The following is a 55,885-nucleotide window of genomic DNA, read 5'->3' as shown; positions in this document are numbered from 1 at the left end:
CAACAAGGCCAGCGCCGCCACCGGCGAAGTGAAGGGCAGCTACCTGAACGTCACGGCCGGCACCATGGAAGAGATGTACCGCCGCGCGCAGTTTGCCAAGGAGCTGGGCTCGGTGATCGTGATGATCGACCTGGTCGTCGGCTACACGGCCATCCAGTCGATGAGCCACTGGTGTCGGCAGAACGACATGATCCTGCACTTGCATCGCGCGGGCCATGGCACCTACACGCGCCAGAAGAACCACGGCGTGAGCTTTCGCGTCATCGCCAAATGGATGCGCCTGGCGGGCGTGGACCACATCCACGCGGGCACGGCCGTCGGCAAGCTCGAGGGCGACCCGATGACGGTGCAGGGCTACTACAACGTGTGCCGCGACACCCACACCAAGGTCGACCTGCCGCGCGGCATCTACTTCGACCAGGACTGGGGTGCGCTTCGCAAGGTGATGCCGGTGGCTTCGGGCGGCATTCACGCGGGCCAGATGCACCAGCTGCTCGACCTGTTCGGCGATGACGTGGTGCTGCAGTTCGGCGGCGGAACCATCGGGCATCCGCAGGGCATCCAGGCCGGGGCCACGGCCAACCGGGTGGCGCTCGAAGCCATGGTGCTGGCCCGCAACGAAGGGCGCGACATTTGCAACGAGGGCCCGCAAATATTGCGCGACGCGGCCAAGTGGTGCACCCCGCTGGCGGCCGCGCTCGACACCTGGGGCGAGATCTCCTTCAACTACGCCTCCACCGACACGTCGGACTACGTGCCCACGCCGTCGATGGCCTGAGGCCGCCCGTTCACCTTTTTCCTGGAGCAACCGACATGCGAATCACACAAGGCACTTTTTCCTTCTTGCCCGATTTGAGCCACGAGCAGATCAGCCGCCAGGTCGAGTATTGCCTGGGCAAGGGCTGGGCCATCGGGCTCGAATACACCGACGACCCGCACCCGCGCAACACCTTCTGGGAGATGTTCGGCAACCCGATGTTCGACATCAAGGATGCCGCCGGCGTCATGCTCGAGCTTGCGGCCTGCCGCAAGACTTTTCCGCAGCAGTACATCCGCGTGACGGCGTTCGATTCGACGCACGGCACCGAGTCGGTGGTGATGTCGTTCATCGTCAACCGGCCTTCCAACGAGCCGGGCTTTCGCCTCATTCGCACCGAAGAGCCGGGCCGCACCATCCGCTACAGCATCGAGAGCTATGCGGCGCAGGCGCGGCCCGAAGGCAGCCGGTACTGAGCGGAACACGCCACGCACACGCATTGCCGGAGCCACGCATGGACGCCACCGAAACTCCCACCGCCCCGGCCGTTGCCACGGCGCCTAGGCAGCTCTTCGAGTCTTCGGGTGTGAAGGCGCTGCTCGACCAGCTCGATGCCGAGCTGATCGGCCTGGCGCCGGTGAAGGGCCGAATCCGCGACATTGCTGCGCTGCTGTTGATAGACAAGCTGCGCCAAGAGCAGGGGCTGCAGTCGCAGCCGCCTTCGCTGCACATGTCCTTCACCGGCAACCCGGGCACCGGCAAGACCACGGTGGCCATGCGCATGGCCGAGGTGCTCAAGCAGCTGGGCTACGTGCGCAAGGGCCACCTGGTGGCGGTGACGCGCGACGACCTGGTGGGCCAGTTCATCGGCCACACGGCGCCCAAGACCAAGGAAGTGATCAAGAAGGCCATGGGCGGCGTGCTGTTCATCGACGAAGCCTACTACCTGTACCGCCCCGAGAACGAGCGCGACTACGGGCAGGAGTCGATCGAGATTCTGCTGCAGGTGATGGAGAACCAGCGCGACGACCTGGTGGTGATTCTTGCGGGCTACAAGGACCGCATGGAGACCTTCTTCAGCAGCAACCCGGGCATGGCTTCGCGCATTGCGCACCACATCGATTTTCCGGACTACAGCGAAGCCGAGCTCATGCAGATTGCGCAGCTCATGCTGGAGCGGCTGAACTACAGCTTTGATGACGGCGCGGCCTCCACCTTTGGGCGCTATGTGAGCCTCAGGCGCAGCCAGCCGCACTTTGCCAATGCGCGTTCGATCCGCAATGCGCTCGACCGCATCCGGCTGCGCCATGCCACGCGCCTCTTCGGCAGCGAGCAGGCCCTGACGCGCGAACAGCTTTGCACGCTCGAGGCGCAAGACATTCTGGCCAGCCGCGTCTTCAACCCGCCGGCCAGTTCAACGCCGGCAGAAGGAGCAAGCAAATGAGCATCGAAGCCCTTGTATTCGACGTGGACGGCACCCTGGCCGACACCGAGGAAGTGCACCGCATGGCCTTCAATCTCGCGTTCGACCAGCTGGGGATCGGCTGGCACTGGGAGCAGGCGGAGTACCGCTCGCTGCTGGCGGTGACGGGCGGCAAGGAGCGCATGAAGGCCTATATCGACTCGCTGCCCCTGGGCACAGCCGAGAAAAAGCGCCTGCACGAACGCGTGCCCGAGATCCATGCCGCCAAGACGCAGCACTACACCGACATTGCGCGCCGCGGCGGCATTGCACTGCGCCCCGGCGTGCTGCGCTTTCTTGAAGAGGCCCAGAACGCCGGCTTGCGGCTGGCCATTGCCAGCACAACCACTGCCATCAACATCGACGCGCTGCTGCAGGCCACGCTGGGCCCGCGCGGCCTCACGATGTTCGACGTGATTGCCTGCGGCGACCAGGTGCGCGCAAAGAAGCCGGCTTCCGACATCTACCTGCTGGCGCTCGAAACGCTGGGTGTGCCGCCCGAGCGCGCCATCGCCATCGAAGACTCGCCCAACGGCTTGCGCTCCGCCCTTGGGGCCGGCCTCTGGACGCTGGTCACGCCCACCTTCTGGACCGAAGGCAGCGACTTCCGCGGCGCGGGCCTGGTGCTGCCCGGGCTGGGAGACACCACCGATCCGCTGCCCGGCGAACCTGGCGGCCAGCTCCAGCGTGCGCCATGGCTGGAAATCGAGGAACTGCTGGCCATGGCCTCCACGGCGCCGCAGCTCAATGCGGTGCAGGCGCTCTACCGGGAGGGCTGTTGACATGCAGAACCCGAAAACCGCTCCTTCGCGTTCCGGCCAGCCGATGCGCATCGCACCCAGCCTGCTCTCCGCCAACTTCGCGCGGCTCGGCGACGAGGTGTCGGCGGTGATCGAGGCCGGCGCCGACCTGATCCATTTCGATGTCATGGACAACCACTATGTACCGAATCTGACAATCGGGCCGCTGGTGTGCGAGGCCATCAAGCCCCACGCAACGGTGCCGATCGACGTGCACCTGATGGTCAAGCCGGTCGATGCGCTGATCCCCATGTTCGCGGAGGCGGGCGCCTCGATCATCTCTTTTCACCCCGAAGCCACGGAGCACATCGACCGCACGATCCGCCTCATCACGGCCAGCGGGTGCAAGGCGGGGCTGGTGCTCAACCCCGCCACGCCGCTGCAGGTGCTCGACCATGTGCTGGACCAGCTCGACCTGGTGCTGCTGATGTCGGTCAACCCCGGCTTTGGCGGGCAGAGCTTCATCGAGAGCGTGCTGCCGAAGATCGAGGCGGTGCGCCGCCGCATCGATGCCAGCGGGCGCGACATCTGGCTGGAGGTGGATGGCGGCGTGAAGCCCGGCAACGCGGCGCGCATCGCCGCGGCGGGCGCCGACACGCTGGTGGCGGGCTCCGCGGTCTTCAGCGGCGGACGCTACCGCGAAGCCATCGACGCAATCCGCACCCAGGCGCTGCAAGGGCGGCATGCCGTGGAAGGGTGTCCCGCATGACGAAAGACCTGCGCGATATCGACGCCATCGCCTTCGACCTGGACGGCACCCTGGTCGACAGTGCGCCCGACATTCGCGAGGCGCTGAACGCCGCGCTCCTGCAGGAAGGGCTGGCCCGGTTCGACCTGGACACGGTGCGCGCTTGGATCGGCGACGGGCCCGATGCGCTCATCGTGCAGGCCCTGCGCCGGCAAGGCGTGCCAGGCGACGAGGCACTGCGCCTGCGGCTGCGCGCCGCGTTCGATGCCGTCACGCTGGCGGCGCCGTTGCAGTTCGGCGGCGTGTTCGAAGGCATGGCGGAACTGGTGGCCGGGCTGCGCCGCACGCTGCCGATGGTGGTGGTCACCAACAAGCCGACGCCGCTGGCACGCGCCGTGCTGGATGCAGCGGGTCTGCTGCCGGCGATGGCGGGGGTCTACGGCGCCGACGCCGCGGCGCAGCGCAAGCCCGCGCCTTTCCTGTTGCAGGCTGCGGCGCACCAGTTGGGTGTGGAACCCGCGCGGCTGCTGATGGTGGGCGACGGTCCGGCCGACCTGCTGGCTGCGCATGCGGCCGGCTGTCCGGCGGCGCTGGTGGCATGGGGCTATGGCGGCCATGCGGCAGCGGCCGGCGCGGCGCCGGCCTGGCGCGTTACCACGCCGCAGCAGCTGCTGCTGACGGTGCGCGAGTCGCGCCCCGTGCGCCGCGATGAAGAAGCGACGACGACGGCAACGACCAGAGTTTGAAAATCCAACAGGAGACGATCATGCCCATTGCAGGCAAGGCCACGCTGACCCAGTACATCATCGAGGAGCGCCGCCGCCACCCCGGTGCCACGGGCGCGCTCAACGCGCTCATCACCGACGTCTCCCTGGCCTGCAAGGCAATCTCGCGCAAGGTGGCGCTCGGCGCGCTCGGCGATGTGCTGGGCAGCGCCAGCACGCAGAACGTGCAGGGCGAAGAGCAGAAGACGCTCGACGTGCTGAGCAACGACATGTTCCTGCGCGCCAACGAGTGGGGCGGCCATGTGGCGGGCATGGTGTCCGAAGAAATGGAAGAGCCTTACCTTCCGCCGCAGCAGTACCCGCGCGGCAAGTACCTGCTGCTGTTCGATCCGCTCGATGGGTCTTCGAACATCGATGTGAACGTGGCGGTGGGCAGCATCTTCTCGATACTGCGCGCGCCGACGCTCGAAGCCGATGCGAAGCCCGAAGACTTTTTGCAGCCGGGCACGGAACAGGTGGGCGCCGGTTATGCGATCTACGGCCCTTCGACCATGCTGGTGCTCACGCTGGGCAACGGCACGCATGCGTTCACGCTCGATCCGCAACTCGGCGAATGGGTGCTGAGCCACCCGAACCTGAGCATTCCGCGGCAGACCAGCGAGTTCGCGATCAACGCGTCGAACAGCCGCTTCTGGGAGCCGGCCGTGAAGCGCTATGTCGACGAGTGCCTGGCCGGCAAGGAGGGGCCGCGCGGCATCGACTTCAACATGCGATGGATCGCCTCGCTGGTGGCCGAGACGCATCGCATCCTGATGCGCGGCGGCGTTTTCATGTACCCGCGCGACAGCAAGGAATCGGGCCGCGACGGGCGCCTGCGGCTGCTGTACGAGGCCAACCCGATTTCGTTCTTGATCGAGCAGGCCGGCGGCATGGCCAGCACCGGACGGCGGCGGCTGATGGCGGTGGAGCCGGAGTCGATTCACCAGCGCATCGGTTTCGTCTTCGGCTCGTCGGAAGAAGTGGCGCGCGTGGAGGCCTACCACAGCGAAGACCCGCAGGACACCTACCAGGCGCCGCTCTTCGGCAAGCGCGGACTCTTTGCGACCGCGGCCTGAGCGGTTGCGAATCGATTGCAAAGCGGTTGCACCACAGCTTTTTTATCTCTCCAAGGCCACCATGTCAGCCAAACATCCCATCGTTGCCATTACCGGCTCGTCCGGCGCGGGCACCACGTCCGTCACGCGGACCTTCGAGAACATCTTCCGCCGCGAGAGCGTCAAGGCGGCGATCGTGGAGGGCGACAGCTTTCACCGCTACGACCGCAACTCCATGAAGGTGGCGATGGCCGAGGCCGAAGCCGCCGGCAACCGGAACTTCAGCCACTTCGGCGAGGACGCGAACCTGTTCGCGGAACTCGAGGCGCTGTTCCGCGACTACGGCGAATGCGGCGCCGGCCGCAGCCGCAAGTACCTGCACGACGCGCAGGAAGCCGCGCCCTACAAGCAGGAGCCCGGCACCTTCACCGAATGGGAGACGCTGCCCGCCAGCGAGCTGCTGTTCTACGAGGGCCTGCACGGCGGCGTGACGACGGAGAAGGTCGACATTGCGCGCCATGTGGACCTGCTGATCGGCGTGGTGCCGGTGATCAACCTGGAGTGGATCCAGAAGCTGCACCGCGACAAGAACACGCGCGGCTATTCGACCGAAGCCGTGACCGACGTGATCCTCAGGCGCATGAACGAGTACGTGCACTACATCTGCCCGCAGTTCACGCGCACGCACATCAACTTTCAGCGCGTGCCGGTGGTCGACACATCGGACCCGTTCATAGCACGCACCATTCCGAGCCCGGACGAGAGCCTGGTGGTGATCCGCTTCGCCAACCCGATCGGCTTCGACTTTCCATACCTGCTGAGCATGCTGCACGACTCGTTCATGTCGCGCGCCAACACGCTGGTGGTGCCGGGCGGAAAGATGGAGCTGGCCATGCAGCTGATCTTCACGCCGATGATCCTGCGCCTGATGGAGCGCCGCAAGAAGGCCTATGCGATCTGACGCGCCGCGCACTGCCTGCACACCGCACAACACCATCAACAGGATCTTCGGCATGACGATTGAAAACCTTGCCTTGCGCACGCAGTGCGCGAACGCCATTCGCGCGCTGGCCATGGACGCCGTGCAAGCCGCCAACTCGGGCCACCCGGGCATGCCGATGGGCATGGCCGACATCGCGGAGGCCCTGTGGCGTCACCGGCTGCGGCACGACCCGGCCGACCCGCGCTGGATGAACCGCGACCGCTTCGTCGTTTCCAACGGCCACGGCTCGATGCTGCTCTATGCGCTGCTGCACCTGAGCGGCTATGCGCTGCCGATGGAGGAACTGCGGCGCTTTCGGCAGCTGCATTCGCGCACGCCGGGGCACCCGGAGTTCGGCTTGACGCCCGGTGTGGAAACCACCACAGGGCCGCTGGGGCAGGGCATCAGCAACGCGGTGGGAATGGCCTTGGCAGAGAAGCTGCTGGCCGAAGAATTCAACCGGCCCGGGCACGAGGTGATCGACCACCGCACCTATGTGTTTCTGGGCGACGGATGCCTGATGGAAGGCATCAGCCACGAGGCGTGCTCGCTCGCGGGCACATGGCGGCTCAGCAAGCTGGTGGCTTTCTACGACGACAACGGCATCTCGATCGACGGCGAGGTCGGCGGCTGGTTCAGCGACGACACGCCGGGCCGCTTCGAAGCCTATGGCTGGACCGTGCTGCGCAATGTCGATGGCCATGACGCCGCGGCGCTCGATGCGGCCATTGCCAAGGCCGTTGAGGCGGACCGGCCGGTGCTGGTGTGCTGCAAGACCCGCATCGGCCAGGGTTCGCCGAACCGCGCAGGCACTGCGAAGGCGCATGGCGAAGCATTGGGCGATGCCGAGATTGCGCTCACACGAGAAGCGCTCGGCTGGAGCGCCGCGCCCTTCGAGGTACCGCCTGCGGTTGCCCAGGCCTGGTCGGCACGCGAGAAGGGCGCCGCATTGCACCAGGCGTGGCAAGAGCGCTTTGCGGCCTATGCGCACGAGCACCCGGTGCTTGCGCGCGAGCTGCTGCGGCGCCACCGCACCGATGCGCCGCTCACCGCGCAGGTCGAAGACGCATTGGCTTCGGCCGCGGCCGGCGCGGAACAGCGCAAGGCATCGGTCGCCACGCGCAAGGCCTCGCAGCAGGTGCTCGACGAGGTCGGCCCCGCCATGCCCGAGCTGATTGGCGGCTCGGCCGACCTGACCGGATCGAACCTCACGGACTGGAAGGGCCACCGCGCGCTCAAGGGCACCGGAACGGGCAACCATGTGCACTACGGCGTGCGCGAGTTCGGCATGGCGGCCATCATGAACGGGCTTGCGCTGCACGGCGGCTTTCGTCCGTTCGGCGGCACGTTTCTGACTTTTTCCGACTATGCGCGCAACGGCGTGCGCATGTCGGCGCTGATGAAGCTGCCGGTCGTCTATGTTTTCACGCACGACTCCATCGGCCTCGGCGAAGACGGCCCGACCCACCAACCCGTGGAGCATGCATCGAGCCTGCGGCTGATTCCCGCAGTCGATGTCTGGCGCCCCGCCGACGCCACCGAAACCGCGGTGGCCTGGCGTGAGGCGCTGCGCCGCATGGACGGGCCGAGCTGCCTGCTGCTCACGCGCCAGGCGCTGCCGCATGCGGGTGAAGATGGCGCGCGCATCGAATCGATTGCGCGCGGCGCCTACGTGCTGCGGCGCCCGCAATCGGAATGCGTGGCCTTGCTGGCAAGCGGCTCCGAGGTCGGCGTTGCGCTGGGCGCCGCGGCGTTGCTGGCAAAGGAGGGCATCGAGGCGCGCGTGGTCTCGGTGCCGTGCATGGACGTGTTCGAGCGCCAGGACGCCGCGTGGCGCCATGCGGTGATTCCGCGCCACCTGCCGCGCTTGGCGGTGGAGGCCGGCAGCACCGGCCTGTGGTGGAAGTTCGTCGGCGAATACGGCGACGTGGTCGGGCTCGACCGCTTCGGCGAATCGGCTCCGGCCGGCGAACTGTTCAAGCTGTTCGGCCTGACCGCGGAGGTGGTGGCCGAGCGTGCGCGCCGCCTGCTGGCCGCCGAGGCCCTGCAGGACGGCGGCCGCTGACCTCATCCATTTGATTTCCCCACATCCACAGGAGCTTTCCATGGCCATGATTTCGCTGCGTCAGTTGCTCGACCACGCGGCCGAGCACCAGTACGGCGTGCCGGCGTTCAACGTCAACAACCTGGAGCAGATCCAGGCCATCATGCAGGCCGCAAAAAAGACCGACAGCCCGGTCATCCTGCAGGCCTCGGCCGGTGCGCGCAAATACGCGGGCGAGCCTTTCCTGCGCAAGATGGTCGAGGCGGCGGTGGAGATGTACCCGGAGATCCCCATCGTGATGCACCAGGACCATGGCGCCAGCCCCTCGATGTGCATGCAGGCCATCCGCTCGGGCTTTACCAGCGTGATGATGGACGGCTCGCTGATGGAAGACGCCAAGACTCCGGCGAGCTATGACTACAACGTGGGCGTGACCCGCCGCGTGGTGGAAATGGCGCACGCGGTCGGCGTTTCGGTCGAGGGTGAGCTGGGCTGCCTCGGGTCGCTCGAGTCGGGCATGGCCGGCGAGGAAGACGGCAGCGGTGCCGAGGGCGTGCTGTCGCACGACCAGCTGCTGACCGATCCGCAGCAGGCGGCCGACTTCGTGTCGCGCACCGGCGTGGATGCACTGGCCATTGCCATCGGCACCTCGCACGGCGCCTACAAGTTCAGCCGCAAGCCGACCGGCGACATTCTTGCGATCGACCGCATCAAGGACATTCACGCGCGCATTCCGAAGACGCACCTGGTGATGCACGGCTCTTCGTCGGTGCCGCAGGAATGGCTGGCCGTGATCCGGGATTACGGCGGCGACATCAAGGAAACCTACGGCGTGCCGGTGGAAGAAATCCAGGAAGGCATTCGGCACGGCGTGCGCAAGGTCAACATCGACACCGACATCCGCCTGGCGATGACGGGCGCCATGCGTCGGGCCATGGGCAGCGACCGCAGCGAATTCGATCCGCGCAAGTTCCTGAAAGAAGCGACCGCGGCCGCGCGCGACCTGTGCATCGACCGGTTCCAGGCTTTCGGTACCGCCGGCATGGCGAGCAGGATCAGGCCGGCGGCACTGTAGCGTTGCTGCCTATTGGCAGGCGAAGCTCGAAGCCGATTCGAGGGGGCCGCCCAGGTAGACCGCGGTCTTCGGGTAAGGGCACAGTGGCCGCGTGCGGGTGGGCGACCAGTTGGCGGGCAGCTCGGCGTTGACCACGTTGGCGCCCGCTCCGCGAGCCCTGGCGATCACGGTGGCCGGTGCCTTGCCCTGTTCGACCCACGCTACCAGCGGTGTCAGCATGTCGAACTGGTCGGTGGCCGGGCCTCCGCCGCAATGGTTCATGCCGGGCACGGGAAAGAAGCGCGCAAAGCCCGACGCGTCGCCGCCGTTGGCCGCGCGCAGTTGCTCGTACCAGCGGGTGGTGTCGTCCGACGAAAACACCGCATCGCTGGTGCCGTGATAGGCCATGAGCTTGCTGCCGCGATCGCGAAGCGCCGCCAGGTTGGCGGGGTCGGGCGGCGTCATGAACGACATTGCCGATTCGGTGTAGACCGCATTGCTCGCGAAGATGGTCGGCGCGTCGGCGTCCATGCTGAACCCGAGCGCGAAATCGATCCCGAAGGGGCGGCTCGGCGCCAGCGGCGGCGTGCTGAAGACGAAGCCGAGCGCGGCGGTGTCGAGGTTCTGCGAGTTGGAGAACTCCCACTGGCGCCAGTCGGCCCCCTTGATGCCGGCGTCGAACGGAAAGCTGCTGTAGAGCGCGGTGCCCGCGCTGTTTCGCGCGCCGGCAAAGATGTTGCCGAGCACGTCCTTCTGCGTAGCCGTGAGGCAGCTGCCGGTGCGCGCGCCGCTGCACGAGGGCACGTCGTTGGCGAGGTTGAAGGCCTGCTTGCACGCCTGCACATCCGCAACGATGCCGTCGGCCGCGCCGTCCAGCGCATCGCAGCGCGCAAGCACCGCGTCGGCCACGGTGCTCATTTCCGCGGGCGTGAAGGCGGTCTGGAGGTCGGGCTTGCCGGCCGGTGTGTTGGCGGTGGTGACCCGGGCGTATTGCTGTACCCCGTAAAGCTGGGCCACCGCGGCCTTCGGCAGGTTGAAGCCGGGGTTGCCGGCCAGGATGCCGTCGTACTGGCCGGCAAACCTTGCCGCGGCCACCATCGCGTGGCGGCCGCCATTCGAGCAGCCTCCGAAGTAGGAGCGGTCGGCTTCGCGGCCGTAGGCCTTGGCGATGAGGTTCTTGGCCATGGGCGTGAGCTGCGCAACGGCGTTGTAGCCGTAGTCCAGCCGCGCCTGCGGGTCGATGCCAAAGGTCGGTATCTGCGCGCCCGAGTGCCCCGCGTCGGAACTGATGACCGCAAACCCCATGTGCAGCGCCGTGGTGGTGGGCGCACCGCCGCCCACGCTGCCCGTGGCCCGCGCCACGTTGCCGTCCAGGCCGCCGTTGGCCTGGTAGAAGAACCGGCCGTTCCAGTTGACGGGCAGGCGCATCTCGAAGCCGATGGCGTAGGTCTTGCCGTCGACGCTGCTGGTGCGCTGGTTCATCTGGCCCTGCACGAGGCAGTGCTCCGGCGCGGGCGTGCTCGCGCCGGCCACGGTGAGCGCGCCCGCGGCCACTGAAGTCACGCTGGTGTACACGGTGCTGCCGAACGCCGCCTTGCCGGCGAGATCGGTGCACGACTGAAGCGTGCCCGGGCGCGCTTGCGAAGGGGCGGGGCCGCCGGGAGAGGGCGCCGGCGGAACGAACGGAAAGCCACCCCCGCCGCCCCCGCCACCACCTCCGCCGCAGGCCGCCAGCAGGGACGCCGCGGCAAGAGCCGCCCATGCCGGGCGGTACGAAGAGAACACGGATTGAACCATCGCTGTCTCCTTTCGCCGGGGCGGCCCGGCTCATCAATAAAGTTATTTCACGTAATCAATATAGTTTTGTTTGATAACTAAAAAATAGGGCAAACCCTTGCGGGGAAATCGGGCATGGCAGACTTCAGGACATTCCCAACCTTCTTGGCGGCGCTGCCGCGGCGAAAGAACCCCGATGCTTGAACTCCTGACGGATCCCCAGGTCTGGATTGCCTTTGCCACCTTGACTGCGCTCGAGCTCGTGCTGGGCATCGACAACATCATCTTCATCTCCATCCTGGTCGACAAACTGCCGCCCGAAAGGCGCGAGTTCGCACGGCGGGTGGGGCTGTTCATGGCCATGTTCATGCGCATCGGGCTGCTGCTGGTGCTTGCCTGGATCGCGGGCCTGGTCAATCCGCTTTTCTCGGTGCTGGGCAAAGGCATTTCGGGGCGCGACCTGATCCTGATCCTGGGCGGGCTGTTCCTGATCTGGAAAAGCACGAGCGAGGTTCACCAGTCGCTCGAGGGCGGGCACGAGCAGAAATCGAGCGCCGTGAAGGCCACCTTCGCGGCGGTCATCCTGCAGATCATGATCATCGACCTGGTGTTCTCGCTGGACTCCATCATTACCGCGGTGGGCATGGTGGACGACGTGCGGGTGATGATCGCCGCGGTGATCGTGTCCGTGCTGCTCATGATGCTGTTCGCCAGCCCCATCGGGCGCTTCGTATCGAACCACCCCACCATCAAGATGCTGGCGCTGTCCTTCCTGGTGGTGGTGGGCGTGGTGCTTGTCGCGGAAGGTTTCGGGCACCACGTGCCCAAGGGCTACGTGTACTTCGCGATGGCCTTCTCGCTGGTCGTGGAAATGCTCAACATCAGGCTGCGCAAGAAGTCGGACAAGGCGGTGGAACTGCATCCGCCGCACATCCCCGGCGACTGAAGGCGCAAGCGCCCGGGGCCTAGGCTGTTCCCGCTTCGGGCAGCAGCTGGGGGTTGTAGACGGCCTCCCACAGGTGGCCGTCGGGGTCGGTGAAATAGCCCGCGTAGCCGCCATAGAAAGTGTCGGCCGCGGCCTTCACCACGGTGGCGCCGGCCTTTGCGGCCTGCTGCATCACTGCATCGACTTCGGCCTTGGACAAGACGTTGTGCCCAAGGGTGAATTCAAGCGGCCCGCCCGCCCGCAGCGGCAGGCCGGTATCGGCCGCAATGCTCGAGCGCGGCCACAGCGCGAGCCTGAGCCCGTGCTGCAGGTCGAAGAACGCGACGGCGCCGTTCTCAAACTCCTTGCCGATGATGCCGTCCGTGGAAAACCCCAGCCCGTCACGGTAGAACGCAACGGCTTTCTCCAGGTCTTCGACCCCCAGGGTGATGACGGTGACTCTTGGTTGCATGAGCCGCCTCGCTACTCCAGCGTGAAGCCGATCTTCAGTGTGACCTGCCAGTGCGCGATCTTGCCGTCCACCACGTGGCCGCGCGTCTCGGTCACGGTAAACCACTGGATGTTGCGCACCGTCTGGTGCGCCTTGGTGATGGCGGTCTGCACCGCTTCCTCGATGCTGACGGGGGACGAGCCGGTGAGCTCCAGCGACTTGTAAACGTGATTCGACATGTCTCTGCTCCTGGTAGTGGTGGAAACATCGTAGTCATCGCCGGCTGCAAGGGCAAACGAAGCAGTCGTTGTTTCGACATGCGCGAATCGTCGCTGGAGGCGCGGGCCTAGTCCGCGTACACGCCGGCCGCCTTGATGATGGGCGTCCACTTGGCGATTTCGTCCGCCACGAACTTCTTGTGGCCTTCGGGTTCGATGCGCCCGTCGGTGGCCACCACTGCGCCCAGCGCTTCTTCGCGCTTGATGAAGTCCGCGTCGCGCAATGCGGCCTTCATGGCCTCGTTGAGCTTTTTCAGCACCGGCGCCGGCGTGCCCTTGGGGGCATACAGGCCGTGCCAGATGGTGACCTGGAAGTTCTTCAGGCCCGACTCGTCCAGCGTGGGCAGGTCTTTCAGCAGCGGCGTTGTCAGCCGCTTGGGCGTGGTGACCGCGTAGGCCTTGACCTTCTTGGCCTCGATCTGCGGCGAAGTGTTGGTGGTCTGGTCGCACAACAGATCGATCTGCCCGCCGATCAGGTCGGTAATGGCCGGTGCGGTGCCCTTGTAGGGCACGGGCGTCATGTCGGTCTTGGTGGCGCTCTGGTAGAGCAGGCCGCACAGGTGCGAGGCCGAGCCCACGCCCGCGTTGCCGATGTTGATCTTGCCTTTGTTGGCCGCAATCCAGGCGGTCAGTTCCTTGTAGTTGGCGGCTTCGATAACGGGTTTGGAGATGAGCGTCATCGGCACGTCGTTGACGATGCCCAGGTACTCGAAATCGCTCTCGACCTTGAACGGCAGGTTGCGCACCAGCGTCGGCACGGTGGCCATTGCGATGTGGTTCAGCAGCAGGGTGTAGCCGTCGGGCCTGGCGCGTGCCACCTTGGCCGCGCCGATGGAGCTGCCGGCACCGGGCACGTTGTCGATGATCACGCTCGCACCGCCCAGGGGCTTGCGCAGCGCCTCGGCCAGGTCGCGCGCCACGCGATCGGTGGGGCCGCCGGCTGCAAAGGGCACGACGATGGTCACCGGCTTTCCTGCGGGAAAGTCTTGCGCATGCGCACCCATGGCAAGGGCCAGCGCCGCAAGGGCGAACAGTTTTTTCATGGAAGTCTCCGTCAAGTAAAAAATGGAAATCAGGGGGCTCGCGCCGGCACGCGGCTCTCGAGCGCGGGCGGCTGCCAATCGGGCTTGATGTGGCAGCCGTTCTTGCCGTCGGTGTCGTAGCGCGGCGCCACCGATGCGCAGCGCTGCGCAAGGCTTTGCGGCGTGGGCTTTTCGCCCTTGTCGATCCAGTCGAGCAGGGCGGTAAAGAGCGCGGGGTATTCCGAATCGCTCAGGTAGCTGTGCTCGCGCTCCGCGCTGAAGCTCTGCACCAGCTGGCTGCCGGTGCCGGCCGCGTCGCGGATGCGGCGATAGGCGTTCTCGAGTTCGACGAAAGCCGTCGGGTCGTCGATGGCATGCAACGCCAGCGTGGGCAGCGCTGTGCGCCCGGTCGGTTGGCTGTCGGCTGCCAGGGCGCCCTTGGCCTGCGGATCGGCGGCGTAGCGCAGCACGCCCGCATTGAGCGCCGCATCGTCGGCCGAGCCTTGGTAGACGACGCCAATGTTGCCGAACGGATTGCGGCCGCCCAGGCGCTCTTGCACCAGGTCCTGGAACAGCCAGGTCGCCCAGTTCAGGTGGCCGAGCAGCGAGCGCTCCTCGATCTTCACGACCGAGAGAATGGTCTGGAGCCGCGCGGCCTGCTCCGGCGTGCGCTGCGCGGCGGGCATGCCGACTCCGGTGCAGTCCTTGACGCGCGAGGCCAGTTCGGCGCGCGTGAGTTTCGAATCGGCGGGCAGGCCCATCCACAGTGGGTACTGCGGCTCGTCGGCGCGCGGATGGTTGCGGCACACGTATTGATAGACCACGCGCAGGTCGAGCCGGAAGTCATAGGCGCTGTTGCCGCCGCCGAGCACGCCGCTGGTGAGCAGAAGTCCGTCGTACGGCGACTTTGCATCGCCGACAGGCGCATAGAGCTCGGCCGCCTTTGCCGCAACCCCCGCGCCGTAGCTCTGGCCATGCAGCAGCGTGCGCTGTGGCTGGCCGAAATGGCGCACGAAAATCTGGCGCAGCCGCTCGGTGTCTTCGGCCGCCATCGTCACGCCGTAGCCGCCGCGGCGGTAGGTGGAGCCGGCCCAGGCGTAGCCGGCCTTCACGGTGATGGCCCAGCGTTTCAGGTCTTCCTGGCTGCGCTCGAGCTTGGGCGGCCCGGTCTCCGGGCCGCCGTGCGCATGCATCACGAGCACGCCGCGGTTCCAGTCTTTCGGAATCGCGATCCAGTAGAAAGAACCGTTGCCGTCTTCGCCTGTGTAGCAGCGTGCGGCCTCAGGCACGGGTGCGGGGCAGGGCGTTGATGCGGGTGCCTGCTTGGATGCGGGCGAGGCCGCTTGCGCGGAGAGCGGCAGCGCGGTGCCCAGCAGCGCGAAAGCGGCCAGCGTGGAAAGTTGTTTTTTCAATGTCGTACTCCGAGTTCCAGCGCCGCGTTCGTTCCTGCCGTGGAAGCGAATCCGAGGACGCCGCTGTTGAAGATGAAATTGCCCGGCCGGCCCGCGTCGGCCTGCACCGCGCCGAGCACAGGCGTGTCGTAGCTGAGCGATGCAGAGGTGCCGCCCAGGTTGAAGCTGCTGCCCGCCACGGTGGCTTCGCGGTTCTGGCCTGTCACAGCGGCCATGGCGTAGCTGCCGTCCGCCGTGCCGGGCGTCAGCGTCTGCTGCAGGCCGAACATCCGCAGGCCGGCATTTGCCGCCGATTCGCGCACCAGGTGCAGCGGCACCGCGGCGCCGTTCACGAGCCCGATCACCATCGACCCTGTGAGCGTGCCGCCGGTGGTCACGGCGCCGCCGGTCGGCGAGGTGGTGCGCAGGTCGAAGGCACCGCGCGCGGTGTTGTAGGTGATGTAGCCCTTCTCCGTCTGCGTGCATGTGGCGTCGTAGGTCATGAACCCGCCCGTCACCGCATCGCGGCAATACTGGAAAGTGCCCGCATTGCGCAGCCGCACCGATGAGGCATGCGCCACCGCGGCGCCCGTGCCCTGTTGCACGCCGACCGCGTTGAAGATGTTGGCCACCGGGTTGAACACCGCCGGTGCGGCCGTGTTCTCGAAGGTGTTCTGGAACGCGATGAGCGGTGCAAAGCCGCCGCTCGGCGCATTCACGCCCCCAAGCAGCACGCCGCCGGGCGCAAAGCTGAAGACAGCCGCGCTCTCGCTGCTCGCATAGCTGCAGCTGCCTTGCGCCACCAGGGCGCCGCTGCGCTGCGTGCCCGCCGCGCGCTGCAAGCTGGCGTCGATGGTCACGGTGTAGGCCATGGTGGCGGGATCGATGTCGACGCGCAGTTCTTCGCCGAAGCTGTTGCCGCCCTTGTAGCTGGCAGGGGTGGCCGGCAGGTTGGGGCAGGCCAGCGGATCGCCGACCTCGGTCACGCAGCTGTAGTTGACTGCCGCATCGAGGCTGCCGCTGCCGCGGTACTTGGGCCATGCCGGAAACTGGCACAGCGGGCGCGTGCGGCCGTAAGTGCCTGCCACCGCATCGACGGCTACGCCTGTGGCAGGTGCCAGGCCTGCCTCCACCCAGCCCTCGAGCGCCGCAAGCGAGTCCCAATTCGGAATGAAGCTGCCCGTGCCATGGCCCATGCCCGGCACGGTATAGAAGCGCATGTGCTCGTCCACCGCAGCTTGGCCCACGGTGGCGATGAGCTGCTTGTAGTAGTCGATGGTCGAGTTGGGGCTGATCACCTCGTCGGCCAGGCCGTGCAGCATGATGACCCGGCCGCCGCGCGCGAAGAAGGGCGCGAGGTTCGGGTTGGTGGCATCGGTCAGCGCCGACACCTCGCTCACGCGCGAGGCATAGCTGCCGGGGTCCAGCGGGTCGAAGCCCAGCGAATCGAAGGTGTCGATGCGCGTGACGAAGTACTTCACCCACTGGTCGCCCGTGACATACATGTTGGCGTCGGCCGACGTGGCGGGATTGCCCGGCACCTTGCGCGTGCCCAGATCGCGCGTGGTGTAGGGGCCTGCCACCAAAGTGCCTTCGAGGATGTTGTAGCCGCCTGCGCGCTTTACGCCGTTGGCCAGCGAGTAGGTGCTGAACTCGAGCGGCGATTCGATGGTGCGCACGGTGGCAAGCTGCGCGTCCGAAAGGCAGGTATCGCCGTTGTCCGTGCCGCCGCTGCAGCGCAGCGACGCAAGGATCTGCGTGTTCAGCAGACGGCAGCTTTCCACGTTGCTCACGATGTTGTCTGCCGCGCCGTCGAGCTTGTCGCAGGCCTGCATTGCCGCCTTCTGCACCAGCAGCGTCTTGGCCACGTTCATCCAGCCGGCGCCGCCGTTGCTGTAGAGCGCGCGGCCCACCGCTACGTTCGACAGCCGCGTGCCGGTGTAGTTGAGCGCGGGCTCGTTGGCAATCACGCCGTCGTAGTCCAGCGGCCAGCGCTGGATGTAGCTGAGCGCATCGCGCCCGCCGGTGGAGGTGCCCAGAAAGTAGGCGTAGGCGGGCTCGATGCCGTAGCGCGCGAGCACCAGCGCCTGCGCCACGTCGCGCGTTTTTTTGAGCGAATTGCCGCCGTAGTTGGCAAGCTGCTCGTCGTTGGCGGCAAAGCGCCCGTCGGTGATGCTGCTGGACTGGTGGCCTGAATCGTCGCCGTAGGTTGCATACCCCAGCGCAAGCGGCGCGGGCTTGCCGGCGGGGCCGAAGCGGATGACCTCGGTGCCGTCGATCAGCACGCCGTCGAAGCCGCCGCCGCCGAAGTGAATGGTCTTGCGGTTCCACTTTTCGGGCAGGTTGACCGCGAAGTTGATGGCCTGCGAAGCAGGGTCCATCGGCTGGATGGTGCCGCGCACGCGGCAGTAGTCACCGAGCCGGTTGCCGGCGTCGCTTGCCGCCACCGGCACGGCGCTGGTCACGGTGGCGCCCTGGGTGGGCAGGCTGATGAGCGAGGCGGGCAGGCTCTTGCCGGCGAGATCTGCGCAGGCGATCACCGGCTGCACGGGCGGTGGCGGCGGGTTGTCGGGTGGATCGGTGTCGGGCGCGCCGCCATGGGACGGCGGCGGCGGGGGCGATGCGATGGGAAAGAACCCGGCACCAGCGCTGCCACCACCGCCGCCACCACCGCAGGCGGCAAGAACCAGCGAAATACCAATAGCGGCAACGAACGAACGGCAGGCGCGAAAGGGCGCGTCAGGCAGTGCAGAAAGGCGCGAGTTGCGCATGGACTTGTCTCCGGAATGCGGCCTCGATGGGCCGCTTTTTTGAATGAGCGGCCGGACGATAGGTGCACGGTGACCTAGGGTCAAATAAAATAAAGAGGCACTTCCGATATGAAAAAAGTATGGAAATAAGACCGCTTCGCTACTTTGTGGCCGTCGCCGAGACCGGCCACATGACGCGGGCCGCCGAACAGCTGGGCATTCAGCAGCCGCCGTTGAGCCAGGCCATCAAGGCGCTCGAACGCGAGTTGGGGGTGCTGTTGTTCCGGCGGCATCCGCGCGGCGTGGCGCTCACCGATGCGGGCCGGCTGTTCCAGGTGGAGGCGCTGCGCATGCTGCAGGACATGGCGGCCATGAAGCAGCGCATGGCGCGCGTGGCCAAAGGGCAGGCCGGCACGCTGGCGGTCGGCTTTACCAGCTCGGCCGCGGCGCACCGCTTCGTGCCCGAGGCGTTGCGTGCTTTTCGCCGCGCGCATCCCGAGGTGGAGCTGCAGCTGCGCGAGGACAACGCAGCCGAACTCACCGAGGCGCTCGACGCCGGCCGCCTGCACTGCGGCCTGCTGCGCGTGCCGGTGGCGCGGCCCGAAGGCCTGCGCTTCGAAACGCTGCTGCGCGAACCTGTGCTGGTGGCAATGCCCAGCGACCACCGCTTTGCCCTCGCGCGCAGCAAGGCCTCGCGGCCGCTGCCGCTTGCGAAGCTGTGCGAGGAAGGCATCATCCTCGTGCGCCGTCCGGGCGCGCCGGGCCTGTATGCCGAGTTGCTGGCCATGTGCCACGCCAAGGGCCTGCGTCCGCGCGTGGTGGCCGAGGTGGACCGCATGATGACCAACCTGAATCTCGTCGCCGCGGGCGTCGGCCTGTCGGTGGTGCCGGCCTCGATGACGGGCGTGCATGCGCATGCCATTGCCTACACCCGGCTCGCCGACGGCGGCCAGCTCGACGCACCGCTCACGCTGGTCTCGCGCGTGGAAGAAGACAACCTCCCCGCGCAGCACTTTGCCGCGCTGCTGCGCAGGCATGCGAGCGAGAACCCCGGGTCATGAGTTTTTCGCCGCGCCGCCGCCGGCTGGTGCGTGACGCCGGCATTGCGCTTGCCGCCGCCTGCGCCATGCCGCAGTTGCTGCGGGCTGCGCCATCGCCTTCGCCTTCGACTCAATGGCCGAACAGGCCGATTCGCTTGATCGTGGTTTATCCACCGGGCGGCGTGAGCGACGGCATGGCCCGCGTGCTGGCCGAGCCGCTGGCCCAATCGCTCGGCGTTCCGGTGCTCGTCGAAAACCGTGCCGGCGCGGGCGGCAGCATCGGCATGGATGCGTTGGCGCGTGCCACGCCCGATGGCTGCACGCTCGCGTTTTCGGCCATCAGCCCGATCACGCTGCATCCGCTGGTTGCCCGCGTGCCCTACGACCCGTTGCGCGCCTTTGCCCCGGTGGCAAGCGTGATGCGCACGCCCGTGCTGGTGGTCGGCACGCCGGCCTTCGCGGGCCGCGGCTTCCAGGAACTGATCGCGCTCGCGCGCAGCCAGCCCGGCGCGGTGCGGTGGGCCACGTCGGGCGTGGCCACCATCGGCCACATGGTTCTGGCACAGGTGCGCATGCAAAGCCGCACCGCCATCACGCACATTCCCTACGCGGGCGGCGGCCCGCAGCTCAACCATGCACTCGGCGGGCAGTTCGAGGTGCTGTCGACCAACGTCGCCGCGCAGCAGCTGCAGTACATAGGCGAAGGGCGGCTGCAGGCACTGGCGGTGGGTGCGCCGGCGCGCATCGAGGCCTTGCCCGCGGTGCCGACGCTTGCCGAACTGGGCTACGAGCGGGCCAATCGCGACTCGCTCTTCGGCATCTTCGCGCCGGCCCGCACGCCCCCGGCGGTGCTGCAGCGGCTCAATGCACAGATCAACCGGGTGCTGCGCAGCGACACCGTGCGCGCGCGGCTGCGCGGTGCGTACAACCTGCCGGTGGGCGGAGCCATTGAAGACCTTGCGCAAGAGATTGCGGTCGACCGGCGGCGCAACCGCGAACTGGTGTCTGGAGACCGGTCGCAGTTCGATTAGCTGCGCATTTTTGCAGCCGGTTGGCTTCCGGCTGACACGCGCATAGGTACAAACCTACGCTGGAAACCAAAGTCTTCACCTTCAATGGCGCCGACGTCGAAAGGAGACTGAGGCGTGCGGTGCGTCTCGTCCTCGGCGGATCAGGAGACAGCCATGCGCACGCAGAACGAGAAGAAGAACGACCAGGCAAGCCAGACCGGCGATGACGGCGGCGGCACAGATCCCCAGCAAGCCCTGACCGGCACCACCCGACGCTCGCTCATACGCAACGCCGTACTGTTCGCGATGTTCTCGGCCAGCGGGGTGAGCCTGACAGGTTGCGGAGGCGGAGGCGGGGGAGGTGGCGGAGGCATAGGAGGGGGCATTGGCGGAGGCGGCGGCAGTCCGCCCGTGAGCACCGGCCCGGTGTTCAAGCATGGCGTTGCCAGCGGCGACCCGTTGTCGGACCGGGTGATTCTCTGGACCCGGGTGACGGCGCCCGCACCGGGCACCCTGAACGTCGAATGGCAACTTGCAAGCGACGAGCGTTTTGGCGTGATCGTTGCGCGCGGCACGGTGAGCACCGGCCCCGAGCGCGACTACACGGTGAAGGTGGACGCCACGGGGCTCCAGCCGGCCAGCACCTATTTCTACCGCTTCGTGATGGGCAGCGAGGCCTCGCCCATCGGCCGCACAAAGACGCTGCCGGTGGGCGGTGTTTCGCAGGCCCGGCTGGCGGTGGTGTCCTGCTCCAACTTTCCCAGCGGCTACTTCAATGTGTATGCCGACATTGCCAGGCGCACCGACATCGACGTGGTGCTGCACCTGGGCGACTACATCTACGAATATGGCCGCGTGGGCTATGCGTCGCAGTTGGCCATTGCCATCGACCGCGTATCGACACCCGACCATGAGATCCTGACGCTTGCGGACTACCGCGAGCGCCATGCGCAATACCGCACCGACAGCGACCTGCGTGCGCTGCATGCGCGGTTTCCCATGATTGCCGTGTGGGACGACCATGACCTGGCCGACAACGCATGGGTGGGCGGCGCCGCCAACCACGACGAATCGAGCGAGGGCAGCTTTGCGGCGCGGCGCGCGGCCGCCGTGCAGGCCTACCACGAGTGGCTGCCAACGCGGCTGCCCGACCCGGCCAACCCGCTGCTGATCTACCGCTCGTTCGACTTCGGCACGCTGGCTTCGCTGCACATGCTCGACACCCGGCTGATCGGCCGCGAGCGGCAGCTCACGCTCGACCAATACCTGGCCGGCGAGGCGGCCGCCCCCACGCGCCAGCTGCTGGGCCAGCCGCAGGTGGATTGGCTCTCCGCGCGCATGGCGGCCTCGGCCGGTACCTGGCAGGTGCTGGGCCAGCAGGTGCTGATGATGCGCATGGCCATTCCCCTGAGCATTGCGACCGACTTCAGCCCCGAGACGCTCGGCGCCTATGTGGCCGCGCAGGCGCTTCCGGACGCCGCCCGCAGCGACAGCCAGAGGGCCTTGCTCGCGCAGCAGAAGGTGCCCTACAACATGGACGCATGGGACGGCTACCCGGCCGCGCGCGACACCGTGCTTGCCATGGCGCGCAACCAGGGCAAGAACCTTGTCTCGCTGGCCGGCGACACGCACAACGCCTGGGCCGGAAACCTCACCGATGTTTCGGGGCAGCGGGTGGGGGTGGAATTCGGAACGTCGTCGGTGTCGTCGCCCGGCTTCGAACGGGCGGTGCCGCTGATTGCCAACGACCTGCTGGCCGACGGGTTCCTGCGCATGGTGGACGACCTGCGCTACGCCGAAACCAGCAAGCGCGGCTATGCCGTGCTGACCCTGACACCCGGCGAAGCGCGCTGCGAATACATCGAGATCAGCACGGTGCTGAGCCGCGACTATTCCGTGAGAACGGCCGCCACGCTGCGCGCGTTGCCGGGCACCGGCAATTTGCAGGTGCTTGCGGCCTGAGGGTGGGTTGGGCCGACGCGGTGGCAGGCGCATTTCACGGCCTGCCTGAGATTCGCGGCATTTGTGAACCAAATAGCCAATACAATTGCGAACGATTCTCATCCGTTGCGTCAACGTCGGTTCTCCAGAATTTCGCTTCATGTCCGCGGCCGGCCCTCTTGTTCCACCCATCGAAGTTCTCTACAGCGACCACCATGGCTGGTTGCTGGGATGGCTGCGCCGCCGCCTGGGCGATGCCTGCGATGCGGCCGACCTGGCCCATGACACCTTCGTGCGGCTGATGGCTTCTTCGCGTACTGCCAGCCTCGGCGATGAACCGCGCGCCTTCCTCACGCACGTGGCCAAAGGACTGGTGGCCGACCATTGGCGCCGGCGCGAGGTGGAGCGGGCCTACCTGGAAGCAATTGCGCATCTTCCTGAACCCGAGGCGCCGTCGCCCGAGGCGCGGATGCTCATCATCGAATCGCTGCTGCGCATCGAGGCGATGCTGGCCAGCCTTCCGGGCCGCACGCGGCAGATCTTCCTGCTGGCTCAATTCGATGAACTGACGCTCCAGCAGATCTCCGAGCGCATGGCCATGCCCGTGATCACGGTACGACGCCATATCCACAAGGCGCTGGTCGCCTGCATGTCCGTCGCGTGAGCGGCAGCGGGCCCAGTGCAATGAACAGACAGCAGCCGGCCACGGCAGGGGCCAGCCCCAGTCCCGCACTCCTGAGCGAAGCCGCCGACTGGATGATGACGCTGCGCTACGGCGACAACGCGCAGGCGGGACAAGAGGCGCAGGCGAACTTCGACCGCTGGCGCCAGCAAAGCCCCGCACATGCCGAGGCCTGGGCGCGGGCGGAGGCCCTGATGGGCGTGTTCGCGCAAGTGCCGGCAGGCATCGGCAAGAGCGCTTTCCATGCCTTGCAGCAGCCCAACCGCCGCCGCAGCATGGGCCTGCTGGGTGCATTGCTGGTTGCGGCGCCGGCCGGCTGGCTGGCATGGCGGCACATGCCCTGGCGCGAGTGGACCGCCGATGTCGCAACGGCCACGGGCGAGCGCAAGTCGATCACGCTGGCAGACGGCTCGCGCCTGGTGCTCAACACCGCCAGCGCCGTGGACATCGTGTTCACCGCCGCGGAAAGACGCATCCGGCTGCAGGCCGGCGAGATTCTTGTGACCACGCATGCCGATCCCTCGCCCACCTATCGGCCGTTCCTGGTACAGACGCCGCAGGGCACCGTGCGTGCCATGGGCACGCGCTTCAGCGTGCGCCGCCTGGACGAAGGCACCACCCGGGTCGCTGTGTTCGAAGATGCCGTGGAGATACGGGCGGTGGAAGGCGCCGCGCGTGTGCTGCGTGCGGGAGAGCAGCTCGACTTCGAGGCCGGGCGCATCGGAGCGGAGCTTCCTGTGGAGGTCAGCGCCGCGCTCTGGGAGCAGGGCATGCTGCTCGCAAGAAACATGCGGCTGGCGGATGTTGTCGCCGAAATGAGCCGCTATCGCAGCGGCGTTTTGCGCTGCCACCCCGCGGTGGCCGATCTGCGCGTGTCGGGTGCCGTTTCTCTTGCCGACACCGATGCCGGACTCGCGCTGCTGGCGCGCTCGCTGCCGCTGCGCATCGAGCAGACGACCCGCTATTGGGTGACGGTGGCCCCGCGATAGCCGGTGAACTTGGGCTTTCGGCCCGGGCAACGCGGCTCGCCCAAGAAATTTTTCATCCCGAGGTGATCACTTTTTCCGTCTCGTCCGGTGTGAGAGGGAATGACGCGTCGACACCGATGCGCGCCACCACCCTCATAGCTATTCAAGGACGCAGATAAATGACATCGCAGCAGGCCCGCCGGCACAGGCGCATCGACAAGTTCGCGGTTGCGATCACCACCACGGCCATTCGCGCCGCGCTTGGCGGAGTTGGCGCCTTGGCATTGGGCGCGGCGCCCGTGTTCGCGGCCGAGGCGGCAGGCCCGAGCGCGCGCCAGTACGCGATTGCCGGCGGTACGCTGGCCGATGTGCTGGCGCAGTACGCGGCAGCCACCGGCGTGCAGCTGGTCTTCGAGCCGGGCATGCTCGCAGGGCTGCGAAGCGGCGGGCTGCGCGGGCGCTACACGGCGCAGGAAGGCTTCGAGCAGGTGCTGCGAGGCAGCGGCTATGAAGTCGTGGGGCAGGGCGCCGGTGCCTATTCGTTGCGCAAGGCCGGTGCTCCCGCGCGCAGCAGCACCGGCGACGCCGCCACGCTCGCGCCCGTGACGGTGACTGCCGCGACCGAGCGCGAAACACCCACCGGCCGCGTCAATGGCTATGTCGCCAGGCGCAGCGCCACCGCAACCAAGACGGACACGGCGCTGATCGAGAACCCGCAGTCCGTCTCGGTCATCACGGCGGACGAAATCGGAGACCGCAAGGCAGAGTCGCTCGACGAGGCGCTGCGCTACACGGCAGGTGTCACGCCCAACCTGAAGCCGTGGGCAGTCGACGAGTTCTCGCTATTGCGCGGCTTCGAGCTCGGCACGGCCGGCATCTTCATGGATGGGCTGCTGACCTCCGGGCGCTCCTATGCCGCGCCCATCGAGCCCTATGGACTCGAGCGGCTCGAAGTCCTGCGCGGGCCCGCATCCGTGCTCTATGGAAAGATGCCGCCGGGCGGCATGGTCAATGCGGTGAGCAAGCGGCCGACGGCAGACACGGTGCGCGAGATCGGCATCGAGTACGGCAGCTACAACCGCAAGCAACTGAAGGCCGACCTTGCGGGCGCACTGGACAGCCGCAACGAATGGACCTATCGCCTCACGGTGCTGGGGCGCGATTCGGACACCCGCCTGGACCACGACCGCGACAACCGCCTCTACATTGCGCCGGCCCTCACGTGGCAGCCCAATGCCAGCACCAAGCTCACGCTGCTCGGGCGCTACCAGAAAGACAACCAGGCCTATGCCTGGCAGAACCAGCTGGAGCAGCCCGGCGTGTTCGGCCAGCCGAGCCCGCGCGTGAACATCGGCGGCTACGACAACCGCTGGCGGCGCGACAACAAGATGCTCGGCTACGAGTTCGAGCACAGCTTCGACGCCACGTGGTCGGTGCAGCAGAGCATGCGCTACAGCGAGCTCGATCGCTCCGAGACCAACGTGTTTCCCCGCGGCCTGCGCTCCGACGGCTACACGATGAACCGCAGCTTCTCGCCGCGCGAGACGCATTGGAAGGGCTTGCTGCTCGACACTCGCGTGCAGGCGCGCTTCAGCAGCGGCCCGCTGGCGCACACGCTGCTGGCGGGCGTGGACTATGCCAAGTCGCGCACCACCGACGAGTTTCCGTACGACCGGCCGCTCCTGGCGCCCCTGAACCTGCTCGCGCCGGTGTACACGCACCAGCCGCTCGCGCCGGCCGCCGATCCGTATGTCGACAGGGTGCCAACCAAGCAGGTCGGCCTCTACCTGCAAGACCAGGTGAAATGGGACCGCTGGGTTCTCACCGCCGGCGTGCGACACGACAAGGCGGATGCCACGGGCACCCGCACCTTCGGCAGGACCGGCGAGAGCAGCGAGATCTACGACACGTCGGCCAGCGCCACCACCGGCCGCGTGGGCGTGGTGTACCTGTTCGAGTCCGGATGGGCGCCCTATGTGAACTACGCAACCTCCTTCTCGCCGGAGATCGGCAAGGACTTGAACGGCGATCTGCTCAAGCCTTCGAAGGGCCGGCAGGTCGAGGCCGGCGTGCGCTACCAGCCGGTGGGAAGGAACGCCAGCTACACGGCCTCGGTGTTCGACATCGTTCGCAGCAACGTGACCACGGCGGCGCCGCAGGTGCCCGGAGAAGTCATCCAGACCGGTGAAGTGAAATCTCGCGGGCTCGAGCTCGAGGCCCGTGCCGACGTGACGGACAACATCAGCCTGATTGCCCAGTACACCTATCTGGACACCCGCATCACGCGCAGCAACGACGGCGATCTGGGCCTGCCGCAGATGAGCACGCCGGAGCACAGCGCGTCGGTATGGGGCAAGTACTCGTTCCCGCTGGGCGGCTCGACGCGCGCGTTTGCCGCCCTTGGCGTGCGCTACCTCGGCAAGGCCCGCTCGGCCTGGGACACGGGCAATGCCAACATCACCAACCCGAGCTTCACGCTGGTCGATCTTGCGCTGGGCTTCGACAGGGGACCCTGGCGCTTCTCGCTCAACGTCAACAACCTCTTGAACAAGCAGTCGCTGATGGATTGCAACGGAAGCATCTGCTACCGCAGCGCGGAGCGCACGGCCAACGTGAGCGCGCTCTACCGCTTCTGATGCGGCCGGCGCGTGGCGCTGTTCGGCGCTCCCCGGGGCCACTTGTGTCGCGTATCGCGGCAGCGCTGTTTGGCGGCTACGCGCTGGCGGCGCTGACCAGCGTTGCCGCGCTGGCGCTGCCCATGGGCACGGTGGAAGCGGTGCTCACAGGCATGCAGGCCAGCTTCGTGGTGTATGCCGTCGCGGTGATCTGGGTGTTTGCGGCAAAGAGCGCGGGGAGGGCGTGGCTGGGCTTGGCGGTGGCCGCGGTGCCGCTGCTGGCGGCGGCATGCTGGGTGTGGAGGGCGGCGGCATGACGGCCACGGCAAAGAGCCTGCGCCAGGCCATGGCCGGTCTTCACACCTGGACCGGCCTGCTGTTCGGCTGGCTTCTCTATGCAATGTTTCTCACCGGCGCGGTGAGTTATTTTCGCGAAGAGATCTCCCAATGGATGCGGCCCGAAGTGCCTGCGCTCAGGCAAGCGCCGGACGCGGCCGCAAGCACTGCATCGGCCATTGCAGGCTTGCAGCTGCTCGCACCGGGCGCATCCCAATGGGTGATCGACCTGGCCGACGAACGCAGGAACTTCATCGCGGCATCGTGGCGCATTGGTGGCGGCCACGGCAGGGCCATGCTCGACCCGTTGACCGGCAAGGCCGTGCTTGCGCGCGAAACCACCGGCGGAGAGTTCTTCTACTACTTCCATTTTTCGCTCCACTACCTGCCGCGCGCCCCGGCACGATGGCTCGTGGGGCTGGCCACGATGTTCATGCTGGTCGCGATCATCAGCGGCGTGATCACGCACAAGAAGATCTTCACGAACTTCTTCACCTTTCGTCCCGGCAAAGGCGCGCGCTCGTGGCTGGATGGGCACAACATGCTGTCGGTGTGGGTGCTGCCCTTTCACCTGCTGATCACCTACACCGGCCTGATCACGCTGATGACGCTGTACATGCCGTGGGGCATCGACAGCGCGCCCGGCGCGGCACAAGCGCGCCAATCGCTCAGGGTCGAGATGACGGCGCTCATGCCGCCGGGCGCGCCGAGCGGCAGCGCCGCACCGTTGGCGGATGTGGGCGCGATGGTGCGCGAGGCCGAGCGGCGCTGGGGAAGCGGCGGCGTGTCGCGGCTGATCGTCGACCACCCGGGCGATGCCGCTTCGCGCGTGCGGGTGGTGCGCAGCGACGCGACGCGTGTGTCCGTCAGTCCGCGCTACCTGGTCTTCGACGGCGCAGAGGGCGCGTTGCTGGAGGCCAGGGACCACTCGGAACCCGCCGCTGAGACCCGCGGCGTGCTGTATGGCCTGCACTTGGGGCGCTTTGCCGGCGTCGGGCTGCGCTGGATGTACTTTCTGGCAAGCTTGGCGGGCGCCGGCATGGTTGCGACGGGGCTCGTGCTGTGGGCCGTCAAGCGGCGCGCCCGCCGCCGCCTCGATGCACGGCAGCCGCAGGCCGGACTCCGGCTTGTGGAGCGGCTCAACGTTGCCGGCATTGCGGGGCTGCCGGTGGCAATGGCGGCGTTCTTCTGGGGCAACCGCCTGCTGCCGGCCGGGATCGCTGGCCGCCCGGACTGGGAGATTCACTTGTTCTTCGCCGTGTGGCTGCTGATGCTGTTTCACGCGAGCGTGCGGCCCGTGCGGCGCGCATGGACAGAGCAGTTCGGGGCCGCTGCCGTGCTGTGCGCCGCTCTGCCGCTGTGGAACCTGCTTGCCGGCAACCGCCACCTGCTGGCCGCCATTCGCGAGGCGGATTGGGTGTTTGCCGGCTTCGAGCTAGCGCTGCTTGCCGCGGCCGCGATGTTCGCCGCGATTGCCATGAAGACCGCCCGGGTCGGCCAGGAGCTGGAAGCGAAGCCACGCGTCACATCAGGCGGAATCCCCGGGTGAATTGCATCGAGGTCTTCGCGGAGGACTTGGGCGCACTCCCCATCTTGGCAATTTCGGCAAGGCCGTCTTCGGTGATGCGAAGCACCGTGGCCACGCGCGACGAAGCGTAGCGCGCCTTCGGGCTGAGCGGCCCGATATCGGCCTCGATCAAGCCGGTAGCCACAAGCACCGAGACATGCCGGAGCTCTTCCGGGACCACCACCCGGACCGGGAGCTGCACATGCTGCAGCCGCATCAAGAACAAAAGCGCCATGCGATTCTCCGGTTGCCCGTCCGATCTGGATACGAGTCGGTCAAAAGAATCACAAGTTAGCGGCCGGTTTTTCCAAGTGCCATTGCCGCAATGTCGTGTCGCAATGTAGGCCTTAAGCTCTACAATTTGCTTGGGAGTAATCTGGCCGCGTCGCTACTCGAGGAGAAGTTATGCCGATGAATTTCCTTCGCCGCATAGAGGACGCCTCTTTCCCCCTGGCCATCCATGAAGAGGCCGACATTCAGTGCGCAGCCGTGCTGGCTGCTGCCGAGCTTATTGAGGCCAACCTCCCCGAACCTGACGATGTTTCAGGCCATCGGGGAGTGATCTTGCGCATCACCCCCAAAGGGCGGGCGGAGCTCAGCCGGTCGCGAGAGGCGCAACGCTGAAGCGCTGCTCATTTGGGTGCAGCCGGGCGTCCGTTCTGCTGCGCCGGCGCACCGCTTGCAGGAAGATTGCCTGGCCCCTCCGATGGGTCTTTGAGGCCGTAGAAGAAGAGCACGCCCACAACAACGACCGCTACGACGGCCAGCAGGGTCCACATCAATCGGCGACCGATGTCGCCCTGTTTGTGATGTTGCTTGGTTGTCATGACGCGGAGATTGACGCCCGCGAAAGCGCAATGCCATGCCGCTTTGACGTGTCTTCTTGAAGGTGGCTCTCCTACGTGGGCGCCTTGCCTCACCTCCCGAACCTCATTGCGCACCAGGATGGATTCAAAATGACAACCTGCCCCAACACCGCAGCGAACCAAAGACCGCCGACACATGATCACCCTTCACCACTGCGTCAGCGCACGCTCGTTCCGGCCTTTGTGGACGCTTGAAGAAATAGGGCTCTCCTACGAGCTCAAGATGCTGCCTTTTCCACCTCGCGTGCTGTCGCGGCCGTATCTCGAGGTGAACCCGCTCGGCACGGTGCCGATGCTGTCCGATGGCGCCATGCGAATGACCGAGTCGGCTGCCATCTGCCAATACCTGGCCGCGCGGTTCTCGGCGGGCCAGCTGGATGTGGGGCGCGACGAGCCGGACTTCGGGCCGTACCTCAACTACCTTCATTTCGGCGAGGCGACCTTGACCTTTCCGCAGACGCTCGTGCTGCGGTATGCGCACTTCGAACCGGCGGAGCGAAAGCAGCCGCAGGTTGCCGACGACTATGCCAAGTGGTTCCTGGCGCGGCTGCGAACGCTGGAGCCGCTGCTTGCCGCGCGCGAGTACCTGTGCGCGGGGCGCTTCACCGCGGCCGATGTGTCGGTCGGCTATGCATTGCTGCTGGCCGAGCACCTGGGCCTCGCCGAGCGCTTCACGCCCGCGGTGGCGGCTTACTGGGAGCGGCTGCAGGCGCGGCCGGGCTTCAAGGCCGCGATGGCTGCGCAATCGGGCGCCGCCAAGGCGCAGGGCGTCTCCCTGACGCCCGCACCCGACATCAGGGCCGATCGTCCCTGATGGGCAGCCGGCATGCCGCCGGTGCCTGCGCGTTGCTGCTCAGATGAACGGCACGCCGCCCGTCACCGGAATGGTCGCGCCCGAGATGTAGCTTGCCTGGTCGCTGGCGAGCAGCACATACACCGCCTGCAGTTCGGCCGGTTGGCCCGGTCGCTTCATCGGCGTCTGCTTGCCGAACTCCTTCACTTGCTCGGGCGGCATGGTCGAGGGAATGAGCGGCGTCCAGAACGGGCCCGGCGCCACGCAATTCACCCGGATGCCTTTCTCCGCGAGAAGTTGCGCCATGCCGCCCGACATGTTCTGGATCGCGCCCTTGGTCGAGGCATAGGCGACCAGCGTGGCGTTGGGCTTGTCGGCGTTGATCGACGTGGTGCTGATGATCGAGGCGCCCGGCTTCATTCGCGCCGCCGCGGCGCGGCACAGGAAGAAGTTGGCGTAGACGTTGGTCCGGAAGGTGCGGTCGAACTCCTCGGGCGAGATCTCGTCGAGTGACTTGTGGCTCATCTGGAAGGCCGCGTTGTTGACGAGCACATCGAGCCGGCCGAAGGTGTCGAACGCGCGGTCCACGAGGCTGCGGCAATGCGCTTCTTCGCAGATGTCGCCGGGCACCGCAACGCAGCGGCGGCCCGCGCGCTCGATCCATTGGCGGGTGACCTGGGCGTCCTCCTCTTCCTCGGCGAGGTAGGAGATGAGCACGTCGGCGCCTTCGCGCGCAAAGGCGATCGCCACCGCGCGGCCGATGCCGCTGTCGCCGCCGGTGATGAGCGCGGCCTTGCCCTGGAGCTTGCCGCTGCCGACGTAAGACTGTTCGCCGAAATCGGGCAGCGGCGACATCTTCGATTCGAGACCTGGCGGTTGCTGGGCGGGTGTGGAAAAAGGCGGCTGCGGGCCGGCCTGGCGGGGGTCTTCTGTCATGGCGTTTCCGGAGAGATTGGTGGTGGACGAAAGGGCGGAGTGCTGCTCGGCAGTTCAGGCGCCGGCGTCGTTCTCGCGCGGCGTGTCGCGAGCGGAGCGCCGCTTCAGCGTGTCTTCGCTGTCGGCGGCCGGGGCGGCCGCATCGCGGTCGGTGGCCTTCTTCATTCCGCGCTTCAGGCTCTGCGCGTCGCCGGTGCTGATCGCCGGCTCTTCGCCGTTCACGGCATCGGGCGCCTGCACGCGCTGGCCGCCGGATGCGGGATCGACAGGCGAGGGTGGGGCGGGTGATTTGTTCATCGGAGTGTGTGCTCGAGCGGTGGATGAGAGGCTCAAGCTTCGGCCTGTGGGCGGCGGCGCGCGCGCGAGGCTTGCGCATCCGAACGTCGGACAAGACCCACGGCATCGGTCCGCGTGTTCGATGCCGGGCGGCCGCTCCAGCAATGGTTCGCTGGTCGTCGCGGCGGGGCCACTCAGCAGTGGCCGGCAGCAAGCGGAATCAACCGTTCATGAACCGCGCAAAGATGGCCTGGTGCAGCCAGCGCGGTGTCGCCCACACCATTGCCACCGCGGCCTTGTTGTTGAAGCCGGGAACGACGCTCCTCCGCCCAGCGTGCAGCGCATGAATGCCCGCCCGCACCACGGGCGCGGGTTTCATCATCAGCAGCTTGAGTCCCCAAGTGATCTTTTGCTTGGCGGCCTGCGCAAAGCCGGTGTCGGACATACCGGGGCACAGCGAGGTCACAGTCACGCCGTCTCGCTTGAACTCACGGTGCAACGCATCGCCGAGCCGCAGCACGTAGGCCTTGGCAGCACCGTAGACCGCCATGTTTTCCACGCCGAAGTAAGCCAGCATGCTGGCGACGAGCAGTATCTTTCCGTGGCCCCGCTCGCGCATGTCTTCGCCGAAGAGCCGTGTCATGACTGTCAGGCTCGCAATGTCGAGCTGCAATATGTCCAGGGCGCTCTGCATCGGCGTATCGAGCAAGGGGCCTTGCAAGCCATGGCCCGCGTTGTTGATCAGGATTTCAACCGGGATCGCGCGCTCGCGAAGGCCGGCGTGCAGCGCGTGCACGGCGGCCATGTCCGACAGATCGGCCTGCTCCACGATGATTTTGACGTTGTACTGCTGTTGCAGCGCCGCAGCCAAGGCTTGCAACCGATCGAGCCGGCGCGCGACCAGAATGAGCGGGTGGCCCTTGGCCGCGTATTGCCTGGCGAATTCTTCGCCAAAACCACTGGACGCCCCAGTGATGAGAACCCAGGAGTCGACGTTGGTAGCCATGATGTTTGCCTTTGTTGAAGTGAGGGTGAAGCTGGAGGTGGCCGGCACCCTCGCTTTCAGGCAAGATTGGAGACCACTGGTCTGTAATTTAGCAGACCGATGGTCTTTTAGCAAATGGAGTGTGATCACCGCATGAATTCGCCCAGCTCATACGTACGCGCCCGATCCGCCGAGCAGAAGGAAGAGCGGCGCCGCCACCTGCTGGCCACCGCTCGGGAAATGCTGAGCCAGAACCCGGCCGCCCTCGAGTTGGGAATCAACGAACTGGCGCGCCAGGCTGAGATGACCAAGTCGAACGTGTACCGGTATTTCGAGAGCAGCGAGGCCGTGCTGATGGACCTGCTCGTCGAAGAATTTGCAGCCTGGCATACCGAACTGAGCACGGCGCTGGCGCGTGGTGGCAAGGCGGGCGCCAGTTTTGAACACATTGCCCGCGTCTTCGCCTCGACGGTTTCTGCCCAGCCCCTGCTTTGCCGGCTGACCAGCATCCTGCCGTCCATCCTCGAGCGCAAGGTGTCGTTCGAGCGCATGGTCGAATTCAAAGGCAACCTGCTGGCCGTTAGGCAGGGCGCAGCGCAGGCCTTTCACGCCCGCGTGCCCGGCATGCCGGTGCAAGCCTTCGAACAGGTGATGAAGCACACGGTGCCGCTCATCATCGGACTTTGGCCGCTCAGCAACCCGGCGGAGATGGCCGCGCAAGTGGTCGAGTTGCCCGAGTTGGCGGGTTTGCGATACGACTTCGAGCAGGACCTTGCGCATGCCCTGTTGACGTTGATGCGGGGGATGGCGCCTGCGGATTGAAGCTGGCGTGAGAAACTAGCGCATGGATGCAGCCGATGTCCACGCCGATGGTGGCAGGACCGGCGCCTTGCTCGGTAATGTTTACCGATGGTAGAGCTAAGTTGTCGAATTTAAAAGAGAAAATCGTCTCCGTTGCGCCGATGATGGACTGGACCGACCGGCACTGTCGGTACTTCCATCGCCTGATGTCGCGTCACGCGCTGCTCTATACCGAAATGGTGACCACGGGCGCGCTGGTGCATGGCGACGTTCCCCGCCATCTGCGCTTCAACGCCGAAGAACATCCGGTGGCCCTCCAGCTGGGCGGCAGCGAGCCGGCGGACCTGGCGCATTGCGCCAAGCTGGGCGAAGAGTGGGGCTACGACGAGATCAACCTCAACTGCGGCTGCCCCAGCGAGCGCGTGCAGCGCGGCGCTTTCGGCGCCTGCCTCATGGCCGAGCCAGCGCTGGTGGCCGATTGCGTGAAGGCGATGGTCGATGTGGTGAGCGTGCCGGTTACGGTCAAGCACCGCATCGGCATCGACAAGATCGAGAGCTACGAGTTCGTGCGCGACTTTGTCGGTACTGTGAGCGAGGCCGGCTGCGGCACGTTCATCGTTCATGCGCGCAATGCGTGGCTGAAGGGGCTGAGCCCGAAGCAGAACCGCGAGATTCCGCCGCTGCGCTATGAACTGGTGCACCGGCTCAAGCATGACTTTCCGGAGCTGAGCTTTTCGATCAACGGGGGCATTTCGGCCAATGCCCAGGTGCACGAGCACTTGCGGCTGCTCGACGGCGTGATGGTGGGGCGTGAGGCTTATCACAACCCCTGGTGGCTGGCCGAATGGGACGCCGAGTTCTTCGGCGCCGGGCCGCAGCCGCTGACGCGTGAAGAGGTGGAGTCGCTCATGTGCGACTACATGGTTCGCGAGGCGGCGGAGCACGGCACGCCGTGGTCGTCGATTGCCCGGCACATGCTGGGCTTGCGCAACGGCCTGCCTGGTGCGCGCCGCTGGCGCCAGGTCTGGAGCGACCACCGGCTCAAGACGCGCTCGCCGCGCGAGGTGATGGCGCTGGCGCACGAGCCCGTGGCGCAGGTTGCCTAGCTGAAGCGTGCCTTGAGCGAAGCGGGCACTGCGGCGCGGAGCCGCTTGCGAAAAGGGATTCGCCCCTCAGCAACGGTGAGTGTTCCAAAATGATAATGATTGCCTGAGGACTGAAACTTTTCAACTTTTCTGCTAAAGAATCAAGAAACGCTAATAAATAAGGGGTTTCGATTCATGAATGAAGCGGGGAGCAAAGAAGAAGTCAGCGCACTGGGCCGGGGTCTGGCCCTGCTCAAGGTCATCGGGATGTCGGCGGCGCCGATGAGCAATCGGGAACTGGCCGACACCACGGGCCTTCCCAAGGCCACGGTGTCGCGCCTTACGGCCACGTTGGTGAATGCGGGGTATCTGCGGCAGTCGCAAGACAGCGAGCGGTTCAGCCTGGGCCCGGCGCTGCTCGACATGAGCAGCCGCTATCTTCGTCATTTCGACCTGCGCACGGTGGCCAGGCCCCACCTGGCGGAGTTGTCCGAATTTGCGGGCGCGAGCGTTCATGTGGCGGTGCGCGACGATCTAGACATGCTCGTCATCGATTCGCTGCGCCCGCGGTCGGCGCTGATCAGCTCGCGGCTGGACGTCGGCACCCGCATGAGCATCGTCACTTCGGCCGCGGGCCGTGCTTCCCTTGCGGCGCTGCCCGAGGCCGAGCAGGCGGCGGTGCTCGAGAAGATCCAGCAGGAAAGCGGCGAAAGCTGGGCCTCCATCGAACCCCGCCTGATGGCCGGGCTCGACGAATACGCCCGCCTGGGCTACTGCAGCTCGTTCGGCGAATGGCATCCGCACATTCATGCGCTTGGCTTCGCCTTGCAAGGGCCGCACGGTGAACGCTACGGCGTGAGCTGCGGCGGCCCCGCCTACCTGCTGTCGAAAGACATGATGCTCTCGCGCGTTGCGCCGCGTTTGCTCGAGGTTGCCAAGCGCATCTCGGCGGAAACCGGCGTCATCAGCGCGGACTGAGCGATCCGGCGGCGCCGGGGGCGGGCTCTAGACCGCGGCCTCCAGGCCGTTCCTGAAGTGCTCGCGCATGCGCGCCATGGCGGCGGTGGCGTCGCGCGCCTCGATGGCCGCCATCATCGAGCGGTGCTCCGCCAGCGATTCGGCAATGCGGCCTTCCTTAAGCAGCGAGTTGTGGCGGTTGAGCTTCATCACCTTGCGCAGGTCGGCCACCATCTGGTCGCGCCACTTGTTGTTGGCAATGGCCAGCAGGCGCATGTGAAAGCGCTCGTTCAGCGCAAAGAAGTGCTCGCGGTTTTCCTTGCCCGGCGCGCCGGCGGCCTCCAACTCGGCGTGCAGCGCCTTCAGTTCCGCGCGCTGGGCGTCGGTGGCGCGCTCGGCCACCACGCCGGCCGCGTCGCTCTCCAGCAGCGAGAGCAGGTGGTACACATCAGCCAGGTCTTGCTCCGACACCTCGGTCACGTAGGCGCCGCGCCGCACCTTCATGGTGACCAGGCCTTCGGCCGCCAGCACCTTCAGGGCTTCGCGCAGCGGGGTGCGGCTGATGCCGTATTCCTCGGCCAGCTTGAGTTCGTCGATCCAGCTGCCGGGCTCGAGCTCGCGGCGGAAAATCCGCTGGCGCAGCAGCTCGGCCACCTCTTCATAGAGGGCGCGCGGGGTAAGGGTGACGGCGGACATGGGCCGGACTGTACCGCAAAAACGTGTTTGAATTAATAATTATGGATCGGTTAGACTCGCTGCGGCTTGCAAATCCCTTGCAGGCGAATTTGCGACTACCCTGCAAGACACTGCAAAACGGCCCCTCATGAGCAGCACACCCGAACCCACCTTCAAGCCTGCCAACCTCGACGACTGGGCCAAGGCCGCCGCCAAGTCGGCGCCGGGTGGCGACCTGAATGCGCTCAACTGGCTCACGCCCGACGGCATTGCGGTAAAGCCGCTCTATACCGCCGCCGACCTGCAGGGCCTGAAGTACACCGACACGCTCCCGGGCTTCGAACCCTACCTGCGCGGCCCGCAGGCCACCATGTACGCGGTGCGCCCATGGACCATCCGCCAGTACGCGGGCTTTTCGACCGCTGAAGAATCGAACGCCTTCTACCGCAAGGCGTTGGCCGCGGGCGGGCAGGGTGTAAGCGTGGCTTTCGACCTGGCGACCCACCGCGGCTACGACAGCGACCATCCGCGCGTGACGGGCGACGTGGGCAAGGCTGGCGTCGCCATCGATTCGGTCGAGGACATGAAGATCCTGTTCGACCAGATCCCTCTCGACAAGGTGAGCGTGTCCATGACGATGAACGGCGCCGTGCTGCCGGTGCTGGCGGGCTACGTGGTTGCGGCCGAAGAGCAGGGCGTGGCGCAAGACCAACTGAGCGGAACCATCCAGAACGACATCCTCAAGGAGTTCATGGTCCGCAACACCTACATCTTTCCGCCAGCGCCGAGCATGCGGATCATCGGCGACATCATCGAGTACACGGCGCAGCACATGCCCAAGTTCAACTCGATCTCGATCAGCGGCTATCACATGCAGGAAGCCGGCGCCAACCAGGCGCTGGAACTGGCCTTCACGCTGGCCGACGGCAAGGAATACGTGAAGACAGCGCTGGCCAAGGGCCTGGACGTCGACGGCTTTGCCGGCCGCCTGAGCTTCTTCTGGGCCATTGGCATGAACTTCTACCTCGAAGTGGCCAAGATGCGCGCGGCGCGCCTCTTGTGGTGCCGCATCATGAAGGAGTTCAACCCCAAGAACCCCAAGAGCCTGATGCTGCGCACCCACTGCCAGACCTCGGGCTGGTCGCTCACCGAGCAGGACCCGTACAACAACGTGGTGCGCACCACCATCGAGGCGATGGCCGCTGTGTTCGGCGGCACGCAAAGCCTGCATACCAACGCGCTCGACGAAGCCATTGCGCTGCCCACCGAGTTCAGCGCCCGCATCGCACGCAACACGCAGCTCATCATCCAAGAAGAAACGCACATCACCAATGTGATCGACCCCTGGGCCGGCAGCTACATGATGGAGAAGCTCACGCAGGACATGGCCGATGCCGCCTGGGCCATCATCGAAGAGGTGGAGGCCATGGGCGGCATGACCAAGGCGGTCGACAGCGGCTGGGCCAAGCTCAAGATCGAAGCGGCCGCCGCCGAGAAGCAGGCGCGCATCGATTCGGGCAAGGACGTGATCGTGGGCGTCAACAAGTACAAGCTCAAGAACGAAGACGCGATCGACAGCCTTTCCATCGACAACGTGAAGGTGCGCGAGCAGCAGGTGGCCCGCCTGCAGAAGATCCGCTCTTCGCGCGACACCGCCAAGGTGCAGGCTGCGCTGGATGCGCTGACCGAGGCCGCCGACAACGGCACCGGCAACCTGCTCGCGCTCAGCATCGATGCGGTGCGCCTGCGCGCCACGGTGGGCGAGATTTCCGACGCGCTTGAAAAATCATTCGGCCGCCATCGGGCCGACACGCAAAAGGTGACCGGTGTGTACGCTGCTGCCTATGACTCCGCCGAGGGCTGGGAAGCCCTCAAGACCGAAATCAACGCCTTTGCCGAAGAGCAGGGGCGTCGTCCGCGCGTGATGATCTCCAAGCTGGGGCAGGACGGGCACGACCGCGGCGCCAAGGTGGTGGCCACTGCCTTTGCCGACCTGGGCTTCGACGTGGACATGGGGCCGCTGTTCCAGACGCCCGAAGAGTGCGCGCGCCAGGCCATCGAGAACGACGTGCATGCCGTGGGCGTGAGCACCCTCGCGGCCGGCCACAAGACGCTTGTGCCGGCCATCATCAACGAGCTGAAGAAGCAGGGTGCAGACGACATCATCGTGTTTGTCGGCGGCGTGATTCCGCGGCAGGACTACGACTTTCTCTACGAGGCCGGCGTGAAGGGCATCTACGGCCCTGGCACGCCGATTCCCGCCAGCGCGAAAGACGTGCTGGAGCAGATTCGCGCGGCGGTCTCGGCCTGATCGGGACGCGAGACGTGGGCGATCTTTTGTCGCGGCTGTCGCTGCAGCCTGTTGATTCCAGCGATTTCGAAGCCATGCTGGCCTTGCGCGTCGATGCGATGCGCCCCAGCCTGGAGCGCGTCGGGCGCTTCGACCCTGCACGTTCACGTGAGCGGCTCCAGGCCGGTTTCGTCGTGCCTTACATGCACCATGTCGTGCTCGACGGCGACCTGCGTATCGGCTTTGTCACCCTCAAGCCCGAAGACCCCGATGCGCTGCGGCTCGACCATCTGTACCTGCGCACCGGCTTCCAGGGCCTGGGCATCGGTGAATGGGTGCTGCAATGGGCCAAGTCGCAGGCGCGCGAACAAGGGATGGACATCAAGCTCACCGCGCTGGTGCAAAGCGACGCCAACCGCTTCTATGTGCGGCACGGCTTTGTGCTCGAGGGCGAAGAGGGCGTCGACCTGCACTACCGCTGGCGCGTGGCCTCGGAGGATGCGTGCTGAAACAGGCCGGGGCACTCGAACGCGCCATTGCCGAGCCGGAGGGCATGGCACAGCGCCGCGCCATCGCCAAGGCCATTACGCTGCTCGAATCCACCCGCGCCGACCACCGCGCGCAAGCCGATGAACTGCTCACCGCATTGCTGCCGCGCACCGGCAATTCATTTCGCCTTGGCATCTCCGGCGTGCCGGGTGTCGGCAAGTCGACCTTCATCGAGACGCTGGGCCTGCTGCTGATCGGCAAGGGCCACCGCGTGGCGGTGCTCACCATCGATCCTTCATCCACCGTTTCGGGCGGTTCCATCCTCGGCGACAAGACGCGCATGGAGCGGCTCTCGGTGCATGAGCGCGCGTACATCCGGCCGAGTCCGTCGAGTGGCACGCTGGGCGGCGTGGCCGAGAAAACGCGCGAGGCCATGCTGGTGTGCGAAGCCGCGGGCTACGACATCGTCATTGTCGAAACCGTGGGTGTGGGCCAGAGCGAAACCGCCGTTGCCGGCATGACCGACATGTTCGTGCTGATGCAGCTGCCCAATGCGGGCGACGACCTGCAGGCCATCAAGAAGGGCGTGATGGAGCTGGCCGACCTGGTCGTCATCAACAAGGCCGACATCGACAAGGACGCCGCCACGCGTGCGCAGGCGCAGATCACCTCTGCCCTGCGCCTGTTCGGCCACCAGGGCAACCCGGACCATGCGCATGCGGTGCATGACGCGCACAGCGGCGCCGAGGTTCGCTTCTGGCTGCCCAAGGTGCTGCAATTGAGCGCGCTGGCGGGTACCGGGGTCGACGCTTTCTGGGACGCCGTCACGCAGTTCAGGCAACTGCAGACTGCCAATGGCAAGCTCGCCAAGCGCCGCGAGAAGCAAGCAACGGCGTGGATGTGGGAGCGCATCGACGCCGGGCTCAAACAGGCATTCAGGCAGCACGCGCAGGTGCGCGAGCTGCTGCCGCAACTCACGCAGCAGGTGGCAGAGGGCTCGCTGCCTGCATCGACGGCGGCACGCCAGCTGCTCGCGGCGGCCGCCATCACCGCCAAGCCATGACAACACACGAAATTCAGGACCACAGCTTCGGAAGCACACCATGCAAGAACTGATCGAACAACTCGAAAAGCGCCGCGCCCAGGCGCGCCTTGGCGGCGGGAAGAAGCGCATCGACGCGCAGCATGCCAAGGGCAAGCTCACGGCGCGCGAACGCATCGAGCTGCTGCTGGATGACAACACCTTTGAAGAGTGGGACATGTTCGTCGAGCACCGCTCGGTCGATTTCGGCATGGCCGAGCAGAAGATTCCGGGCGACGGCGTGGTCACCGGCTACGGAATGATCAACGGCCGCCTCGTCTTCGTGTACAGCCAGGACTTCACCGTCTTTGGCGGCGCGCTCAGCGAAGCGCATGCCGAAAAGATTTGCAAGGTGATGGACCAGGCCATGAAGGTCGGTGCACCGGTCATCGGCCTCAACGACTCGGGCGGCGCGCGCATCCAGGAGGGCGTGGCCTCGCTCGGCGGCTATGCGGACGTGTTCCAGCGCAACGTGATGGCCTCGGGCGTGGTGCCGCAGATCAGCATGATCATGGGCCCGTGCGCGGGCGGCGCGGTGTATTCGCCGGCCATGACCGACTTCATCTTCATGGTGAAGGACTCGAGCTACATGTTCGTCACCGGACCCGATGTGGTGAAGACCGTGACGCACGAGACCGTGACGGCCGAAGAGCTCGGCGGCGCCATCACCCACACCACGCGCAGCGGCGTGGCCGACATGGCGTTCGAGAACGATGTCGAGGCGCTCATGATGTTGCGCCGCCTGTACAACTACCTGCCGCTCAACAACCGCGAAAAGCCCCCGGTGCGCCTGGGCAACAACGGCCAGGGCGACCCGGCTGACCGGCCCGACTACTCGCTGGACACGCTGGTGCCCGACAACCCGAACAAGCCCTACGACATCAAGGAGCTGATCCTCAAGGTGGTCGATGACGGCGACTTCTTCGAGCTGCAGCCCGACTACGCGAAGAACATCGTGATCGGCTTTACGCGCATGGAAGGGCAGACGGTCGGCATCGTGGCCAACCAGCCGCTGGTGCTCGCAGGCTGCCTCGACATCAAGAGCAGCATCAAGGCCGCGCGCTTCGTGCGCTTTTGCGATGCATTCAACATTCCGGTGGTCACCTTTGTCGATGTGCCCGGTTTCATGCCCGGCACGGGGCAGGAGTACGGCGGCATCATCAAGCACGGCGCCAAGCTGCTCTACGCCTATGCGGAATGCACGGTGCCGAAGATCACCGTCATCACGCGCAAGGCCTACGGCGGTGCGTACGACGTGATGGCTTCCAAGCACCTGCGCGGCGACGTCAACCTGGCCTGGCCGCGTGCCGAGATTGCGGTGATGGGCGCCAAGGGCGCGGTGGAAATCATCTTCCGCGAAGACAAGAACGACCCCGAGAAGCTCGCCGCACGCGAGGCCGAATACAAGGCGCGTTTCGCCAACCCGTACGTGGCGAGTGCACGCGGCTACATCGACGACGTGATCCTGCCGCACGAAACGCGCAAGCGCATCTGCCGCTCGCTGGTGATGCTGCGCGAGAAGAAGCTCGAGAACCCGTGGCGCAAGCACGGGAACATTCCGTTGTGAGCGGTACGGAGAAGAAGAATATGTTCAAGAAAATACTGATCGCCAACCGCGGAGAGATTGCTTGCCGCGTGATCCAGACCGCGAAAAAAATGGGCATCCTCACAGTCGCCGTCTACTCCGACGCCGACAAGGAAGCCCGCCACGTCGAGCTGGCCGACGAGGCGGTGCACATCGGCGCTGCGCCCAGCCGCGAGAGCTATCTTCAGGCTGACCGCATCATCGAGGCCTGCAAGAAGACCGGCGCGGAGGCCGTGCACCCGGGCTACGGCTTCCTGTCGGAGAACGAAGCCTTTGCGCGCAAGGTCGAGGAAGAGGGCATTGCCTTCATCGGGCCGAAGCACTATTCGATTGCGGCGATGGGAGACAAGATTGCTTCCAAGAAGCTGGCGAACGAAGCCAAGGTCAACACCATTCCAGGATGGAATGACGCCATCGAGACGGCCGAGCGCGCGGTCGAGATTGCCAAGGACATCGGCTACCCGGTGATGATCAAGGCCTCGGCCGGCGGCGGAGGCAAGGGGCTGCGCGTGGCTTTTGACGACAAGGAGGCCTTCGAAGGCTTTACCTCGTGCCGCAACGAAGCGATGAGCAGCTTCGGCGATGACCGCGTGTTCATCGAGAAATTCGTCGAGGAGCCGCGCCATATCGAGATCCAGGTGCTGGGTGATTCGCATGGCAACGTCATCTACCTGAACGAGCGCGAATGCTCGATCCAGCGCCGGCACCAGAAGGTGATCGAAGAGGCGCCTTCGCCCTTCATCACCGATGCCACGCGCAAGGCGATGGGCGAGCAGGCGGTGCAGTTGGCCAAGGCAGTGAAGTACCAGAGCGCGGGCACGGTGGAGTTTGTGGTCGGCAAGGACCAGAGCTTCTATTTCCTGGAGATGAACACGCGGCTGCAGGTGGAGCATCCGGTGACCGAGTGCATCACGGGGCTCGACCTGGTCGAACTGATGATCCGCGTGGCCGCCGGCGAGAAGCTGCCGCTGACGCAAGGCGAGGTGAAGCGCAACGGATGGGCCATCGAGTGCCGCATCAATGCCGAGGACCCGTTCCGCAACTTCCTGCCTTCGACCGGCCGCCTGGTGAAGTTCCAACCACCGGCGGAGACCATGTTTGCGAGCGACACCGAGCGGCTGAACGGCGTGCGAGTGGACACGGGCGTGTACGAAGGCGGCGAAATTCCGATGTATTACGACTCGATGATCGCCAAGCTCATCGTGCACGGCAAGGACCGGCAGCATGCGATCGCACGCATGCGCGAGGCGCTCAACGGCTTCGTGATCCGGGGCATCAGCAGCAACATTCCGTTCCAGGCGGCGCTGCTCGCGCACCCGAAGTTCGTGGCGGGGGATTTCAACACGGGCTTCATTGCCGAGCACTACGGCAAGGGCTTCCATGCGGAAGACGTGCCGCACGCAGACCCTTCGTTTCTTGTCGCGCTTGCGGCCTATGTGCATCGCCGCTACCGCGCGCGCGCTTCGGGCATCAGCGGCCAGCTCGAAGGCCACGGCGTGAAGGTGGGCGAGCAGTTCGTGGTGGTGGAGCTGGGGCCGGAAGGCAAGCATGTCCATCACCCGGTGTCGGTGACCGACTTTCATGGCAAGACGGGCGCCAGCGCCGTTGCCGTGGGCGACAAGAGCTACAAGATCGACAGCGGCTTTGCGCTGGGCGCAATTCGCGTGCAAGGCATGGTGAACGACCGGCCCTTTACCGCGCAGGTCGAGCGCGGGGCGGGCAAGAACCCGCTGGCGCTGCGCGTGTCGCACGACGGCACGCAGATCGAGGCGATGGTGCTCTCGCCGCTGGGCGCGCGCCTGCTCGAGTTGATGCCCTACAAGGCGCCACCCGACCTGAGCAAGTTCTTGATGTCGCCAATGCCCGGCTTGCTGGTCGAGGTGTCGGTGCAGCCGGGCCAGCAGGTGCGTGCCGGCGAGAAGCTGGCCGTGATCGAGGCCATGAAAATGGAAAACGTATTGTTTGCCACGCAAGACGGCGTGGTCGGCAAAATTTCGGCAGGGAAGGGCGAGTCGCTCACCGTCGATCAAATCATTATGGAGTTCAACTGATGGGTGCCAACGACTTGCAACAGACGATCACGCTGCACCGCCCCACCAAGGCCGCGGAGCCGCAGGGGCCTTGGTCGGTCGAGGCGATTCAGGCGCTGCTCGACAAGCCGCTGATGGAGCTGCTGTTCGAAGCACAGACCGTGCACCGCCAGCACTTCCCGGAAGGCGACATCGAGCTCGCGACCTTGCTTTCGGTCAAGACCGGCGGCTGCCCGGAGAACTGCGGCTACTGCCCGCAGTCGGCGGAGTTCGACACGGGCGTGAAGGCGCAGAAGCTCATGGAGGTGGACGAGGTGGTGCGCGCCGCGCAGGCCGCCAAGGACGCCGGCGCCACGCGGTTCTGCATGGGTGCCGCATGGCGCGCGCCGAAGGACCGCGACGTGGAGAAGGTGGCCGTGCTGGTCGAGGCCGTGAAGAGCCTTGGCATGCAGACCTGCGCCACGCTCGGCATGCTGGAGCCGCACCACGCGCACCAGCTCAAGGCCGCGGGCCTCGACTACTACAACCACAATCTCGACACCGCGCCCGAGTACTACACCGACATCGTCGACACGCGCACCTACCAGGACCGGCTCGACACTCTGGCCCATGTGCGCAGCGCTGGCATCAGCGTGTGCTGCGGCGGCATCGTCGGCATGGGCGAGCAGCCGGTGCACCGGGCCGGGTTGATCGCGCAGTTGGCCAACCTGAATCCGTACCCTGAGTCGGTGCCGATCAACAGCCTGGTGCGTGTGCCGGGCACGCCGCTGGCCGATTCGGAGCCGGTCGACCCCTTCGACTTCGTGCGCATGATCGCGGTCGCGCGCATCACGATGCCGACGGCGCGCGTGCGCCTTTCAGCCGGGCGCCAGCAGATGGGCGATGCGGTGCAGGCCTTGTGCTTCATGGCCGGCGCCAACTCCATCTTCTATGGCGACAAGCTGCTGGTGACCGGCAACCCCGACGTGGAGGCCGACGTACAGCTGCTGCGCAAGCTGGGCCTGCAGCCGCGCCGCACCACGACCACTGAAAAGGTAGAGGTCTGCGCATGACGACCACGACTTCCGCGCGTCCCTTCAAGGTGCTGGGCATCCAGCAGATCGCCATTGGCGGGCCCGACAAGATGCGCCTGCAGAAGCTGTGGGTCGACATGCTGGGGCTCGAGGTCACCGGCACCTTCAAGAGCGAACGCGAGAACGTCGACGAAGATATCTGCTCGATGGGCAGCGGGCCGTTCAAGGTCGAGGTCGACCTGATGCAGCCGCTCGACCCCGAGAAGAAGCCAGCGGTTCACACCACGCCGCTCAACCATGTGGGCCTGTGGATCGACGACCTGCCCAAGGCTGTCGAATGGCTCACCGCGCAGGGTGTGCGTTTTGCGCCCGGCGGCATTCGCCAGGGCGCGGCCGGCTTCGACATCTGCTTTCTGCATCCGAAGGCGAGCGACGAATTTCCGATTGCGGGCGAGGGCGTGCTGATAGAGATGGTGCAGGCGCCGCCCGATGTGGTGACGGCGTTCAACGCACTGGCCGCTACGCATTGAGCACCTTCTTGATCGGCGGCTTCACGTCGGAGCGCTGAGGCGGCAGCATCGGCTGGTGCTCGCGCGCCGGGTTCAGGATGATCGAGGTCGCGGTCTCGGTGAGGATGCAGAACTTGGTGACCACCGCATCGAGATGGCTCACGTCGATAACCGCAATCTCGAGAATCCAGCTGTCGTCGCCGGTCACGTTGTAGGCATTGACGCACTCGGGCGTCTGCTGCACGAGTTCGACCACGCGCGCGTAATCCGCGCGGCCCACGCGGATGATTGCGCGGATGCCATAGCCCAGCTTGCCGAGGTTGACCGTGGCGCGATAGCCGCTGATCACGCCCGCGGCTTCCAGTTTTTTCACGCGCTCGGTCACGGCCGGCTGGCTCAGGTGTACGCGGCGGCCGAGCTCGGCCATGGTGAGCCGCGCATCGCCCTGCAACTCGGCCAGGATGCGCGTGTCGTGGGCGTCCAGCGCGGGGTTGAAGGTGAAGTCCATGCAACTCCTTTAAATCGACGGTGCAAAACAGATAGAACCATGAGTTGTGCATGGCTGCGAAGGGTTTGCTTTCATACCATGGATGGCGTTCCAATACCAACAAGACAGACCTCGCATGCCGACTCTTGCATCTCCCGCCCAAGCCGCATCCGGCTCCCGCAGCACGCTGCCGCCGCTCCTGTGGCTTTGCCTGGCCGCCACCTGGGTGGTCTGGGGTTCGACCTATCTCGCAATCAAATATGCGCTGATCAGCTTTCCGCCGTTCTTGCAGATGGGGTCGCGCTTCTTGTTTGCGGGCATGGTGCTCGCGGTGTGGATGCGCTGGCGCGGCGCTGCCTGGCCCTCGGCGCTGCAATGGCGCAATGCGCTTGTCGTGGGGGCGCTGATGCTGGGCGGCGGCATGGGCGGCACGGCGCATGCCGAGGTATCGATCGGCTCGGGCCTGGTGGTGGCCTTCATCGCGGTGGTGCCGCTGCTGATTGCGCTGCTCAACCTCATCTGGGGTGTGAAGCCGACGCGGCTCGAGGCCACGGGCATTGCGCTTGGGCTGGTCGGCGTGCTGATGCTCACGCAGGGCAGCGGCTTCCAGTCATCGCCGGCGGGGCTGCTGGCCATTTCCGTGGCCTGCATCTGCTGGTCGATGGGCAGCGTGCTGAGCCAGCGCAGCCTGCCGCTCGCGCCCGGCGCAATGGGGTTCGCGAGCGAGATGATCTGTGGCGGGGTGGTGCTGATGGTGCTTGCGGCGGTGTCTCGTGAGAGCTTGGTATGGCCGCCGGAGCCAGAGGCCGTCTGGGCGTGGCTGTACCTCGTGGTTTTCGGTTCGCTGATCGCGTTCAACGCCTACATGGTGCTGCTCGCAAAGGCGCCGGCCGCGCTGGCGGCGAGCTACACCTTCGTCAATCCGGTGATTGCAATGCTGCTGGGCGTCTGGATTGCCAACGAGACCGTGACGCGCTTCGAGTGGTATGCCGTGGCCGTCATCCTGGCCGGCGTGCTGCTGTTGCTCTTCAAGCGCCCGCAGAAAGGCTGAGCCTGCGCCTGCTTCAGGTGCCCGGACGGCGCCAGAAGGCCAGCGTGGCGGCAAGCAGCCACATGCCGGCCGCGCAACTGCGGTTCAGCACCTTCAGGCCGCGCCGCGAGAGCCAGCGCACGGCTTGCGTGCCGGCGGTCGCGTAGGCCAGCATCACGCAGGTGTCGAGCGCCACGAAGATCGAGCCCAGCAGCAGGTACTGCATGCCTTGCGGCTTGGTGATGTCGATGAACTGCGGCAGAAAGGCCGCGAAGAACAACACCGTCTTGGGGTTCGACAGCGCCACGAGCAAGCTGCGCACAAGCGCGATGCGGCCGTGCGGGCGAACCTCGATGGCGGACTTGGCCAGCGCCTCGCCCAGGTCGGTGGCGTCGCTGCGCCACAGCTTGATGCCAAGCCACACCAGGTAGGCGACGCCCGCCACGCGAATCGCGTTGAAGAGCAGTTCCGATGCGGCCAGCAGAGAGCCGAGCCCGAGCGCGACCACCGCAATGAGCGTGACGCTGCCGAGCGATGCACCCGCAATGCCCCAGCTCGCGCGGCGCATGCCGCCATCGATGCCGTTGGACAGCGCCAGCAGCATCGTGGGCCCCGGAATCACGGCCAGCGCGAGCGAGGCAACCACATAGATGAGCAGGGTGTCGGGTGTCATGGCTTGGCGGCGGGTGGGCGTTGCTGGGCGGCGCGGGCTCGCGCGAGGGCGGCTTCGACGATGGAGCGCTTGCGTGTGTCGGCGGCCTGCGGTTCGGCGGCGGCGGGTGCGGGTTCTTCGATTCGCTTGGCGATACGGCGATGCTCGCCATGCAGTTGATAGCGCTTCAGTGCCGCCTCGGCCTGCGCCTGCGACCATGCGGCCCAGCCTGTGCGGCCCGGCGTTTCGACCTCGAGCGAGATGCAATCGACGGGGCAGACCGGAACGCAGAGCTCGCAGCCCGTGCAATGCGCTTCGATGACCGTGTGCATGCGCTTGTTGATGCCCGCGATGGCATCGGTAGGGCAGGCATCCAGGCAGAGCGTGCAGCCGATGCACCAGGCTTCGTCGATCACCGCCATGGCGCGCGGGCCTTCAGTGCCGAACTGCGGATCGAGCGGCAGCGGCTGGCGGCCCGTGAGCTGCGCCAGCCTGGCAATGCCTTCCGCGCCGCCGGGCGGGCACTGGTTGATGTTCGCCTCTGCGTCGGCCACGGCCTGCGCATAGCCGGCGCAATCGGGGTAGCCGCAACGCGTGCACTGCGTTTGCGGCAGTGCGTTGTGAATGCGTGCGGCCAGCCCGTTCACTTCCTGCGTGCCGCGGGCTTCTTCACGGCGGCAACGGCCACCGCTTTCTTGGCTGCGACATTCTTCTTGGCGGCCACGGCAACCGTCTTCCGTCCGGGCTTGATGCGGTCTTCGGCCGGCAGGGCCTCGCGTGCGCCGGCGCGCCGCTGGGGCTGGTCGTGGGCGGCGATGAACTTCTGCACCTTGGGGTAGACCAGTTCGCGCCAGCGGCGGCCGCTGAAGATGCCGTAGTGGCCCGCGCCCTTGACTTCATAGTGCTCGCGCTGCGCGTCGTCGATGCCGGTGCACAGGCTGTGCGCGGCCTCGGTCTGGCCCGAGCCCGAAATGTCGTCTAGCTCGCCCTCGACCGTGAGGAGGGCGGTGGAGTGAATGTCTTGCGGGCGCACGCGCTCGATCTGACCCTTGGGGTTCTTCACGTCCCAGGTGCCGTTCACGAGCTCGAACTGCTGAAACACGGTGCGAATGGTGTCCAGGTAGTAATCCGCGTCCATGTCGAGCACGGCGTTGTACTCGTCATAGAACTTGCGGTGGGCTTCGGCGCTGGCGTCGTCGCCCTTGATCAGGTCCTTGAAGTAGTCGTAATGGCTGCTGGCATGGCGGTCGGGGTTCATCGCCACAAAGCCCGTGTGCTGCAGGAAGCCCGGGTACACGCGGCGGCCCTCGCCCGGGAAGCCTTGCGGCACCCGGTAGATCACGTTGTTCTCGAACCACTCGTAGCTCTTGTTCATCGCCAGGTTGTTCACCGCGGTGGGCGACTTGCGGGCGTCGATGGGGCCGCCCATCATGGTCATGGTGAGCGGCAGCGGCTCGCCGCGGCTTGCCATGAGCGACACGGCCGCCAGCACCGGCACGGTCGGCTGGCACACGCTCACCACGTGGCAGTTGCCGTATTCGGCTTGCAGTCGGCGGATGAACTCCTGCACGTAGTTGACGTAGTCGTCCAGGTGGAATTCGCCTTGCGACAGCGGCACGAGGCGCGCGTTCTTCCAGTCGGTGATGTAGACCTTGTGGTCCTGCAGCATGGTGCGAACCGTGTCGCGCAGCAGCGTGGCGTAGTGGCCCGACAGCGGCGCCACGATCAGCACCACGGGCTGGCTCTTGAGTGTCTTGAGGGTGTGCGGCTCGTCGGTAAAGCGCTTGAAGCGGCGCAGTTCGCAGAAAGGCTTGTCGAGCTCGACGACTTCCTGGATCACGACGTCGTCGCCGTCGACCTTTACCGACTTGATGTTGAACTCAGGCTTTTCGTAGTCCTTGCCCAGGCGATAGAGCAGGTCGTAGCCGGCAGCCATGCGCTGCGCCATGGGCAACTGGCCCCACACCGCGCCCTGGCCGTAAAGCTTGGACGCCGCTTGCGCGAAGTCCGAGAACGGTTCCATCAAGGAACGCTGGGCTTCGTAGAGTTGATAAAGCATCGCTGGTCTTGGAGTGAAATGTTGCAGTGCAATATATCAGCGCATTTGCGGCGATGCAGGAGGCCAAACCCTACATCTGCCACAGTGCGAGGGTCTTCCGTGAAGGAGTGTGAAGGAATCGCCCGAAACGGATTCCTTCACACTTTGCTGTCACCTAGATGACTTTGGCGATCGACGCGCAGACGTAGTCGATGTTCTTGCTGTTGAGCGCGGCCACGCACATGCGGCCGGTGTCGGTGCCGTACACGCCGAACTCGCTCCGCAGGCGCACCATCTGGTCCTTGCTGAGGCCCGAGTAGCTGAACATGCCGATCTGCGTGGTGATGAAGCTCATGTCTTCCTTCACGCCCGCCGCCTTGAGGCCGTCGACCAGCTTCTGGCGCATGGCCTTGATGCGCACGCGCATTTCGCCGAGTTCCTTTTCCCAGAGGGCGCGCAGTTCGGGGTTGCCGAGCACCGCGGCCACCACGGCGCCGCCGTGGATCGGCGGGTTGCTGTAGTTGGTGCGAATGGCGATCTTGAGCTGCGAGAGCACGCGGCCGGCTTCTTCCTTGTTTTCGCACAGCACCGACAGGGCGCCCACGCGCTCGCCATACAGGCTGAAGCTCTTGGAGAACGAGGTCGAGACGAAGAAGGTCAGGCCGGCGTCGACAAACTTGGCGACAGCGGCGCCGTCTTCCTTCAGGCCGTAGCCGAAGCCCTGGTAGGCCATGTCGAGGAAGGGCACGAGGCCCTTGGCCTTGACGGCGGCAACCACCTGGTCCCACTGCTCGGGCGTGATGTCGTAGCCGGTCGGGTTGTGGCAGCAGGCGTGCAGCACCACCACGGTGCCGGCGGGCGCTGCGTTCAGGGCGGCCAGCATGCCGTCGAAGTTGACGCCGCGCTTGGCGGAGTCGTAGTAGGGGTAGCTTTCGACCACGAATCCGGCGTTGGTGAACAGCGCGCGGTGGTTTTCCCAGCTCGGGTCGCTGATCAGCACCTTGGCGTTGGGGTTGAGCTTCTTCAGGAAGTCGGCGCCGACCTTCAGGCCGCCGGTACCGCCGATGCCCTGCACCGTGGCCACGCGGCCCGACCGCACGGGTTCGCTGTCGGCGCCGAAGACCAGGCCCTTGACGGCGTTGTCGTATGCCACGATGCCGTCGATCGGCAGGTAGCCGCGCGCCGTGGGGGCTTTCATCATGTTCTGTTCGGCGGCCTGCACGCACTGGAGCAGGGGCAGCTTGCCGTTGTCGTCGTAATAGACGCCGACGCCGAGGTTGACCTTGTTGGGGTTGGTGTCGGCTGCAAATTGCTCGTTGAGGCCGAGGATCGGGTCGCGCGGTGCCATTTCGACCGCGGTGAACATAGACATGGAAAGGTCCTTTGGGATGAAAGCTTCGCTGGCAACCGGACTTGCGCTACGCTTTCCGGTTGCCTTGAATTTTACCGGCGCCATCGCCACCTGTCGGGAACAGCCATGCCAGAGAACAACGAAGCCATAGCAGACCTGAAGAAACTGGACCCGATCGGTCCGGCCAAGCAGGGCGAATTCATCAAGTACCCCGATTCGCCATTCGAGCTTTTCCAGCCGTATCCGCCGGCCGGAGACCAGCCGAAGGCGATCGACGGGCTGGTGGAGGGCGTGCTCGACGGCGAGGTGTTCCAGACGCTGCTGGGCGTGACGGGCTCGGGCAAGACCTTCACCATGGCCAACGTGATCGCGCGGCTGGGCCGCCCGGCCATCGTTTTTGCGCCCAACAAGACGCTGGCGGCGCAGCTCTACAGCGAGTTTCGCGAGTTCTTTCCCAAGAACGCGGTCGAGTACTTCGTGAGCTACTACGACTACTACCAGCCCGAGGCCTACGTGCCCCAGCGCGACCTGTTCATCGAGAAAGACTCGTCGATCAACGAGCACATCGAGCAGATGCGGCTTTCGGCCACCAAGAGCGTGCTGGAGCGGCGCGACACGGTCATTGTGGCCACGGTGAGCGCCATTTACGGCATCGGCACGCCCGAGGACTACACGCAGATGCGTTTCATCATGCGGGTGGGCGACAAGATCGGCCAGCGCGACGTGATCGGGCGGCTGATTCGCATGCAGTACACCCGCAACGAGCAGGACTTTTCGCGCGGCACCTTCCGCGTGCGCGGCGACACCATCGACGTGTTTCCGGCCGAGCACAGCGAGCTGGCGATCCGCATCGAGCTGTTCGACGACGAAATCGAGTCGCTGCAGCTGTTCGATCCGCTCACGGGCCGCATCCGCCAGAAGATCCCGCGCTTTACGGTGTATCCGTCGAGCCACTACGTGACGCCGCGCGACAAGGTGCTGGGCGCGGTGGAAACCATCAAGATCGAGCTGGCCGAGCGGCTCAAGGAATTCGTCAGCCAGGGCAAGCTGGTCGAGGCGCAGCGGCTGGAGCAGCGCACCCGCTTCGACCTGGAAATGCTGGCCGAAATCGGCCACTGCAAGGGTATCGAGAACTACACGCGCCACCTCTCGGGGGCGGCGCCGGGCGAACCCCCGGCCACGCTGACCGACTACTTGCCCAAAGACGCCCTGATGTTCCTCGACGAGAGCCACCAGATGGTCGGCCAGCTCAGCGCCATGTACAACGGCGACCGGGCGCGCAAGACCACGCTGGTCGAATACGGCTTCCGGCTGCCGAGCGCCTTGGACAACCGGCCGCTCAAGCTGGAGGAGTTCGAAACGCGCATGCGCCAGTGCATCTTCGTTTCGGCCACTCCGGCGCAGTACGAAAAGGACCATGCCGGCAACGTGGTGGAGCAGCTGGTTCGGCCAACCGGCCTGATCGACCCCGAGGTGGAAGTGCGCCCCGCCACGCACCAGGTGGACGACATACTGGGCGAGATCCGCATCCGGGTGGAAAAGAACGAGCGCGTGCTCATCACCACGCTGACCAAGCGCATGGCCGAGCAGCTGACCGACTACCTGGGCGACAACGGGGTGAAGGTGCGCTACCTCCACAGCGACGTCGACACGGTGGAGCGGGTGGAAATATTGCGCGACCTGCGGCTGGGCACTTTCGACGTGCTGGTGGGCATCAACCTGCTGCGGGAAGGCCTGGACATTCCGGAGGTGTCGCTCGTCGCCATCCTGGACGCCGACAAGGAAGGTTTCCTGCGCGCCGAGCGTTCGCTCATCCAGACCATCGGCCGCGCCGCCCGGAACCTGAACGGCAAGGCCATCCTCTATGCCGACCGGATGACCGACTCGATGAAAAAGGCGATCGATGAAACCGAGCGCCGCCGGGCGCGTCAAATTGCTTATAACGAGGCCAACGGCATCACCCCGCGCAGCATCGTCAAGCAGGTGCGCGACCTGATCGATGGCGTGTACAGCGAAAAGACGGGCAAGGAAATGGCCAAGCTCGACCTGGAACGCGCCAAGGTCGAGGACATGAGCGAAAAGGACATCGCCCGGGAGATCAAGCGGCTCGAAAAGCTCATGCTCGAGCACGCCCGCAACCTCGAATTCGAGAAGGCGGCCCGTGTGCGCGACCAGCTCGCGCTGCTGCGGGAGCAGGCTTTTGGCGCCTCCGGCGGCGACAACATCGCGGTTCTGCCGTCGTAGGCCGGCGCGCCGGTTTCTTCAAGCGGTTTGCGCTGGGGTTTACCCGAGCAGAGTCCAGGGGCTTCTGCTATACTTGACCGAAACACTCAACAACAAAAAAAGAACTTCGCGATGAAGAACCGATCCCACTGGCTGGTTCACCAGCGTCAGGGGTCGGGCAGGGCGGAGACGAAGTCACCGCGGCCCCGGGCCACGGTGTCATTTCAACGGTAAGCACTTGAAGGAGCTTGCGATGCGTCTCACTACCAAAGGCCGTTTTGCGGTCACAGCAATGATCGATCTGGCGCTGCGTCAGAACACCGGTCCGGTCACGCTGGCTGCGATCAGCCAGCGGCAGCAGATTTCGTTGTCGTATCTCGAACAGCTGTTCGGCAAACTGCGCCGCCACGAGCTGGTCGAGTCGACCCGCGGCCCCGGCGGCGGCTACAGCCTTGGCCGCAAGGCTGCGGATATCACCGTCGCAGACATCATTGTTTCCGTCGATGAGCCCATCGATGCCACGCAGTGCGGCGGCAAGGAAAACTGCCTTGGCGAAGCCGGCCGCTGCATGACGCACGAGCTCTGGGCCTCGCTCAACCAGCGCATGGTCGAGTTTCTCGACTCCGTCACGCTGCAAAAGCTGGTCGACGACCAGATCGCCAAGGGCGTGCAAATCGAGAACAAGCCGGTCGTCAAGCGCGCCATTTCCGCGCAGCCGGTGGTCAAGCCGATTCGCGTGAACGCGCCGAACTCGGTCTTTGCCCTCGGCAATGTGTTCGCGAAGTCCTGATGTCCTGAGTTGTGGCGCGCCTGAGGGCGCCGCCATCAGAAGCGCAGATCAAAGAAACAACCCCCACGCCAGCCCGAGCCAGCCATGGACGTAACTCCTCATTTCCCGATCTATCTCGACTACGGCGCCACCACGCCGTGCGACCCGCGCGTGGTCGACGCCATGATTCCCTGGTTGCGCGAGCATTTCGGCAACCCGGCATCGCGCAGCCATGCCTGGGGCTGGGAAGCCGAAGAGGCGGTCGAGAAGGCGCGCGGCCAGGTGGCCGAGCTGATCAATGCCGACCCGCGTGAAATCGTCTGGACGTCGGGCGCCACCGAGTCGATCAACCTGGCGCTCAAGGGTGCGGCCCACTTCTACAAGGGCAAGGGCAAGCACCTGATCACCCTGAAGACCGAGCACAAGGCCGTGCTCGACACCATGCGCGAACTCGAGCGCCAGGGCTTTGAGGTGACTTACCTCGACGTCGAGGAAAACGGCCTGGTCGACCTCGACAAGTTCAAGGCCGCGATCCGTCCCGACACCATCCTAGCGAGCGTGCTGTTCGTGAACAACGAAATCGGCGTGATCCAGGACGTGGTTGCGCTGGGCAATGCCTGCCGCGAAAAGGGCGTGATCTTCCACGTCGACTCGGCCCAGGCCACCGGCAAGGTCGAGATCGACATCACGAAGCTGCCCATCGACCTGATGAGCCTGGCTTCGCACAAGACCTACGGCCCGAAGGGCATCGGCGCGCTTTACGTGCGCCGCAAGCCGCGCATTCGCCTCGAAGCGCAAATGCACGGCGGTGGCCATGAGCGCGGCATGCGCTCGGGCACGCTGCCCACGCACCAGATCGTGGGCATGGGCGAGGCCTACCGCATTGCCAAGCTCGAAATGAAGGACGACATCGCCCATGCGCGCCGCCTGCAGAAGCGTCTGCTCGACGGCCTGAAAGACGTGGAGCAGGTGTTCATCAACGGCGACCTCGAGCAGCGTGTGCCGCACAACCTGAACATGAGCTTCAACTACGTCGAAGGCGAGTCGCTGATCATGGGCATCAAGGGCCTGGCGGTGTCGTCGGGTTCGGCCTGCACCTCGGCCAGCCTGGAGCCCAGCTATGTGCTGCGCGCCCTCGGCCGCAGCGACGAGCTGGCTCACAGCAGCCTGCGCATGACCATCGGCCGTTTCACGACCGAAGAAGAAATCGACTACGCCATCTCGACCATCAAGCACAACGTTGCAAAGCTGCGCGAGTTGAGCCCCCTGTGGGAGATGTTCCAGGACGGCGTTGACATCAGCACGATCCAGTGGTCGGCCCACTGACGCCGGACCGCACCAGGCTCCACGATTGAACAAAGTTTGAGAGGTACACCATGGCATATTCATCCAAGGTCATCGACCACTACGAAAATCCCCGCAACGTCGGCTCCTTCGAAAAGGGCGACGACTCGGTAGGCACCGGCATGGTCGGCGCACCGGCTTGCGGCGACGTCATGAAGCTGCAGATCAAGGTCAACCCCGAAACCGGCGTAATCGAAGACGCACGCTTCAAGACCTACGGCTGCGGTTCGGCCATTGCCTCGTCGTCGCTCGTGACCGAATGGGTCAAGGGCAAGACGCTCGACGAAGCGGCTGCGCTCAAGAACGCGCAAATCGCCGAAGAACTGGCTTTGCCGCCCGTCAAGATCCACTGCTCGATCCTGGCTGAAGACGCCATCAAGGCTGCCGTGAGCGACTACAAGGCCAAGCACGGCGTCAAGACGGCGCAAGCCGAGCCGGCAGTCCACTGACATGGCTGTCACGCTGACTGAAGCCGCTGCGCGCCACGTGACCCGCTACCTCGGCAAGCGGGGCAAGGGCGTGGGCGTGCGGCTGGGCGTGAAGACCACCGGATGCTCGGGGCTGGCCTACAAGCTCGAGTACGTGGACGAGTTCACGCCCGAAGACGTGGTGTTCGAAGACCACGGCGTGAAGGTGCTGGTCGACCCGAAGAGCCTGGCTTATATCGACGGCACGCAGCTCGACTTCGTGCGCGAGGGCTTGAACGAGGGTTTCAAGTTCATCAACCCGAACGAGCGCGACCGTTGCGGCTGCGGGGAAAGTTTCCGCATCTGATGCGCCGTCGCTGACCGCGACAACAGCCGCCACCATGTCATGTGCTGGCGGTTTTTTCTTGATCCTTATGGGCCCCCACGTTCGGCACTTTGTGTCCTCACTGCCCCCCGAGGGGGCGCAGACCGCCTTTGGGGCGGCCCGGCAGGCAGTCTGATGAACCTCAACGACACCGACTTCCAATTGTTCGCCGTCCCGGCCACGTTCGCGCAGGACCGCGCCGCGCTCGACGCGCGCTGGAAAGAGCTGCAGCGCGAAGCGCACCCGGACCGCTTTGCCGCGCAAGGCGCCGCGGCGCAGCGCGTGGCCATGCAGTGGTCGGTGCGCATCAACGAGGCCTATCAACGGCTGAAAGACCCGATCCGCCGCGCGAGCTACATCTGCGAGTTGAACGGTGCGCCGCTCAACGCCGAGAACAACACGGCCATGCCGCCCGATTTCTTGATGCAGCAGATGGAATGGCGCGAGGCGCTCGACGACGCGGACGATGT

At 65.9% G+C, this 55,885-nt stretch carries 55 protein-coding genes (2 of these 55 running past the window's edge); 38 read left to right on the top strand and 17 right to left on the bottom strand.

Annotation, left to right across the window (positions count from 1 at the left end; translation table 11 throughout):
* From V9L20_RS07260 to fba, 10 genes are all read left to right on the top strand, one after another.
* Positions 1–778, top strand: partial view of a form I ribulose bisphosphate carboxylase large subunit gene (locus V9L20_RS07260; protein WP_337296131.1) — the 3' portion only. The gene continues 680 nt to the left of window position 1, outside the view; only the last 778 of its 1,458 coding nucleotides appear in the window; its start codon lies beyond the left edge, outside the window; the stop codon is at positions 776–778.
* A 35-nt stretch (positions 779–813) separates the two neighbouring features.
* Entirely contained in the window at positions 814–1,233 is a 420-nt protein-coding gene (locus V9L20_RS07255; protein ID WP_337296043.1) for a ribulose bisphosphate carboxylase small subunit, read from the top strand.
* A gap of 38 nt (positions 1,234–1,271) precedes the next feature.
* Positions 1,272–2,201 (top strand): CbbX protein, encoded by a 930-nt coding sequence (gene cbbX / locus V9L20_RS07250; protein WP_337296042.1) that lies wholly within the window; start codon positions 1,272–1,274, stop codon positions 2,199–2,201.
* A complete protein-coding gene (locus V9L20_RS07245) occupies positions 2,198–3,001 on the top strand; it encodes an HAD-IA family hydrolase (protein WP_337296041.1) in 804 nt (267 codons plus the stop codon). Before cbbX ends, V9L20_RS07245 begins: the two co-directional genes overlap by 4 nt.
* Before the next feature lies 1 nt (position 3,002).
* Positions 3,003–3,728, top strand: coding sequence for a ribulose-phosphate 3-epimerase (rpe, locus tag V9L20_RS07240; RefSeq protein WP_337296040.1), 726 nt, complete (start codon positions 3,003–3,005; stop codon positions 3,726–3,728).
* Entirely contained in the window at positions 3,725–4,453 is a 729-nt protein-coding gene (locus V9L20_RS07235) for an HAD-IA family hydrolase (RefSeq protein ID WP_337296039.1), read from the top strand. Before rpe ends, V9L20_RS07235 begins: the two co-directional genes overlap by 4 nt.
* Positions 4,454–4,473: 20 nt before the next feature.
* Complete coding sequence (locus tag V9L20_RS07230) at positions 4,474–5,547, top strand: class 1 fructose-bisphosphatase (RefSeq protein ID WP_337296038.1); 1,074 nt, start codon at positions 4,474–4,476, stop codon at positions 5,545–5,547.
* Positions 5,548–5,608: 61 nt separating this feature from the next.
* On the top strand, positions 5,609–6,487 hold the full coding sequence (locus tag V9L20_RS07225) for a phosphoribulokinase (RefSeq protein ID WP_281150462.1): 879 nt from the start codon (positions 5,609–5,611) through the stop codon (positions 6,485–6,487).
* A 52-nt stretch (positions 6,488–6,539) separates the two neighbouring features.
* A complete protein-coding gene (gene tkt, locus V9L20_RS07220; RefSeq protein ID WP_337296037.1) occupies positions 6,540–8,573 on the top strand; it encodes a transketolase in 2,034 nt (677 codons plus the stop codon).
* A 40-nt stretch (positions 8,574–8,613) separates the two neighbouring features.
* A complete protein-coding gene (fba, locus tag V9L20_RS07215) occupies positions 8,614–9,627 on the top strand; it encodes a class II fructose-bisphosphate aldolase (RefSeq protein ID WP_337296036.1) in 1,014 nt (337 codons plus the stop codon).
* A 9-nt stretch (positions 9,628–9,636) separates the two neighbouring features.
* On the opposite strand, the gene V9L20_RS07210 is transcribed toward fba, so the two are convergent.
* Positions 9,637–11,403 carry a tannase/feruloyl esterase family alpha/beta hydrolase gene (locus V9L20_RS07210; RefSeq protein ID WP_337296035.1) on the bottom strand — a complete coding sequence of 589 codons (1,767 nt, stop codon included), beginning with the start codon at positions 11,401–11,403 and terminating at the stop codon, positions 9,637–9,639.
* 175 nt (positions 11,404–11,578) lie between these two features.
* On the opposite strand from V9L20_RS07210, the gene V9L20_RS07205 reads away from it, so the two are divergent.
* Positions 11,579–12,328 (top strand): TerC family protein, encoded by a 750-nt coding sequence (locus V9L20_RS07205; RefSeq protein ID WP_337296034.1) that lies wholly within the window; start codon positions 11,579–11,581, stop codon positions 12,326–12,328.
* 19 nt (positions 12,329–12,347) lie between these two features.
* On the opposite strand, the gene V9L20_RS07200 is transcribed toward V9L20_RS07205, so the two are convergent.
* From V9L20_RS07200 to V9L20_RS07180, 5 genes are all read right to left on the bottom strand, one after another.
* Positions 12,348–12,779, bottom strand: coding sequence for a VOC family protein (locus V9L20_RS07200; protein ID WP_337296033.1), 432 nt, complete (start codon positions 12,777–12,779; stop codon positions 12,348–12,350).
* 11 nt (positions 12,780–12,790) lie between these two features.
* The gene (locus tag V9L20_RS07195) at positions 12,791–12,997 is read right to left on the bottom strand and encodes a dodecin (protein WP_258505777.1); all 207 of its coding nucleotides are present in this window, start codon (positions 12,995–12,997) and stop codon (positions 12,791–12,793) included.
* Between the two features lie 107 nt (positions 12,998–13,104).
* Positions 13,105–14,079 (bottom strand): tripartite tricarboxylate transporter substrate-binding protein, encoded by a 975-nt coding sequence (locus tag V9L20_RS07190; protein WP_337296032.1) that lies wholly within the window; start codon positions 14,077–14,079, stop codon positions 13,105–13,107.
* A gap of 29 nt (positions 14,080–14,108) precedes the next feature.
* Entirely contained in the window at positions 14,109–15,470 is a 1,362-nt protein-coding gene (locus V9L20_RS07185; protein ID WP_337296031.1) for a hypothetical protein, read from the bottom strand.
* A complete protein-coding gene (locus tag V9L20_RS07180) occupies positions 15,467–18,220 on the bottom strand; it encodes a tannase/feruloyl esterase family alpha/beta hydrolase (protein WP_337296030.1) in 2,754 nt (917 codons plus the stop codon). Before V9L20_RS07180 ends, V9L20_RS07185 begins: the two co-directional genes overlap by 4 nt.
* Positions 18,221–18,339: 119 nt before the next feature.
* Between V9L20_RS07180 and V9L20_RS07175 the strand changes: the two genes are divergently transcribed.
* The 8 genes from V9L20_RS07175 to V9L20_RS07140 all read left to right on the top strand — a co-directional run bounded on the left by V9L20_RS07175 (position 18,340) and on the right by V9L20_RS07140 (position 28,340).
* On the top strand, positions 18,340–19,260 hold the full coding sequence (locus V9L20_RS07175; RefSeq protein ID WP_337296029.1) for a LysR family transcriptional regulator: 921 nt from the start codon (positions 18,340–18,342) through the stop codon (positions 19,258–19,260).
* Positions 19,257–20,270, top strand: a complete 1,014-nt coding sequence (locus V9L20_RS07170) for a Bug family tripartite tricarboxylate transporter substrate binding protein (protein ID WP_337296028.1) — start codon at positions 19,257–19,259, stop codon at positions 20,268–20,270. Before V9L20_RS07175 ends, V9L20_RS07170 begins: the two co-directional genes overlap by 4 nt.
* Positions 20,271–20,423: 153 nt before the next feature.
* On the top strand, positions 20,424–22,211 hold the full coding sequence (locus tag V9L20_RS07165; protein ID WP_337296027.1) for an alkaline phosphatase D family protein: 1,788 nt from the start codon (positions 20,424–20,426) through the stop codon (positions 22,209–22,211).
* 139 nt (positions 22,212–22,350) lie between these two features.
* Positions 22,351–22,854, top strand: a complete 504-nt coding sequence (locus V9L20_RS07160; protein ID WP_337296026.1) for a sigma-70 family RNA polymerase sigma factor — start codon at positions 22,351–22,353, stop codon at positions 22,852–22,854.
* Positions 22,855–22,874: 20 nt separating this feature from the next.
* On the top strand, positions 22,875–23,861 hold the full coding sequence (locus V9L20_RS07155; RefSeq protein WP_337296025.1) for a FecR domain-containing protein: 987 nt from the start codon (positions 22,875–22,877) through the stop codon (positions 23,859–23,861).
* A gap of 158 nt (positions 23,862–24,019) precedes the next feature.
* On the top strand, positions 24,020–26,476 hold the full coding sequence (locus tag V9L20_RS07150; RefSeq protein WP_337296024.1) for a TonB-dependent siderophore receptor: 2,457 nt from the start codon (positions 24,020–24,022) through the stop codon (positions 26,474–26,476).
* Positions 26,476–26,772, top strand: coding sequence for a DUF3649 domain-containing protein (locus tag V9L20_RS07145; protein ID WP_337296023.1), 297 nt, complete (start codon positions 26,476–26,478; stop codon positions 26,770–26,772). Before V9L20_RS07150 ends, V9L20_RS07145 begins: the two co-directional genes overlap by 1 nt.
* On the top strand, positions 26,769–28,340 hold the full coding sequence (locus tag V9L20_RS07140) for a PepSY-associated TM helix domain-containing protein (RefSeq protein ID WP_337296022.1): 1,572 nt from the start codon (positions 26,769–26,771) through the stop codon (positions 28,338–28,340). The genes V9L20_RS07145 and V9L20_RS07140 overlap by 4 nt, the downstream gene beginning before the upstream one ends.
* On the opposite strand, the gene V9L20_RS07135 is transcribed toward V9L20_RS07140, so the two are convergent.
* On the bottom strand, positions 28,315–28,593 hold the full coding sequence (locus tag V9L20_RS07135; protein ID WP_337296021.1) for a hypothetical protein: 279 nt from the start codon (positions 28,591–28,593) through the stop codon (positions 28,315–28,317). The two genes, V9L20_RS07140 and V9L20_RS07135, sit on opposite strands and share 26 nt — an antisense overlap.
* Before the next feature lie 170 nt (positions 28,594–28,763).
* On the opposite strand from V9L20_RS07135, the gene V9L20_RS07130 reads away from it, so the two are divergent.
* Positions 28,764–28,982, top strand: coding sequence for a hypothetical protein (locus tag V9L20_RS07130; RefSeq protein ID WP_157613478.1), 219 nt, complete (start codon positions 28,764–28,766; stop codon positions 28,980–28,982).
* 8 nt (positions 28,983–28,990) lie between these two features.
* Here V9L20_RS07130 and V9L20_RS07125 read toward each other — a convergent pair whose 3' ends face one another.
* The gene (locus V9L20_RS07125) at positions 28,991–29,185 is read right to left on the bottom strand and encodes a hypothetical protein (RefSeq protein WP_258505788.1); all 195 of its coding nucleotides are present in this window, start codon (positions 29,183–29,185) and stop codon (positions 28,991–28,993) included.
* 175 nt (positions 29,186–29,360) lie between these two features.
* On the opposite strand from V9L20_RS07125, the gene V9L20_RS07120 reads away from it, so the two are divergent.
* Entirely contained in the window at positions 29,361–30,038 is a 678-nt protein-coding gene (locus tag V9L20_RS07120) for a glutathione S-transferase family protein (protein ID WP_337296020.1), read from the top strand.
* A gap of 39 nt (positions 30,039–30,077) precedes the next feature.
* Here the strand turns inward: V9L20_RS07120 and V9L20_RS07115 are convergent, their stop codons facing one another.
* From V9L20_RS07115 to V9L20_RS07105, 3 genes are all read right to left on the bottom strand, one after another.
* Positions 30,078–30,953, bottom strand: a complete 876-nt coding sequence (locus V9L20_RS07115) for an SDR family oxidoreductase (RefSeq protein ID WP_337296019.1) — start codon at positions 30,951–30,953, stop codon at positions 30,078–30,080.
* Between the two features lie 54 nt (positions 30,954–31,007).
* Positions 31,008–31,250 (bottom strand): hypothetical protein, encoded by a 243-nt coding sequence (locus V9L20_RS07110; protein WP_337296018.1) that lies wholly within the window; start codon positions 31,248–31,250, stop codon positions 31,008–31,010.
* 199 nt (positions 31,251–31,449) lie between these two features.
* Positions 31,450–32,364 (bottom strand): SDR family NAD(P)-dependent oxidoreductase, encoded by a 915-nt coding sequence (locus tag V9L20_RS07105; RefSeq protein WP_337296017.1) that lies wholly within the window; start codon positions 32,362–32,364, stop codon positions 31,450–31,452.
* 3 nt (positions 32,365–32,367) lie between these two features.
* On the opposite strand from V9L20_RS07105, the gene V9L20_RS07100 reads away from it, so the two are divergent.
* From V9L20_RS07100 to V9L20_RS07090, 3 genes are all read left to right on the top strand, one after another.
* A complete protein-coding gene (locus V9L20_RS07100) occupies positions 32,368–33,036 on the top strand; it encodes a TetR/AcrR family transcriptional regulator (protein ID WP_337296016.1) in 669 nt (222 codons plus the stop codon).
* A gap of 77 nt (positions 33,037–33,113) precedes the next feature.
* Complete coding sequence (gene dusA / locus V9L20_RS07095) at positions 33,114–34,121, top strand: tRNA dihydrouridine(20/20a) synthase DusA (protein ID WP_337296130.1); 1,008 nt, start codon at positions 33,114–33,116, stop codon at positions 34,119–34,121.
* Positions 34,122–34,295: 174 nt separating this feature from the next.
* Complete coding sequence (locus V9L20_RS07090) at positions 34,296–35,078, top strand: IclR family transcriptional regulator (protein ID WP_337296015.1); 783 nt, start codon at positions 34,296–34,298, stop codon at positions 35,076–35,078.
* A gap of 27 nt (positions 35,079–35,105) precedes the next feature.
* Here V9L20_RS07090 and V9L20_RS07085 read toward each other — a convergent pair whose 3' ends face one another.
* Positions 35,106–35,753 (bottom strand): GntR family transcriptional regulator, encoded by a 648-nt coding sequence (locus V9L20_RS07085; RefSeq protein ID WP_126747230.1) that lies wholly within the window; start codon positions 35,751–35,753, stop codon positions 35,106–35,108.
* Between the two features lie 127 nt (positions 35,754–35,880).
* Between V9L20_RS07085 and scpA the strand changes: the two genes are divergently transcribed.
* From scpA to V9L20_RS07050, 7 genes are read left to right on the top strand one after another with little or no spacing between them, the layout of a single operon-like run.
* Entirely contained in the window at positions 35,881–38,043 is a 2,163-nt protein-coding gene (scpA, locus tag V9L20_RS07080) for a methylmalonyl-CoA mutase (protein ID WP_337296014.1), read from the top strand.
* A gap of 14 nt (positions 38,044–38,057) precedes the next feature.
* Positions 38,058–38,531, top strand: coding sequence for a GNAT family N-acetyltransferase (locus V9L20_RS07075; RefSeq protein WP_337296013.1), 474 nt, complete (start codon positions 38,058–38,060; stop codon positions 38,529–38,531).
* The gene (meaB, locus tag V9L20_RS07070; protein WP_337296012.1) at positions 38,525–39,574 is read left to right on the top strand and encodes a methylmalonyl Co-A mutase-associated GTPase MeaB; all 1,050 of its coding nucleotides are present in this window, start codon (positions 38,525–38,527) and stop codon (positions 39,572–39,574) included. The genes V9L20_RS07075 and meaB overlap by 7 nt, the downstream gene beginning before the upstream one ends.
* Positions 39,575–39,614: 40 nt before the next feature.
* A complete protein-coding gene (locus V9L20_RS07065; protein ID WP_337296011.1) occupies positions 39,615–41,159 on the top strand; it encodes an acyl-CoA carboxylase subunit beta in 1,545 nt (514 codons plus the stop codon).
* 20 nt (positions 41,160–41,179) lie between these two features.
* Positions 41,180–43,228: an acetyl-CoA carboxylase biotin carboxylase subunit gene (accC, locus tag V9L20_RS07060; RefSeq protein ID WP_337296010.1), complete on the top strand. Its 2,049-nt coding sequence runs from the start codon at positions 41,180–41,182 to the stop codon at positions 43,226–43,228.
* Positions 43,228–44,259, top strand: a complete 1,032-nt coding sequence (bioB, locus tag V9L20_RS07055; RefSeq protein ID WP_337296009.1) for a biotin synthase BioB — start codon at positions 43,228–43,230, stop codon at positions 44,257–44,259. The genes accC and bioB overlap by 1 nt, the downstream gene beginning before the upstream one ends.
* Positions 44,256–44,750, top strand: a complete 495-nt coding sequence (locus V9L20_RS07050; RefSeq protein ID WP_337296008.1) for a VOC family protein — start codon at positions 44,256–44,258, stop codon at positions 44,748–44,750. The genes bioB and V9L20_RS07050 overlap by 4 nt, the downstream gene beginning before the upstream one ends.
* Here the strand turns inward: V9L20_RS07050 and V9L20_RS07045 are convergent.
* Positions 44,740–45,237 (bottom strand): Lrp/AsnC family transcriptional regulator, encoded by a 498-nt coding sequence (locus tag V9L20_RS07045; protein ID WP_157613508.1) that lies wholly within the window; start codon positions 45,235–45,237, stop codon positions 44,740–44,742. The two genes, V9L20_RS07050 and V9L20_RS07045, sit on opposite strands and share 11 nt — an antisense overlap.
* A 115-nt stretch (positions 45,238–45,352) precedes the next feature.
* On the opposite strand from V9L20_RS07045, the gene yedA reads away from it, so the two are divergent.
* On the top strand, positions 45,353–46,267 hold the full coding sequence (gene yedA, locus V9L20_RS07040; protein ID WP_337296007.1) for a drug/metabolite exporter YedA: 915 nt from the start codon (positions 45,353–45,355) through the stop codon (positions 46,265–46,267).
* A gap of 13 nt (positions 46,268–46,280) precedes the next feature.
* Here the strand turns inward: yedA and V9L20_RS07035 are convergent, their stop codons facing one another.
* From V9L20_RS07035 to V9L20_RS07020, 4 genes are all read right to left on the bottom strand, one after another.
* Entirely contained in the window at positions 46,281–46,919 is a 639-nt protein-coding gene (locus tag V9L20_RS07035; protein WP_337296006.1) for a LysE family translocator, read from the bottom strand.
* Positions 46,916–47,545 (bottom strand): RnfABCDGE type electron transport complex subunit B, encoded by a 630-nt coding sequence (locus V9L20_RS07030; protein WP_337296005.1) that lies wholly within the window; start codon positions 47,543–47,545, stop codon positions 46,916–46,918. The genes V9L20_RS07035 and V9L20_RS07030 overlap by 4 nt, the downstream gene beginning before the upstream one ends.
* Positions 47,542–48,957 (bottom strand): polyhydroxyalkanoate depolymerase, encoded by a 1,416-nt coding sequence (locus tag V9L20_RS07025; protein ID WP_337296004.1) that lies wholly within the window; start codon positions 48,955–48,957, stop codon positions 47,542–47,544. The genes V9L20_RS07030 and V9L20_RS07025 overlap by 4 nt, the downstream gene beginning before the upstream one ends.
* A gap of 154 nt (positions 48,958–49,111) precedes the next feature.
* Positions 49,112–50,308 carry an amino acid aminotransferase gene (locus V9L20_RS07020; RefSeq protein WP_337296003.1) on the bottom strand — a complete coding sequence of 399 codons (1,197 nt, stop codon included), beginning with the start codon at positions 50,306–50,308 and terminating at the stop codon, positions 49,112–49,114.
* Positions 50,309–50,413: 105 nt separating this feature from the next.
* Here V9L20_RS07020 and uvrB point away from each other — a divergent pair, with 105 nt between their 5' ends.
* The 6 genes from uvrB to hscB form a co-directional block, all read left to right on the top strand.
* Entirely contained in the window at positions 50,414–52,531 is a 2,118-nt protein-coding gene (gene uvrB, locus V9L20_RS07015; RefSeq protein WP_337296002.1) for an excinuclease ABC subunit UvrB, read from the top strand.
* A 232-nt stretch (positions 52,532–52,763) separates the two neighbouring features.
* Positions 52,764–53,300, top strand: a complete 537-nt coding sequence (gene iscR / locus V9L20_RS07010; RefSeq protein ID WP_093237517.1) for a Fe-S cluster assembly transcriptional regulator IscR — start codon at positions 52,764–52,766, stop codon at positions 53,298–53,300.
* 84 nt (positions 53,301–53,384) lie between these two features.
* Entirely contained in the window at positions 53,385–54,605 is a 1,221-nt protein-coding gene (locus V9L20_RS07005) for an IscS subfamily cysteine desulfurase (RefSeq protein WP_258505813.1), read from the top strand.
* A gap of 50 nt (positions 54,606–54,655) precedes the next feature.
* Positions 54,656–55,072 (top strand): Fe-S cluster assembly scaffold IscU, encoded by a 417-nt coding sequence (gene iscU / locus V9L20_RS07000; RefSeq protein WP_126747244.1) that lies wholly within the window; start codon positions 54,656–54,658, stop codon positions 55,070–55,072.
* 1 nt (position 55,073) lies between these two features.
* Positions 55,074–55,397, top strand: coding sequence for an iron-sulfur cluster assembly protein IscA (gene iscA, locus V9L20_RS06995; protein WP_007828190.1), 324 nt, complete (start codon positions 55,074–55,076; stop codon positions 55,395–55,397).
* Positions 55,398–55,550: 153 nt separating this feature from the next.
* A protein-coding gene (hscB, locus tag V9L20_RS06990) for a Fe-S protein assembly co-chaperone HscB (protein ID WP_281150497.1) crosses the window boundary here: on the top strand, positions 55,551–55,885 show its 5' portion. 184 nt of this gene lie beyond the right edge of the window; only the first 335 of its 519 coding nucleotides appear in the window; its start codon is at positions 55,551–55,553; the stop codon falls past the right edge of the window.

Origin of the sequence: Variovorax sp. CCNWLW225 (assembly GCF_037204045.1) — a bacterium.
Taxonomy (GTDB): Bacteria; Pseudomonadota; Gammaproteobacteria; order Burkholderiales; family Burkholderiaceae_C; genus Variovorax.
Note: the sequence above shows the minus strand (reverse complement) of the source record. Positions and strands in the feature narration are given on the sequence as shown.

Coding starts and splice junctions, on each gene's coding strand:
- V9L20_RS07255 (WP_337296043.1), top strand. CDS start 814: ATGCGAATCACACAAGGCACTTTTTCCTTCTTGCCCGATTTGAGCCAC.
- cbbX (WP_337296042.1), top strand. CDS start 1,272: ATGGACGCCACCGAAACTCCCACCGCCCCGGCCGTTGCCACGGCGCCT.
- V9L20_RS07245 (WP_337296041.1), top strand. CDS start 2,198: ATGAGCATCGAAGCCCTTGTATTCGACGTGGACGGCACCCTGGCCGAC.
- rpe (WP_337296040.1), top strand. CDS start 3,003: ATGCAGAACCCGAAAACCGCTCCTTCGCGTTCCGGCCAGCCGATGCGC.
- V9L20_RS07235 (WP_337296039.1), top strand. CDS start 3,725: ATGACGAAAGACCTGCGCGATATCGACGCCATCGCCTTCGACCTGGAC.
- V9L20_RS07230 (WP_337296038.1), top strand. CDS start 4,474: ATGCCCATTGCAGGCAAGGCCACGCTGACCCAGTACATCATCGAGGAG.
- V9L20_RS07225 (WP_281150462.1), top strand. CDS start 5,609: ATGTCAGCCAAACATCCCATCGTTGCCATTACCGGCTCGTCCGGCGCG.
- tkt (WP_337296037.1), top strand. CDS start 6,540: ATGACGATTGAAAACCTTGCCTTGCGCACGCAGTGCGCGAACGCCATT.
- fba (WP_337296036.1), top strand. CDS start 8,614: ATGGCCATGATTTCGCTGCGTCAGTTGCTCGACCACGCGGCCGAGCAC.
- V9L20_RS07210 (WP_337296035.1), bottom strand. CDS start 11,403: ATGGTTCAATCCGTGTTCTCTTCGTACCGCCCGGCATGGGCGGCTCTT.
- V9L20_RS07205 (WP_337296034.1), top strand. CDS start 11,579: ATGCTTGAACTCCTGACGGATCCCCAGGTCTGGATTGCCTTTGCCACC.
- V9L20_RS07200 (WP_337296033.1), bottom strand. CDS start 12,779: ATGCAACCAAGAGTCACCGTCATCACCCTGGGGGTCGAAGACCTGGAG.
- V9L20_RS07195 (WP_258505777.1), bottom strand. CDS start 12,997: ATGTCGAATCACGTTTACAAGTCGCTGGAGCTCACCGGCTCGTCCCCC.
- V9L20_RS07190 (WP_337296032.1), bottom strand. CDS start 14,079: ATGAAAAAACTGTTCGCCCTTGCGGCGCTGGCCCTTGCCATGGGTGCG.
- V9L20_RS07180 (WP_337296030.1), bottom strand. CDS start 18,220: ATGCGCAACTCGCGCCTTTCTGCACTGCCTGACGCGCCCTTTCGCGCC.
- V9L20_RS07175 (WP_337296029.1), top strand. CDS start 18,340: ATGGAAATAAGACCGCTTCGCTACTTTGTGGCCGTCGCCGAGACCGGC.
- V9L20_RS07170 (WP_337296028.1), top strand. CDS start 19,257: ATGAGTTTTTCGCCGCGCCGCCGCCGGCTGGTGCGTGACGCCGGCATT.
- V9L20_RS07165 (WP_337296027.1), top strand. CDS start 20,424: ATGCGCACGCAGAACGAGAAGAAGAACGACCAGGCAAGCCAGACCGGC.
- V9L20_RS07160 (WP_337296026.1), top strand. CDS start 22,351: ATGTCCGCGGCCGGCCCTCTTGTTCCACCCATCGAAGTTCTCTACAGC.
- V9L20_RS07155 (WP_337296025.1), top strand. CDS start 22,875: ATGAACAGACAGCAGCCGGCCACGGCAGGGGCCAGCCCCAGTCCCGCA.
- V9L20_RS07150 (WP_337296024.1), top strand. CDS start 24,020: ATGACATCGCAGCAGGCCCGCCGGCACAGGCGCATCGACAAGTTCGCG.
- V9L20_RS07145 (WP_337296023.1), top strand. CDS start 26,476: ATGCGGCCGGCGCGTGGCGCTGTTCGGCGCTCCCCGGGGCCACTTGTG.
- V9L20_RS07140 (WP_337296022.1), top strand. CDS start 26,769: ATGACGGCCACGGCAAAGAGCCTGCGCCAGGCCATGGCCGGTCTTCAC.
- V9L20_RS07135 (WP_337296021.1), bottom strand. CDS start 28,593: ATGGCGCTTTTGTTCTTGATGCGGCTGCAGCATGTGCAGCTCCCGGTC.
- V9L20_RS07130 (WP_157613478.1), top strand. CDS start 28,764: ATGCCGATGAATTTCCTTCGCCGCATAGAGGACGCCTCTTTCCCCCTG.
- V9L20_RS07125 (WP_258505788.1), bottom strand. CDS start 29,185: ATGACAACCAAGCAACATCACAAACAGGGCGACATCGGTCGCCGATTG.
- V9L20_RS07120 (WP_337296020.1), top strand. CDS start 29,361: ATGATCACCCTTCACCACTGCGTCAGCGCACGCTCGTTCCGGCCTTTG.
- V9L20_RS07115 (WP_337296019.1), bottom strand. CDS start 30,953: ATGACAGAAGACCCCCGCCAGGCCGGCCCGCAGCCGCCTTTTTCCACA.
- V9L20_RS07110 (WP_337296018.1), bottom strand. CDS start 31,250: ATGAACAAATCACCCGCCCCACCCTCGCCTGTCGATCCCGCATCCGGC.
- V9L20_RS07100 (WP_337296016.1), top strand. CDS start 32,368: ATGAATTCGCCCAGCTCATACGTACGCGCCCGATCCGCCGAGCAGAAG.
- dusA (WP_337296130.1), top strand. CDS start 33,114: ATGTTTACCGATGGTAGAGCTAAGTTGTCGAATTTAAAAGAGAAAATC.
- V9L20_RS07090 (WP_337296015.1), top strand. CDS start 34,296: ATGAATGAAGCGGGGAGCAAAGAAGAAGTCAGCGCACTGGGCCGGGGT.
- V9L20_RS07085 (WP_126747230.1), bottom strand. CDS start 35,753: ATGTCCGCCGTCACCCTTACCCCGCGCGCCCTCTATGAAGAGGTGGCC.
- scpA (WP_337296014.1), top strand. CDS start 35,881: ATGAGCAGCACACCCGAACCCACCTTCAAGCCTGCCAACCTCGACGAC.
- V9L20_RS07065 (WP_337296011.1), top strand. CDS start 39,615: ATGCAAGAACTGATCGAACAACTCGAAAAGCGCCGCGCCCAGGCGCGC.
- accC (WP_337296010.1), top strand. CDS start 41,180: ATGTTCAAGAAAATACTGATCGCCAACCGCGGAGAGATTGCTTGCCGC.
- bioB (WP_337296009.1), top strand. CDS start 43,228: ATGGGTGCCAACGACTTGCAACAGACGATCACGCTGCACCGCCCCACC.
- V9L20_RS07050 (WP_337296008.1), top strand. CDS start 44,256: ATGACGACCACGACTTCCGCGCGTCCCTTCAAGGTGCTGGGCATCCAG.
- V9L20_RS07045 (WP_157613508.1), bottom strand. CDS start 45,237: ATGGACTTCACCTTCAACCCCGCGCTGGACGCCCACGACACGCGCATC.
- yedA (WP_337296007.1), top strand. CDS start 45,353: ATGCCGACTCTTGCATCTCCCGCCCAAGCCGCATCCGGCTCCCGCAGC.
- V9L20_RS07035 (WP_337296006.1), bottom strand. CDS start 46,919: ATGACACCCGACACCCTGCTCATCTATGTGGTTGCCTCGCTCGCGCTG.
- V9L20_RS07025 (WP_337296004.1), bottom strand. CDS start 48,957: ATGCTTTATCAACTCTACGAAGCCCAGCGTTCCTTGATGGAACCGTTC.
- V9L20_RS07020 (WP_337296003.1), bottom strand. CDS start 50,308: ATGTCTATGTTCACCGCGGTCGAAATGGCACCGCGCGACCCGATCCTC.
- uvrB (WP_337296002.1), top strand. CDS start 50,414: ATGCCAGAGAACAACGAAGCCATAGCAGACCTGAAGAAACTGGACCCG.
- iscR (WP_093237517.1), top strand. CDS start 52,764: ATGCGTCTCACTACCAAAGGCCGTTTTGCGGTCACAGCAATGATCGAT.
- V9L20_RS07005 (WP_258505813.1), top strand. CDS start 53,385: ATGGACGTAACTCCTCATTTCCCGATCTATCTCGACTACGGCGCCACC.
- iscU (WP_126747244.1), top strand. CDS start 54,656: ATGGCATATTCATCCAAGGTCATCGACCACTACGAAAATCCCCGCAAC.
- iscA (WP_007828190.1), top strand. CDS start 55,074: ATGGCTGTCACGCTGACTGAAGCCGCTGCGCGCCACGTGACCCGCTAC.